This is a genomic window from Streptoalloteichus hindustanus, assembly GCF_900129375.1.
GTDB lineage: Bacteria > Actinomycetota > Actinomycetes > Mycobacteriales > Pseudonocardiaceae > Streptoalloteichus > Streptoalloteichus hindustanus.
In genome coordinates this window covers 1-56,907 of record NZ_FQVN01000008.1, presented here as the reverse complement: position 1 = coordinate 56,907, position 56,907 = coordinate 1, and the positions used below count along the sequence as shown (strand labels likewise).

Sequence of the window (56,907 nt, the reverse complement as noted above, 5' to 3'; positions counted from 1 at the left end):
GGTCGAACACCCGCGCGCGGTGCTCCTCCGGCACGCCCGGCCCGTCGTCGTCCACGACCAGCCGCACCTCGCGCCCGTTCGGCAGCACCGAGACCCTGATCAACGCCCTCGCGTACCGCCGGGCGTTGCCAACCAGGTTGTCCACCACGGCCGCCACCTCCGTGGGCGCGGCCAACACGGCCGCCGGCACGAGCGCCTCCACCCGCACCCACCGCGCCCCGGCGGCCTCCGCCCGCCGCACGGCGCCGGCCACCGCCGCCACCAGGTCGACCCGCGTCACCGGGGGCAGCCGCCCCGCGTCCGCGCGGGCCAGGGTCAGCAGGTCGTCGACCAGGTGCGACAGCCGCTCGGCCTCCTCGGCCACGTCGCGCAGCACCTCCTGCGCGGTGTCCGGGTCGGGGTGGGCCACCGCGACCTCGGCCTGCGCGCGGATGGAGGCCACCGGCGAGCGCAGCTCGTGCGCGGCGTCCCCGGTGAAGCGGCGCAACCGCGCGCTCGCCTCGTCGCGCCGGGCGAGCATGTCGTTGAGCGCCTCGGCCAACGCGCGCAGCTCGTCCCGCGACTCCGGCACCGGCAGCCGCTCGCCGCCGGGCAAGGTGGTCGCCGCCAGCCGCATCCGCTCCACCGGCCGCAGGGACCGGCGCACGGCGACCCACGTCGTCACGGCGACGACCGCGCTGCCGATGACCACCCCGACCCACAGCCAGCCGATCCCGCGCCCGAGAACGGGCACCAGCCCGGCGACGTCGGTGCCGGTGACCACGAGCCGCTGCGCCCCGTCGGGCGCGGTGACCACGGTGCCCATCCACCGGAACGGGAAGCGCCGCTCGTAGTCGAGCACCGCCTCCCCCGCCTTGACCCGCCGCAGCTCGCCGTCGTCCAGGCTGGTGGGCGGCCCGTCGTCGACCGGCTGACCGCCGGTGTCGAGCACCCGGACCAGGACGTCGGCCCGGCCGCTGACCGGGGCGTCGCCCTGCGCCACGGCCACCGCCGCCGGGTCGAGGACGTGCCGCAGGTCGCTGTCGACCCTGCGGAGCATGAAGTCCGAGACCAGCCCCATGCTCAACCGGGCGAGCAGGACGAAGAAGAACCACGCGACGGCGGTGGCCACGGCGGTGATCCGGAACTGCACCGTGCGGCGCTGCCACCAGCCCCGCACCCTGCGGACCAGGCGTCTCATCGCGGGAGGGGGTCGGCCGGACGCGAGCCGTCGGCGACGCCGTCGGGTTCGTCCGAGGCCAGGTAGCCGTGCCCGCGCACCGTGCGCACCAGTCCTCCGGCGCCGACCGCGTCCAACTTCCGCCGCAGGTAGCCCACGTAGACCTCGACCGCGTTGCGGGTCGCGGCCTGCTCGTCGCCCCACACCGCGCGCAGCAGCTCGTCCTTGGTCACCACCGAACCGGCCCGCCCGACCAGCGCGTCCAGCACGGCGTACTCCCGGGGCGACAGCGACACGGGCCGCCCGGCGAAGGCGACCTCCCTGGTGGCGCGTTCGACCACCAGCTCACCCAGCCGCAGCCGCCGGCCGCCCACCGTCGCGGCGCCCCGCCGCAGCATCGCCCGCACCTGGGCCACCAGCACCACGAACGAGAAGGGTTTGACCAGGTAGCCGTCGGCGCCCAGGTCGAGCCCGTCGGCCTGGTCGATCTCGCCGTCCTTGGCCGAGACCAGCAGCACCGGGGTGTGCACACCCTCGGCGCGCATCCGCTCCAGCACTCGGTACCCGGACAGGCCGGGCAGCATGATGTCGAGCAGCACGACGTCGAACGACCCCGTCAGCGCCGCCCGCAACGCGGACGGCCCGTCGGCCGCGGTGAGCACCTCCATGCCCTCGGCCGTCAGCCCCCTGCGCAGCGCCCTGCGCACTCCGACCTCGTCGTCGACGACGAGCACCCGCGGTCCCACGCCCCCAGCATGCCGGGCACGACCGACGTGGCACCCTCCGTTCTCAGTGGTCTCTCAGCTCGCCGCGACGTTCTCAGCGAGCTCTCAGCGGCGGCCGGCCATGGTCGTGGTGGGGCCGCGGCCGAGCGGCCCCACGAGGAGGCACACATGAAACGCAGGAAGGCGACGCTCACCGCCGCCGCTGCCGGCACGGTGGCCGGCGTGGTCGGGCTGGGGCTGCTGGCGCTGCCGACCAGCGCGAGTTCGGCGCCCTCGCTGCCGCCGGTCGGCGCGGAGCAGCTCGTGGAGTCGGTGCTGCGCGAGCAGCCGCCGGCCATGGGCGGCACGGTGAAGGTCGACAACGCGCTCGGCCTGCCGGCCATCCCCGGCGTGCCCGAGGGCTCGGCGCTGCTCGGCGGCGGCGAGACCAGGGTGTGGCTGGACGGCCACGGCCGGGGGCGGGCCCAGATCGCCAGCTCCGGCCGCGAGCAGACGATCGTGCACGACGGGACGACGACCTGGCGGTGGGACTCGTCGTCCCGGACCGCGGTCCGGTCCACCCACCCCGACGCCAAGAAGCCCGAGGGCACCGTCGACCCGTCGGCCGCCGCCCGGCAGCTCATCAGCACGATCCGCTCGTCGAGCACGGTGGCCGTCGACGGGACCGCGCGCGTGGCCAACCGCGACGCCTACGAGCTGGTCCTGACGCCGGCCCCCAGCGAACGCACGGTGCTGCGCGAGGTGCGGGTCGCGGTGGACGCGGAGAAGCGCGTCCCGCTGCGGGTGACCGTCCTGGCCAACGGCTCGTCCGACCCGGTGCTCCAGGCCGGGTTCACCGAGCTCGCGTTCGGTGAGCAGGACGCCGGGCTGTTCAAGTTCGAGCCGCCGGCCGGCGCGACCGTGAAGGACGACGAGCGGAAGCCGGACCGGAACGCGGCCAAGGACCACCCGAAGCCGAAGATCGTCGGCGACGGGTGGGACACCGCGGTCGTCGTCGACCTGCCGAAGGGCAAGGAGCGCGGCGAGCAGGACCCGCTCGCGATGGTCAAGCAGCTCGGCAAGCCGGTCGAGGGCGCGTACGGCAGGGGCTGGCTGATCTCCACCAAGGTCGGATCGGCCCTGGTGACCGAGTCGGGCCGGGCGGCGCTCGGCGCGGTGCCCGAGCAGGTGCTGGTGGAGGCGCTGGGGAGCACCCGGTGACCACCGCCCCGCTCACCGCGGAGCACGGGGTGGGGGCGGCTTCGGCCGCCCCCACCCCCGCCGCCCGCACCTCCGGGTTGCGCAAGGTCTACGGGAGGACCGTCGCGGTCGACGGGATCGACCTGACGGTGCCCGAGGGCGCGGTGCTGGGCATGCTCGGCCCGAACGGGTCGGGCAAGACCACGACGATCCGCATGCTGCTGGGCCTGACCGCGCCGTCGGCCGGCGCCGTGGAGCTGTTCGGCCGGCCCATGCCGGACTCGGCGGCCGAGGTGCTGCCGTTCGTCGGCGCCCTGGTCGAGGGGCCGGGGTTCCACCCGTTCCTGTCCGGGCGGGACAACCTGCTGCGCTGCGCGATGGCCGAGCCGCTGCTGCCGGCGCGCGCCGGCGCGCGGGAGCTGCGGGCCGCGGTCGACGACGCGTTGGAGCGGGTCGGGCTCGCCCACGCTGCGACACGCCGGTACCGGGGCTACTCCCTGGGCATGAAACAGCGGCTCGGCCTGGCCGCCGCGCTGCTGGTGCCCCGGCGGATGGTGGTGCTGGACGAGCCCACGAACGGCCTGGACCCGGCCGGCACCCGCGAGGTGCGGCAGGTGATCGCCCAGCTGCACGCGGCTGGCACGACGGTCGTGGTGTCGTCGCACCTGCTCAGCGAGATCGAGGCCACCTGCACGCACGTCGCGGTGATGAACCGGGGGTCGCTGGTCGCGCAGGGGGAGCTGGCCGACCTGCTCGACGGCGGCACGCCCACGCTGGACGTGGTCACGCCGGACCGGGAGGCCGGCCTGGACGCGTTGCGCGCCGCCGGCATCACCGCCCGCGCCGAGGTGGGCGGGCTGCTGGTGGAGCTGACCGGGACGGACGCGCCGACGGCGGTGGCGACGCTGGTGCGGGCCGGGGTCGCGGTGCACGAGGCCCGGCGGCAACGCACGGGCCTGGAGGAACTGTTCGCGCGGCTGACGGAGGACGAGCGATGACGACGACAGCCGACCACGCCGCCGCGCCGCTGGCCGGCCCCGTCCCGAGGACGAGCACGCTCCGGCTGGTCCGCTCGGAGCTGCGCTGGGTGCTGCGCCGCCCGCGCACGCTGGTCGCCCTGGGACTGCTGCTGCTGGTGCCGGTGGCCATGGGCGTCACCCTGGTGCTGTCCTCCACTCCCGCCGGGGGCTCCGGCCGGGGCGGGCCACCCCTGTTGGGCGCGGTCATCGGCAACGGGCTGGTGCTCCCGATCGCCGCCCTGTCGATCACGATGATGTTGTTGATGCCGCTGGTCGTGTCCATGTCGGCGGCGGACGCGCTGGCCGGCGAGGCCGCGCACGGCACGTTGCGCGGGCTGCTGCTGGCCCCGGTCGGCCGGGTGCGGCTGGTCCTGGTGAAGGCGGTCGGCGTCCTCACCGTGGCGGCGCTCGCCGCCGGGGCCGTCGCCGTCGGCGGGTGGGTCACCGGCGTGGCGCTGATCGGCGGCGACGGCCTGGTCACCCTGTCGGGCACCACGCTGCCGCTGGGCACGGCCACCCTGCGGGTCGCGCTGGCCGCCGCGTGGGTGGCCGCGCAGATGGCCGCCGTCGGCGCGGTCGCCCTCGCGGTCTCCGCCGCCACCGACCACCCGCTCGTGGTGATGGCCGCCATCATGGCCGGGCTGATCCTGTTCACCGTGCTGGGCGGCCTGTCCGCGCTGGACTGGCTCCACCCGGTCCTGCTCACCGACGGCTGGCTGTCCCTCGCCGACATGCTGCGCGACCCGCTGCCGACCGACAACCTCGTCACCGGTCTGCTCCGCGCGGGCTGCTATGCCCTGATCGGTCTCTCCCTCGCGATCGCGCGCACCACCACCCGGGAGGGCTGACCCGCTCCGCCGACCCACCACCCTTCCCCGCCGGGAGCACGTCCAGCACGCGGCCCATCCCGGGGAAGACACCGCCGAGCTGCGAGGTCCGCTCCAGGGTCCTTCGGGTCCGGGCGGCGGGGGTCAGGCGGGGCGGGTCATCTCCAGGAACTCCCACTCGGTGCCGCGGGCGGCGCGGGTCCGGACGCGTCCGTGCCGGAAGCCGGCGCGCTCGGAGACCGTGATCGCCCGGGCGTCGAAGGTCGCCACCCACACCACGAACCGCGTCGGCGCGAAGTGGTCCCTGGCGAAGTCCAGGCCCGCCGCCAGGAACGCCGCGCCGAGCCCGTGCCCGGTGAGGTCGGGGCGCAGGCCCAGGTTGATCTCCAGGTCACCGTGGTCGCGCGCGAAGGAGTAGTAGCCGACGAGGCCGGCGGACCCGCTGTCGACAGCCCAGAACGCGTCGCCCCGCGCGTCCGGGTCGAGGAGGGCGGCGCGGCCGTCGGCGTCCGCCCCCGGGTCGTGGAACGCGTGCTCGTCGGGATAACGCCAGGCCGCCACCAGTTCGGCGTCGGCGTCGGCCATCGCCCTGATCCGGAACTCCACGCCCCGCAGTAGACGGCACCCGCGCCGCCGTCGGTCACGCGGGGAGGAGCGCGAGACCGTCCGGATCGAGAACGAGCCGCACCACGTCACCAGGGCTCGGAGCCGAACCGACCGGCGCGGTCGCGTCGAGCGTGCCGACGGCACCAGCGGTGCCAGCGGCTCCGTCAGCACCAGCGGCACCAGGCCTTTGATGCTGCCGGCGGCGACGCCAGGCACGCGCACCTGCAACCGGACGTGCTCACGGCGGAGCCCTCGACTACCTCGGCCGTGACCCCGCCGCCCTCCCCCTCTCCCGCGACCCGCAGCGTGGTGGCGCGCAGACCAAGTCACGCAGGACCGCCGGGCGCCCTAGATCCGGCATCGCAACGCCATGAGGAAAACGGCACCAACCGCCCGTGATCACGCGGGGAGGAGCGCGAGACCGTCCGGATCGAGAACGAGCCGAACCTCGTCGCCCGGGCTCGGGGCCGAGCCGACCGGCGCGGTCGCGTCGAGCGTGCCGACGGCACCAGCGGTGCCAGCGGCTCCGTCAGCTCCGTCAGCGCCGTTCTCGATGCCGGCAGCGGCGACGCCGGGCACGCGCACCAGCAGCCGGACGTGCTCGCGACGGTGGACGCGCTGGACCACCTCGGCCGTGATCCCCCCGCTCTCCCCCTCGCCCGCGACCCGCAGCGCGGTGGCGCGCAGGCCGAGCCGCGCGGGCCCGTCGGGCGCGTCCGCGCCGACCGCCGCGTCGCCGAGCGCACTGGTCACGACGCCGTTGGCGACCCGTGCCGGCACGACGGCGGTGCAGCCGAGGAACCGGGCGACCCGCTCGGTGGCCGGGCGACGCCAGACCTCGGCCGGCCGCCCGACCTGGAGCAGGCGCCCGGCGCTCATGACGGCCACCCGGTCGGCCAGGGTGAACGCCTCGTCGTGGTCGTGGGTGACCAGCAGCGCCGTGGTCCCGGTGCGCCGCAGGAGGTCGGCGAGGTCGACCGCGAGCTGGTCGCGCAGGGCGCGGTCGAGCGCGGACAGGGGCTCGTCGAGCAGCAGCAGCCGGGGGTGCGGCGCGAGCGCGCGGGCCAGCGCCACGCGTTGCTGCTCGCCGCCGGAGAGCTCGGTGACCCGACGCCGCTCGTAGCCGGCGAGCCCGACGAGCTCCAGCAGCTCGGCCACCCGGTCGGCCTGCCCGCCCCGCTCGACGCCCCGCATGCGCAGGCCGAAGGCCACGTTGCCGGCCACGTCGCGGTGCGGGAAGAGCTGGCCGTCCTGGAAGACCAGGCCGAACTCCCTGCGGTGGACCGGGACGTCGGCCAGGTCCCGTCCGTCCCAGCGGATCTCGCCCTCGTCGGGCCGCTCCAGCCCGGCCACGGCCCGCAGCAGGGTCGACTTGCCGCAGCCCGACGGGCCGAGCAGGGCGAGCACCTCGCCGTCCGCCACCGAGAGGTCCACGCCGGACACCGCGGTGAGACCGCCGTAGCGGACCGTCACTCCGTTGACCTGCAACGCCATCGGGTCAGAACTCCCCCACCTCGGCCACGCGGGCCCGTTCGACCAGCAGGACGACCGCCGCGGTGAGCGCCATGAGCAGGGCGCACGCGGCGTAGGCCATCTGGTTGTTCAACTCGCCCGGCCGCGAGATCAGCCGGCCGACGGCCACCGGCAGCGTCGGCGCGTCCGGCCGGGCCAGGAAGCTGGTCGCGCCGAACTCGCCCAGCGCCACCACGTAGGCGAAGCCGGCGGCGGCCAGCACCGCCCGGCCGACCATGGGCAGGTCCACCTCGCGCCACACCCGGAACGGGCCGGCGCCCAGGGTCGCCGCCGCCTGCCGGAGCCGGTCGTCCACCGCGCGCAGCACGGGCAGCACGGTGCGCACCACGAGCGGCGTCGCCACCAGGGCCTGGGCGAAGGGCACCAGCAGCGGCGAGGTGCGGAAGTCGCCGGGCAACGCGTCCATCGTGACCAGGTAACCGAAGCCGACGGTGACCGCGGAGACCCCGAGCGGCAGCATCAGCGCCACGTCCATCGCGTGGGCGAACCGGGGGCTGCGCCGGGGCAGGCGCGACAGCGCGACCGAGGCCAGCACGCCGAGCGCCATCGCGAGCAGCGTCGCGTCGAACGCCGTGCGCAGGGAGTTCACGGCGGCGGCCAGGCCGGACACCCCGCCCAGGGTGTCGTTCTGGCCGGAGCCGAGCAGGGCCCGGTAGCCCACCAGGCTCCAACCGTCCACAGTGGACAGAGAGCGGACGACCAGCCCGACGATCGGCACCATCAGCAGCGCGACGACGCCGGCCGCCAGCGCGACCACGCCCCACTCCCCGCCCTGCGGGCGACGCACCGTCTCGGCGGCCCGCCGCAGCCGCAGCGCCGTCTCCCGCCGCCGGCGCGCCCGCGCGCCCAGCGCCAGGGCGGCGACCACGGCGGCGAGCTGCAACAACGACAGGGCCGCCGCGCCCCTGAGGTCCAGCAACTGCACCGTGCGCAGGTAGATCTCGGTCTCCAACGTGCGGTACCGCGCGGCGCCGAGCACCAGCACGACGCCGAAGCTCGTGGAGCAGAACAGGAACACCACGGCGGCGGCCGAGGTGATCGCGGGCGTGAGCGACGGCAGGACCACCGAGGTGAACGCGCGCCAGCGCGAGGCGCCCAGGGCGCGCGCGGCGTCCTCGGCCCGCCGGTCGGTGTGCGCCCACAACCCGCCGACCGTGCGCGCCACCACCGCCACGTTGAAGAACCCGTTGGCCAGGACGATGGCGAGGACGCTGCCGTCGTCGGACCCCGCGAACAGGGTCCGGAACGCCATCCCGACCACCACCGTGGGCAGCACGAACGGCAGCGTCACCAACAACCGGACCAGCCCGCGCAGGGGCACCGCGCACCGCGCCATGAGGAACGCCACCGGCATCCCGGCCAGCAACGCCAACGCGGTCGCCGCCACGGCCTGCCCGAGCGTGAACCCGACGAGGGACCAGGTCTCGGCGCTGGTCAGCAGCGCGAGCACGCTGGGCCCCCGCTCGGTGGAGCGCAGCCCGATGCCGACGATCGCGGCCACCGGCCACGCGAAGAACACCGCGAGGAAGCCGAGCGGCAGCGCCGCCGCGCCCGCCAGCGCCAGTCCGGCGAGGCGGGCGCGGCCAGCGGGGCGAACGCGGCCGGCGCCGGGCCGGCTCAGCCGCGCACCGTCTTGCGCCACTGCTCCACCCACCGCTCCCGGCCGGCCTTCACCTGGTCGGCCGGCAGCTCGGCGGACCGCTCGGGCAGCGGGGCGGCCCGCTGCCACGCCTCGGGCAGCGTCACGCCCTCCCTGGCCGGGTAGACGTACATGCTCTCCGCGACCTTGGCCTGGAACTCCGGCGACACGAGGAAGTCGACGACCTTGCGGGCGTCGTCGACGTTCTTCGCGTTCGCCAGCACGCCGGCGTACTCGACCTGCCGGTAGCAGGTGTCGAGCAGCGCCTTCGTGCGCGGCTTGCCGTCGTCGCCGATCGTGAACGCGGGCGAGGAGGCGTAGGAGACCACGATCGGCCGCTGCCCCTTGCCGCCCGTGCCGGCGGAGAAGTCCTGGTTGTAGGCCTCCTCCCAGCCGGAGGTGACCTTCAGGCCGTTGCCGCGCAGGCGCGTCCAGTAGTCGGCGTAGCCGTTCTCGCCGTACTTGGCCACGGTGGCCAGCAGGAAGGCCAGACCCGGCGAGGACGTGGCCGGGTCCTCGGCGACCAGCAGGTCCTTGTACTGCGGCTGGGTCAGGTCGTCGAGGGTCTTCGGCTCGGCGACGCCCCGCTGCTGGAACCAGCCGGTGTCGACGTTGAGGCAGACGTCGCCGACGTCCACCGCCGTGAGCCGGTCCTGGCCGCCCTGCGGCGCGTACCGCTGCGGCCCCCTGTCGCCCTCCGCGGCGCGGTACGGCTGGAACACGCCCTCGTCCAGCGCGCGCGAGGCGAACGTGGAGTCCACGCCGAAGGCGACGTCGCCGATCGGGTTGGACTTGGTCAGCACGAGCTGGTTGGTGAGCGCGCCGCCGTCGCCGCTGGCCCGCACCTCCAGCTTCACGCCCGTGCGCTTCTGGAAGTCCTCCAGCAGCTCCTTGGGCGGGCTGAACGAGTTGTGCGTGACCAGGACGACCTTGCGCTCTCCCCCCGCGTCCGAGCCGCCGGAACCGCCGACCAGCGAACAGCCCGCGCCGAGCGCGACCGTCGCGACCAGGGCGCCGGCGCGGACGGCGCGACCAAGGGCGGTGCGTCCAAGGGCGGTGCGACCAAGGACGCCACGCCTGACAGCGCTGCGGTCAGCGACATTGCGGCGCACGCCTACCTCCAGTCCGTTCCGGGGCGCGCGCGTCGTCGACAGCCTCCCTGCGCCGGCATGATCCGGATCAGGTTCGGACGGTCGAGGGCCGCGCGCCCTCCTCTCAGCCCAGCGCACCGGGCTCCCGTGGCGAACGCAGAGCTTACGCCGGGGTCGCGCTCCGGACCGACGCCGACCACCATGGGGGCATGGCCGAGCTGCTGAGCGACGACCGGATGACCACGGCGTTGGGCACGCTGCCCGACTGGCGGCGCGAGGGCGACGCGCTGGTCCGCAGCGTCACGTTGCCCAGCTTCCCGGACGCGATCCGGGTGGTGAACCGGGTGGCCGAGATCGCCGAGAACGACAACCACCACCCGGACATCGACATCCGCTGGCGCACGCTGACGTTCCGCTGCTCGACCCACTCCGCCGGCGGCGTCACCGAGGCCGACATCTCGCTGGCGGAGGAGATCGACGGCGTCCTCGACGCGCTGAGCTGACCCGGCCAGCCCTCGGGCGGCCCGACATCGGGCGGCCGCGCTCTCAGGCGGGCAGCCCCTCGCCGCGCGCCACCGGGGCGAACTCCGGCGCGTCCGCGACTCGGGGCCGGACCGCGACCGCCACGGCGGCGAGGGTCAGCACCGCGCAGGCCGGGTAGACCCAGCCCAGCGCGGACAGGTACCAGGGCCGGGGGATCACCCAGATCGACGGCTGGGCCTGGAGCAGCTTGGAGATCACGTAGCTGAACAGCGCCACCATCCAGGCCACGAGGGCCACCCGGGCCGGCGCGTGCCGGCGTTCCGGCCCGAACATCAGCCACACCACGGTCGGCAGCAGCCACACCCAGTGGTGCATCCACGAGATCGGCGAGACCAGCAGCCCGAACACCTGCACGGCGACCAGGGTCGCCAGGGTGTCGCCGGCGCGCACCGCCGCGCGCAGCGCGAAGCCGGTGAGCACGGACACGGCGACCACCGCGACCACCCACGGCAGACCCATGCCCACGTCGTAGCCGAGGGTGCGGGACAGCGCGCCCCGCAACGACTGGTTGATCGCCGACCCGACCGGCCCCACCCGGCCCGCGTCGCCCAGCAGCTCGAACCAGAACCGCCGGGACTGGTCGGCCGAGACCAGCCAGCCCAACCCCACCGTGGCCGCGAAGACCCCCGCCGACCAGGCCGCCGCCGCCCACCGCCTGGTCACCAGGAAGTACAGGCCGGACACGGCCGGGGTCAGCTTCACCCCGGCGGCCAGGCCCACGCTCGCCCCGGCCAGCGACGAGCGGGCGCCGATCATCCCGGCCATCAGCAGCGCCGCGAGCGGCAGGTTGATCTGCCCGAAGTAGAAGTTGCTGCGGATCGGCTCCGCCCACAGCAGCACCGCCACCGTGAGCATCGCCCAGCGCTGCCAGCGGTCCCGGTCGCTCGCCCAGCGCTCCCCCGCCACCAGCCGGAACGACGTCCGGACCAGGTACCAGACGCACAGCAGCAGGCCCGCGTACCAGACCGCCCGCGCCAGCATCCACGGCAACGCCGACAGCGGCAGCAGGACCATCGCCGCGAACGGCGGGTAGGTGAACGGCAGCGGGAAGTCCGGCGTGAACTCCGAGTAGGTGAACTCGTAGAGCCGGCTGGTCAGCAGCGACGGCGGAGCGTCGTGGTAGACGCGCAGGTCGAACATGGCCCGGTGGTCGCCCTGGACCAGCAGGAACAGGCCGCCCACCACCGAGGCGGCGAGCAGCCAGGGCGCGACCGGCAGCGCCCGTCGTTCGATCCAGCGAAGAGCGATCCCCAACCTTGTTCCCCGGCGCCGCAGGTTCGGTGTGCCGCGGGTCTCCCGGCCCCTCTGGAGGACCGCTGTCGGCGACAACCGTCGTCGAACCGGAAAGTGCCCGCGCCCTACCTTACGTAGCGCGAGAGCGTGACGCCCCGTCCCCCCGTCGCCACCAACATCACACTCCAGGGACACGATCTCCCCGCGAACGCCCACCCGGCCGCGCCGGTGTACCCGCTCCAGGTGAGTTCCTCGTAACATTCACCTGTCCCCCAAGTGCAACTTTTGTCCCAGCGGGCGGACATGCCCGGGGGCGTTCCAGAGCTCACCCACGAGGCGGGGGTCTGCCTTGACGAAGCTCCACCCGCACAAAGAGATCAACAAGGTACTGGCGGAGCTGGTCAGGGACGGCTGGCGACTGGAGAAGCAGGGACACGGGTGGTACCTCTACTGCCCCTGCCCCGACCAGGGCGTGATCATGGTTGCCAGCACTCCGAGGAACCCCGAGGGCCACGCCAGGGCCATCGAGCGGCAGGCGGCCCGCTGCCCGGACCGACACTCGCTGGACGGGCGACCCCGCCCCCGAAGGGAGTGAACCTGTTTCGGGCGGGAAACAGGGGTGATAGCTTCGACGCACCGCACCACGTCGGGGAGGGCGGCATGACTCAGTTCGAGTTGATCTTCGCTGTCGACGGGCTGGCGGAGGGTGCCGTATGGGCGATTTACGAGGACTTCGACGCCCTCGTCGCAACCCACGGCACGACCACGCTGCTCACCGTCACCACCCCCGGTCCCACGGCCCCCATGGCCGCGAAAGCCGTTGTGGCAAAACTCGAAAAGACAGCCCGAGTCGTTGTGCAGCGCTGCTACGAGGATCTCGTCAACCGCGTCGACATCGCAGAGCGCTGTCGTACGACGCCCCAGGCGGTAGGGCAGTGGATTCACGGGAAACGCCGGCGCGAAGTGCCTTTTCCGGAGCCCTTCAACCTCGTCAACGGCGGAGTGTGGCTCTGGGGAGAGGTGAACGAGTGGCTACGTCGGTCAGGAAAGCCGTCCGACGACGTCCAGTTCCCGTGCCGCGCCGACTACTACGAGATCAACCACTGGCTGAACGAACGCAGAACACAGCGACGGCTTTCCGCCGTGAACGCCCAGCCGGTGCGGTCCTCGAAACTTCCTCCGGCGCATCTCGGCCGTTCCCGGCGCGTCGAGGCGCGGAACTTCTGGGGACAGGCCACGGACGACGCGCGGGCAGCACGGTGATGGCACGCCAGGTGCGGTCACTCGAAGAGCTCCTCTCCCTGGCGGAAGTCGAGGACGTCCAGTTCTACGAGGTGCACGGACGCGTGCTCGAAGGACTCGACCCCGTCGAGAGCGGCGGTTACGACGACGGCCTGACGGAACAGCCGCACGCCACCTCGCGGGTCCTGCTCCAGGACGACAGCCTCGGCTTCCGGCTCCGCCTCACCGTGCGAAGCCCCCTCGCCGAGTACGTGTCGGACGCCGCCGTCCTCTTCAGGCTCGCCGAGCCGGTTTCCGACATCGACCCCGACATCGTGGGGGCCTTCATCCAGCGTGAGGCGTTCCCCGTCCTGTACCCGTTCGTCAGGCAGTCCATCTTCGACCTGGCGTCGAGAATGGGAGTGGAGAGCGTCGTCCTGAGTCTCGCCCGCCTCGGCGAAACAAACTTCACTTTGAATCTGGCGGCGGAGGATTCCGGCCGCGTGGACAACGCGGACTAGCGACAGCGAACCGCTGACGGGCAACACCGGGAAGAGACCGAGGACGAGTGCCGGTCTCCCCGCGACCAGCACTCGTCCCGGCGTTTCCCAGCGATCACGCCGGCTGCGGCGACACCGCTGTGCGACTCAGACGTTGAAGCGGAACTCGACCACGTCGCCGTCGGCCATGACGTAGTCCTTGCCCTCCATGCGGACCTTGCCGGCGGCGCGGGCCGCGGTCATCGAGCCGGCACCGACCAGGTCGTCGAAGGAGACGACCTCGGCCTTGATGAAGCCGCGCTCGAAGTCGGTGTGGATGACGCCGGCGGCCTGCGGGGCGGTCCAGCCCTTGCGGATGGTCCAGGCTCTGGCCTCCTTCGGACCCGCCGTGAGGTAGGTCTGCAGGCCCAGCGTGTGGAAGCCGGCGCGGGCCAGCGCGTGCAGGCCCGGCTCGTGCTGGCCGATCGACTCCAGCAGCTCCCGCGCGGACTCCTCGTCCAGCTCCAGCAGCTCGGCCTCGACCTTGGCGTCCAGGAACACCGCGTCGGCCGGGGCCACCAGCTCGCGCAGCTCCTTGACCCGCGCCTCGTCGCTCAGCACGCCCTCGTCGGCGTTGAAGACGTAGAGGAACGGCTTGGTCGTGAGCAGGTTCAGCTCGCGCAGCTCGGTGGTGTCGACCTCGGCCTGCGCGGAGAACAGCGTGCGGCCGGCGTCGAGGACGGACTTGGCGGCCTGCGCGGCCTCCAGCGCCGGGCGCCGGTCCTTCTGGACCCGCGCCTCCTTCTCCAGCCTGGGCAGCGCCTTCTCCAGGGTCTGGAGGTCGGCCAGGATCAGCTCGGTGTTGATGGTCTCGATGTCGCTGCCCGGGTCGACGCGGCCGTCCACGTGCACCACGTCCGGGTCGTCGAACACCCGGATGACCTGGCAGATCGCGCTCGCCTCGCGGATGTTGGCGAGGAACTTGTTGCCCAGGCCAGCGCCCTCCGACGCCCCCTTGACCAGGCCCGCGATGTCGACGAACGACACCACGGCCGGCACGATGCGCTCCGAGCCGAAGATCTCGGCGAGCTTGTCCAGCCGCGGGTCGGGCAGCGGCACCACGCCGACGTTGGGCTCGATCGTCGCGAACGGGTAGTTCGCCGCGAGCACGTCGTTGCGGGTCAGTGCGTTGAACAAGGTCGACTTGCCGACGTTGGGCAGGCCGACGATGCCGAGGGTCAGGCTCACGGGCGTCCAGTCTACGGGCCGCCCCGCCGCCCCCGCCCCGGCCTGGGCAAACCGCCCCGACCAGCCCCTCGCGCCCTGCCTCGCGGAAAAACTCCTGGGCAAGCTCGCCGCTGGACACGCTCATTCCCCTGCGCACCTCGTCCTGGGCGGCCCGGATTTCCTCCACCGCGCCGGGCGTGGCCACCAGGTCTGCGGTTTCGTCCCGATCCGCGTCCGGATCGGACTGCCCAGGGGGGTCGGTTCAGATCATCTCCACCGCCGTCTCCCGGGTGGTCCCGCCCCGCACGAGCTGTGAGGGCTGCCGCCAGCCCGTTGCTTGAGTGCGACGAGGACAGTCACAGTGACAACCACACAGCGTGTCCAGCACAGAACCTTCCGTGGTTACGCGGGGGAAATTGTTCGACCACGCGGGCAAAGCAGGCGGGCGGCTCCACCAGGAGGGGACAGCGGGACGGTCGCGTCCGATTTCCGCCAGTCCGGGGGTTCGGGCGCTGGCAGGATCGGTGTTGTGCCCCTCGATCCGGAACGCGCCTACCGGGCCGTCGCCTCCCGCGACGCCCGCTTCGACGGCCACTTCGTGACGGCCGTGCGCACCACGGGGATCTACTGCCGCCCCTCGTGCCCCGCGGTCACGCCCAAGCGCGGGAACGTGGACTTCTACGTGACCGCCGCCGCCGCGCAGGCGGCGGGCTTCCGGGCGTGCCGCCGCTGCCTGCCCGACGCGGTGCCCGGCTCGCCGGAGTGGAACCTGCGGGCCGACCTCGCCGGACGCGCCATGCGGCTGATCGCCGACGGCGTGGTCGAGCGGGACGGCGTGCCGGGGCTGGCCCAGCGGCTGGGCTACTCCGAGCGGCACCTGACCAGGGTGCTGGCCACGGAGCTGGGCGCCGGGCCGCTCGCGCTGGCCAGGGCGCACCGCGCCCACTCGGCCCGGCTGCTGATCGAGACCTCGGCGATGCCGTTCACCGAGATCGCGTTCGCGGCCGGCTTCGCCAGCGTCCGGCAGTTCAACGACACGATCCGCGCCGTGTTCGCGGCCACTCCCTCGGCGATGCGCGCCGCCGCCGAGCGGCGCCAGCGGCCGGGGGTGGCGCCGGGCACGCTGACCCTGCGCCTGCCGTACCGACCGCCGTTCCACGCCGATGGCGTGCTGGCCTTCCTCGCCGCGCGCGCCGTGCCCGGCGTGGAGCAGGTGGCGGACGGCACGTACTCGCGGGCGCTGCGCCTGCCGCACGCCGCCGCGACGGTCCACGTCACGCCCCAGGACGGGCACGTCGAGTGCCGGCTGCGGCTGGGCGACGTGCGCGACCTGGGCAGCGCGGTGAACCGCGTGCGCCGGCTGTTCGACCTGGACGCCGACCCGTGCGCGGTGGACGGGCTGCTGGCGAGCGACCCCGCGCTCGCGCCGTCGGTGGCGGCGACGCCGGGTGTGCGGGTGCCGGGCAGCGTCGACGGCGCGGAGACGGTGGTGCGCGCGGTGCTCGGCCAGCAGGTGTCGGTGGCAGCCGCGCGCACGGCGGCCTCGGCGCTGGTGACCGCGCTGGGCGAGCCGCTGTGCACGCCGGACGGTCCGCTCACGCGCCTGTTCCCGAACATGGAGGTGATCGCGGAGCGGGCGCACGAGGTGCTGACCGGGCCTCGCCGGCGCATCGACACCGTGCGCCGGGTCGCCGCCGCGATGGCGGAGGGCTCGGTGGACGTGCACGTGGGCCGGTCGCCGGAGGAGCTGGAGGCGGAGCTGACCGCGCTGCCCGGGATCGGGCCGTGGACGGCGCGGTACGTGCTGATGCGGGTGCTCGGCGCGCCGGACGTCCTGCTCACCTCGGACAGCGCGTTGCGCAAGGGCGCCGGCCGGCTCGGACTCGTGTCCGATGTGGACGGTCTGGCGGCCAGGGGCGGCACCTGGCGGCCGTGGCGCTCCTACGCGGGCATGCACCTGTGGCACGCGGCCGCCCTACCCATCACCAGCACTGACAGGAGAAGCGCATGACCACCACGTTCGTGTCCACTGTGGACACCCCGACCGGCCCGTTCACGGCGGTCGTCGACCAGGACGGCGTGGTGCTCGCCTCCGGCTGGACGGCCGACCTCGCCGAGCTGCTGACCCCGGTCCACCCCTCCCTCCGCCCCGAGGCCCCGGTCGAGCGGGCCGACCTCGGCCCGGTCACCGCCGCGATCCGCGCCTTCCACGCCGGCGAGCTGGACGCGATCGACGGGATCGAGGTGCGCCAGCGCTCCGGCGAGTTCCTGGAGCACGCGTGGCGGGTGCTGCGGAAGGTGCCGGCCGGCGAGCCGATCACCTACACCGCCTACGCGGCGCTCGCCGGGCGCCCCGCCGCGGTGCGCGCCGCCGCGTCGGCCTGCGCGCGCAACGCCGCGGCGTTGTTCGTGCCCTGCCACCGGATCATCCGCACGGACGGGTCGCTCGGCGGCTTCCGCTGGGGCCTGGCCGTCAAGCGGTGGCTGCTGGCGCACGAGGGCGAGGGCGACGCGCAGCGCTAGCCCGGAGACCGGAGCGCCGCGCACCGCGCACCGCGCACCGCGCACCGAGGCGACGCCCCGGTCCCGACGCTGGGACCGGGGCGTCACCATGAGCGCCGCGAGGCCCGCGCGGCGGCGGACACCTCGACTTCGGTAGCGCTCAGCCGGTGCGGAGCTCCAACGTCGAGCCGGTGCGGGCCTTGCGAACCCGGAGCCGGACCGGGATGCGTTGCCGCAGCTCCTCGACGTGCGAGACCAGCCCGACCACGCGGCCGCCGGCGCGCAGCTCGTCCAGCGTGTCCATCACCAGGTCGAGCGCTCCGGCGTCGAGCGTGCCGAACCCCTCGTCGACGAACAGCGTGTCCAGCACCGCGCCCCCGGTCTCGGCCGCGACGACGTCGGCGAGGCCCAGCGCGAGGGACAGCGAGGCCAGGAACGACTCGCCGCCGGAGAGCGTCCTGGCCGGGCGCACCTGGCCCGAGTAGTCGTCGAGCACGTCCAGGCCCAGCCCGCCGCGCGTGCCCCGGGGGCCGGCGACGTCGGAGTGCACGAACGAGTAGCGCCCCTGGCTCATCCGCTGGAGGCGGGTGGTCGCGGCCACCGCGACCTCCTCCAGCCGGGCGGCCAGCACGTAGGAGCGCAGCGAGATCTTGCGGTGGTTCTGGCCGCGCCCGTTGACGACGTCGGTGAGGGCCGCGAGTTCGGCGTACTCGGTCTGCGCCGGACCGAGGTCCGCCCACGCCGCACGCAGCCGCTCCGCCAGCCCGGCCACGGCCCGCCCCCGGCCCTCGGCCGCCGCGGCGGCCGACACGGCCTCCTCGCAGCGGCGCCGGGCCAGCTCCGCGGCCTCCCTGGCGGACTCCACGTCGACCACGAGGTCCGGCGCGACCCCGGCCAGCTCGGGCTGGGCGAGGACGTCGCGCGCGGCGGCCTCGCGGTCCCGCACGGCGCGCACGCGTTCGGCGAGGTCCGCCAGCACGCCCTCGGGCCGGGCCGCGGCCAACGCGGCGGCGACGTCCGGGAAGCCCGCTGCGGCGACGGCCTCGTCCAGGGCCTGGGCCTGTTCGGTCACGCGCTGACCCGCCGCGTCGAGCGCGGAGCGCGCCGCAAGGAGGGCGTCGAGCGTGTTGGCGAGCGCGAGGAGGTGGTCGCGGCGCGCCGCCACGTCGACGTGCTCGCCCCTGGCGCGCTCCAGCCGCTCGGCGCGCTGGCGCACGAGCTCGGTCAGCTCCCGGTGCTGGGCCTCGGCGGCGCTCACCGCGCGTTCGGCCTCGACCTGCTGCGCGTGCGCCCGGCGGCTGGCCTGGTCGAGATCGCGCAGCTCGCCTTCCCACCGCGCGGCGGTCTCCGCGAGCGCGGACGCCTCAGCCCATTCACTGTCCACAGCGGACAGTTCGGCGGCGAGCGCGTCGGCGGTCCGGCCGGCCAGGCGTTCGACCAGCGCGGCCACCTCCGCCTCGGCCTCGTGCTGGGCCCGCTGGGCCCGTTCCCGCGCGGCCTGCGCCTCCTGCTCGGCGCTCTGCGCCCGACGCTCGTCGGCGTCGGTGACACCGCCCTCGGTCGCCCGCGCCGGCTCGGGGTGCTCGGCCGAGCCGCACACCGGGCAGGGCTCGCCGGGCGCCAGTCCCCGCGCCAGCTCGGCCGCCATGCCGTCGAGGCGACGCTGTCGGAGGTCGAGCAGCCGCTCCCTGGCCCGCTGGTGGGCGTCCACGGCCTCGCTCGCCCTGGTCGCCGCGAGCTCCGCCCGCTCCCGGGCCTTCGGCACCGCCCTGGCGTCCCGGAGCGCGGCCGTCAGCTCGGCGCGCCGCGCGTCCAGGCCGGGCAGCAGCGCCGCAGCCGCCCTGGCCCGGTCCAGCCCCGCCCTGGCCTCCTCGACCAACGCCGGGAGGTCCCCGGCCAACTTCGCCAGTTGCTCGACCTGCTGCCGGCCCTGGAGCGCCCGGTCGGCCAGCTCGACCAGTCGCCGCTCGTCGGCCCGCTGCCGCTCCGCCTCCGCGACCGCGCCGGCCAGTTCCCCGGCCTGCTCGCGGCTCCGCGCCGCCGCGCCGCGCAGGTCGCCGTCGTCGCCCCAGCCCAGGGAACGCGCGTGCGCGGTGGCCCGCTCGACCTCCTGCCGCGCCTGGTCCACCGCCTCCTCCGCGCGGTCCAGGGCACGCCGCGCCGCGACAGCTGGCACCGCGCGGCGCGCGGCGTCGTGCTCGACCTGCCAGGCCGCCACCTCGTCCTGCCGCTCGGCCAACGCGGCCAGCTCGGCGGTGGCCTGGCGCACCCGGCGGACCCGTTCGGCCAGCTCCCGCCGCTCCAACAACTCGGCCTCGGCCGCCTCCTGGTCGGCCCTGGCCGCGCCGGCCGCCGCCACCGTCCGCGCGGCCTCCTCGCGCACCCGCTCCAGCAGCGTGTCGAGCCAGGTCGTGTCCGGTTCCTCCGGGCGCTCCTCGCCGGCGGCCTGGGCGACCCGCGCCGCGAGCTCCAACGCGTCGCGTTGCTGGTCGCGCAGCTCGCGGCCGCGCTCGCGACGGCGCTCCTCGAACCACCGCTCGACGTCCAGGAACCGCTCGGTGCCGAACAGCCGCTCCAGCACCTGTTCCCGCTGGGTGGTCTCCGACCGCAGGAAGCGGGCGAACTCACCCTGCGGCAGCAGCACGACCTGGAAGAACTGGTCGGCGCTCATGCCGAGCAGCCGCTGCACCGTGCGGCCCACCTCGTCGACCCGGGTCAGCCCCTCCGGCGGTGCCCCGCCCTCCGGCATCGCCACCCAGGTCAGCGACGCCTTGGCCGGCTGCCTGGTCGTGCCGCCGCCGCGCTTCTTCGGCCGCTCGTACTCGGGGCTCCTGGCGACCCGCAGCCGGTGCCCCTGGACCGTCAGCTCAAGCGCGACGGCGGTCGGCGTGTCCGCGTCGGCGAGGCGGCACCGCAGCTCTCCCGCCTTCAGCGTCTCGCGCGCGCCCGGCACCCTGCCGAACAGGGCGAACGCCACCGCGTCGAGCAGCGTGGTCTTGCCGGCGCCGGTGTCGCCGTGCAGCAGGAACAGCCCGTCAGCGCCCAGCGCGTCGAAGTCCACGACCTCGCGGCGCGGGTAGGGGCCGAACGCCGAAAGTTCGAGCCGGTGCAGCCTCACGCCTGCACCTCCGCGCGCCGGACCGCCGCCAGCGCCTCCTTCAACAGGGCGCGCTCCCCCTCGTTCGGCTCCGAGTTGCGGCAGTCCTCGACGAAGTGGCAGGCGACCTCGTGGTCGTCGCGGTTGCGCACCACCTGCGCGTACCGCAGCTGGGCCGCCTCCCGGCCGCCCTCCGGCCGCCACTCCAGGTGCACGGCGTGCGGGAAGCGCTCCTGCAACCGGCGCATCGCGTCCAGCGGGCGCACCTGGTCGGTCAGCACGACCGACAGGAAGTGGTCCGTCAGCTCCGCGTGCCGGGGGTCGGCGAGCAGGTCGTCGAGCCGGCCCGAGACGGTCGCCAGGGGCCGGGGCACCGGCAGCTCGCGCCGCTCGACGCCGGCCAGGCCGTCGGCGTCCATGTCGACCAGCCAGACCGACTTGCGGTGCCCGACCTCGGAGAACGAGTAGGCGAGCGGGCTGCCGGAGTACCGGAGGTGCTCGGCGAGCACCTGGGGTCCGTGCAGGTGGCCGAGGGCGACGTAGTCGACCCCGTCGAACACCGAGCCCGGCACGTGCTCGACCCCGCCCACCGAGATCGTGCGCTCGGACTCGCTGGCGGCCCCGCCGGTCACGAAGGCGTGCGCGAGCACCACCGAGCGCGCGCCCGGACGGGCGGCGAGGTCGGCCCGGACGCGGCGCATCGCCTCGCCGAGCACGGCGGCGTGCCCCCGCTCCTCGACGCCGAGCCGCTGACGCGCCGGGTCGGGCTCCAGGTAGGGGATGCCGTAGATCGCGACCGGGCCGTGCTCGTCGGTCAGCACGACCGGCTCGTCGAGGCCGGAGATCCGGGTCCGCAGGTGCAGGCCGCCGGCCGCCGCGAACTCGGCGTACGCGCCGAGCCGGGGCGCGGAGTCGTGGTTGCCCGGGGTGATCACGATCCGCGCGCCGGTCTCGCCGATCGCCCGCAGCACGCGGTGGCAGGTCTGGACGGCCTCGCCCGAGGGCACCGCCCGGTCGTAGAGGTCGCCGGCGACCAGCACGACGTCCACCCGCTCGGCCGCCACCACCTCCGCCAGGTGTGTCAGCACCTCCTCCTGCTCGCGGAGCAGGTCGCGGCCGTGGAACGTCCGTCCCACGTGCCAGTCGGAGGTGTGCAGCAGCCGCATGGGTCGCAACGGTAGGGCCCCGACGTCGCCGCGCCGCGCGGCCCCCTCCGCCCCGTGTCGCCCGTGTCGCACCCGCGGGCACCTGCGCCATGATCGGGGAGGGAGGCGAACTGTGACCTCGGTAGTGATCACGACGGCGGCCGTGGCAGTGGCCCTGCTGCTGGCCGCGGCCCTGGTGTTCTTCTGGCGGCTCTACACCGACAGCGTGCGACGGGCGGACACGGCGCTCGCCGCCGTCGAGGCCGAACGCGCCCGCACCCGCGAGCACCAGGCGGCGCTGCGCCGCTACGAGGTGGCGTTCGCGTCCGTCAGCGGGCGGGGCGAGCTGGGCGAGCGGGTGCTGGTGGAGACCGCGCGGGCGCTCGGCCTCCGCGAGGGCCTGCACTTCACGGTGCAGACCGACCTCGCCGGCGGCGGCGCCGCCCGGCCGGACCTGGTGCTGGCGGTCGGCGGCGGCCGGCGGGTGCCGGTCGACGCCAAGACCAGCCTCGCCGTGTGGGCCGAGGCGGTGGAGACCCACGACCCCGCCGAGCGGGCGGACGCGCTGCGCGTGCACGTCCGCAACATCCGCGCGCGGGCCGCCGAGCTGGCCGGCAAGGGCTACGAGCGCTGGGCGGACGCGATCTACGGCACCGTGATGTTCGTACCCTCCGACGCGGCGGTCGTCGCGGCCATGGACACCGACCCCGGCCTGCTCTCCTGGCTGCTGGACCGGCGGATCTTCCTGTGCGGGCCGACCGGCTTCGCGGTCGTGGCCTCGGCCGCGCTCTTCGCGGCCACCGAGCGCGCCCTGGCCGACGACGTGGACCGCGTGCGGAGCCAGGCGGCGCGGGCGCACCGCTCGGCCGCCTCGGCCGTCGACGCGGTCAACCTGACCAGCACGCACCTGCGGAACTTCCTGTCGGCGCGCCGGCGTGAGCTTGAGGCGCTGGAGAGCTTCCGCGCGGCGGTGGAGCCGCTCACCGAGACGGCGGCCAGCCCGACCCCGCTGCCGCCGGTGCGCCGGGAGGACGACGCCACGGCGCTGGACCTGCCGGCCAGCCCGAACGGACGGCCGGAACCGACGTCGGAGCCGGCGGCAGGGCCGAAGCCGTCCGGCGGCTGACCGGCGGCTGACCGGCGGCTGACCGGCCCCGCCGGGGACGCGCCGCCGAAGACCCGGAGACCGAAGACCCGGAGACGGCGGGGCGCCGGCGTCCCCCTGTGCGGGGAGGACGCCGGCGCCCCTCGACGCCGTGTCGCGGTGGCCCCGACGACGACGGGGCTGCCGGGCGGATCAGGAGTCCCGCGACTCCCTGGGCGCGGCCGCCACGGCCGACCCGCGCCGCCGCGCGAGCACGAGCGTCGTCCCTCCGACGCCGAGCAACACCACCGCCGCGAGCGCTGTCCACATCACGTCCGCGCCGGTGCTGGCCAGGTCGCCGGTCGTCCTCTCCTGCCGGGCCGCCGCCACCTTCTGGTCGGTCGGGGCGCCGCCCGGACCGGACGGGGCCGCGCCGTCGCCCGGACCCGTCGGGGCCGCACCCGCCGCGGCCGGTCCGGGCGACGCCGAGGAAGTCGGCGCGGACGCCCCCGAGGGGCGTGCGGCGGTCGAGCGGCCGCCGTCCGGGCCGGCCCCCGCCCGGTCGCTGGTCGCCGTGCGGGGCAGGCAGGCGCCCCGGAACGGCACGAAGTGGGTGTGCACGCCGGGGCCGACGGTCACCACCGAGTCCACGGCGAAGCCGCCGAAGACGTGGCCGACCGCGCCGGGGGCGCCGAGCGTCAGCCGGGCGTGCGGGGCGAGCACCAGGCCCGGCCAGGGCGCGGTGCCCTGGATGGCGAGGTGGGTGGCCTCGGGGAAGTTCCACAGCAGGTGCTGGCCGAACCGCGCGAAGGCCGGCGCGGACGCGTCGACCCACGCGCCGCCGTCCCAGAACAGCACCGCCTTCAGCGCGGCGGCGGTGTCGTACTTCGCGCCGGTCACGTTGACCAGCGCGGTCACCCCGGCGGCGACCCTGATCCTGATCTCCGCGGCGGCCGCGAGCTGGTCCGCGTCCACGGTGAACACCACGGCCCCGGTGTCGTCCTCGCCGGTCAGCGTCAGCGCGCCGCCGTCGAGGACGGCCTGGCCGGTGGGGGTGAGACCGGCCCACGCCTTCGCCCTGGCGTCGAGGGCGGCGAACTCGGCGGGGAAGTCCACCGCCGTGCCGACGCCGACCCGGGCGCCGGGCGTCCTCGCCGTGAGCCGGACCTCGCCCTGGTCGTCCAGGCTGCCGAACCGCGCGCCGCCCCGGGCCAGCAGCAGGTCGTAGGCGGTGAGCCGGCCGCCGACGACGACGTCGGCCCGCGCCGCGTCCAGGCCGAGATGGGCGCCGACGTCCACCGACGGGTCGGCTCCGACGGTGAACCCGGTCCTGGCGTCCCGCGCGCCTAGACGCGCGTTGCCGCCGATCGCCACCCGGCCCTCCGAGTGCCCCACGCGCGCGGCGTCGTGCCGAACGAACTCGGTGAAGTCCGCGGCGAGCCCCAACCCGCCCGGATCGCACGCCGGGGGCCCGGCGGCGGCCGGAGCGGCCTGGGCCGCCAGCACGCCGCCGCCGAGCGGCGACACGACGAGTAACGCGACGAGCGAGGCCAGCACACGGTGTCCGCGCATTCGGAATGCTCCAGGGATCAACCATCGGGGGACCCGGCCCGGGGGTGACGCCCTCACCCGACCCGGCGCGCCGGGAAGCTACACCGGAAGACATTCGGGCTTCGAGCCCTCGGAAATCACGCACGGAATCTCACCTTCGCGCGGACGCATCCCCACTCACCTGGGGGAAGTCAACACGGTGAGGGGGCGGGAAACCCCGGCGCGGTGTCGCCGACCCGGCGGACAATCACCCGAAAGAGATCATCGGCGGTAACGTCCCCGCCCCGGGCCGCGATGACGCGGAGATGACCGGGCCGGCCCCCGTCACCCCAATGTCCCAGTGACGGCAGAGCCCATCGGGCGCACCCCAGGGCCGACGATCGGGCGAGAGGCAGCGACGCACGGTGTCCGGTCCCGAGCCCGCCGGGGGCCGCCCGCCCGAGACCCTTCACCCCTCCTCGCGCTGCACCGAGGCCAGGAAATGTGAAATCTCGACGGTTTTCTCGTGGAGCTCCCGATAACGGCGGAAGAACTCGCGGTATCGCGGCGCGTGCTCCGCGACGGGGCGCACCACCGACCGCACCGGATTCCACCGTTCCGGATCGACGTCGATTCCGAGCGCGACCGCCGCCAACACCGCGTCGCCCAGGCACGCGCCGACCGTGTGCTCCGGGACGTGCTGCTCGCGCTCCACGACGTCCGAGACGATCCGCGTCCACAGCCCGCCCTGCGTGCCCCCGCCCACGGCGACGAGCCGCCGCGGCCGGCCCCCGGCCTCCCGCATCACCTCCAGGTTGTGCCGGACGCCGTACGCCGTCGCCTCCAGGGCGGCGCGGTACACCTCGGCCCTGCCGTGCGCGGTCGTCAGCCCGGCCAGCACACCCCGCGCGTCCGGGTCGAACAGCGGGGTGCGCTCGCCGGCGAAGTAGGGCAGGAGCAGCAGCCCCCTGCTGCCCGGCGGCACCCGCCGCGCCTGCTCCACCAGCTCGGCGTAGTGCCCGCCGACGAGCCGGCGCAACCAGTCGGTGACCGCCCCCAAGGTCGCCATCCCCGCCGCGAGCGTGCGCGTGCCGGGGAACGCCCCGCACGTGCCCCACAGGCCGGGGTGCGGGCGCAGCTCGTCCACCACCTGCACCAGGAACATCGTCGTGCCGTACATGACCATCACGTCGCCCGGCTCCCGCACGCCCACGCTGGCCGCCTCCGCCCAGGCGTCGACCGTGCCCGCGGTCACCGGCAGGCCGACGGGCAGGCCCGTCTCGGCGGCCGCCGCGGCCGTGACCGAGCCGACGACCTCGGTCGGCCACGCCAGCTCCGGCAGCGGCAGCCCCGGCGCGACCGCCTCGGCCCAGTCCGCCGCCCAGGTCCCCGCCGCCAGGTCGTACAGCGGCGCGCACTGGCTGGCCGAGTGGTGGTCGAGCACGTAGCGGCCGGTGAGCCGGTGCACGAGGTACGAGCTGGCCATCAGCAGCCGGCGGGTGCGGCGGCTCACCTCCGGCTCGTGCTCGGCCAGCCAGCGCAGCTTCGGCCCGACCGCCTGGGAGGTCAGCGGGGAGCCGCACCGGCGCAGCACGGCGTCCGCGCCCAGCTCGGCGTTCAGCTCCGCGATCTGGGCCGTCGCCCGGGTGTCGACCCCGTAGAGGATCGCCGGCCGCAGCGGGCGGCCCGCCTCGTCCGCGGGGAGCAGGCACGGCCCGATGCCGCTCACGGCGAGCGCGGCCAGGGGCCGCCCGGCGGCGGCCGCGAGCAGCTCGCGCGCCAAGGCGACGAAGTCGCCCCACCAGACCGCGTCCGCGTCGTGCTCGACCCACCCCGGCCGGGGCGTCGACACCGCGTGCGGCCGCTCGACCTGGCGGAGCACCCGCCCGTCGACGCTGGTCAGCACGCCCTTCGAGCTGGACGTGCCGATGTCGACACCGATCAGAAGATCCCCTGACCCCACGTTTCCCCCTCGACCGTTCCATGAGGTTGACTGCACGCGCTGAAGCCGGAACAACCCCAGGACCGTCTAACGTGAACCTCGTGACCGCGATCCGCGACCGCCGAAGCGACCTTGCCGGAGGCTCCCCCGACGGGGTTCCGCTGGCCGAGCGCTCGGTGTTCGGCAAGTCCCGTGGGCTGCCCTGGTGGGGGGCCGTGCTCCTGGCCTTCGGCCTCACCGGCGTCAGCGCGTTCGTGGACATGGAGCAGAGCAACGCCCTCGGCATGGTGTTCAAGGTCGCCTACTTCGTGGGCTGCCTGCTCGCCGTGTGCTGGGTGCGCCGCCGGAGCCTGTTCGGGCCGATGGTGCAGCCCCCGCTCGTGCTGGCCGTCGCCGTGCCCGTCGTGGTGCTGATCGGCAGCGGGGCGCCCGGCGCCGGCGGGATGTCCGCCAAGCTGCTCGCGATCGGCGCGCCGCTGATCAACGGCTTCCCGACGATGGCGGTCACCACCGGGGTGACGCTGGGCGTCGGCCTGCTGCGGGTGCTGCTCCAGAAGGACAGGACCGCCGGCGCGAAGCGCGAGCCGGCCGCCGCCGCGGACGACGCCGCCGACGAGCGCGAGCGCGACGCGGCGCGGGCCGGGAAGGGCGCGCGGGGCGCGGGCCCGGTCGGGTCGGGTCGGCCGGCGGCGAAGGCCGGCACGCCGGCCGCTCGCGGCGCGGCCGGCGGGTCCCGCCAGGGAGCGGCCGCCCCGCAGCGGCAGGCCGCCGCCGGACGCCCCCAGGCCGGACGCGCCGGGACGCAGCGCCGTCCCCGGCCGCGCAACGACGAGCTCTGAGAGCACGCGGGACCTCCTGCCTCTCGCCGACTCACCCGGGCCGCCGCGCCCGCTTCCGGCGAACCCGCACAGGGTCCCGCCGCCGGGCGGCCGCGGGTACCCCCAACCGACCGGAGAGAGCTGACCGAAGACACGAAGAACCCCGGGCGTCGGTGGACGCCCGGGGTTCTTCGTTCGGGTCTCTCAGCGCACGAGGTCCTTGCGCAGCTCCCTGGGCAGCGCGAAGGCGATCTTCTCGTTGGCGGTGGTGATCTCCTCGACGTCGGCCCAGCCCCGCTCGGCCAGCCACTCCAGGAGCTGCATCACCAGGATGTCGGGCACGGACGCGCCGCTGGTGACGCCGACCGTGGTCACGCCGGCCAGCCACGCCTCGTCGACCTCGTGCGCGTAGTCGACGAGGTGCGCGTCCCGGGCCCCGGCCTGCAGCGCCACCTCGACCAGCCGCTTCGAGTTCGACGAGTTGCGCGAGCCGACCACGAGGACCAGGTCGCACTCCGGGGCCATGGCCTTCACCGCGACCTGGCGGTTCTGGGTGGCGTAGCAGATGTCGTCGCTGGGCGGGTCCTGCAGCTCGGGGAAGCGCTCCCGGAGCTGGCCGACCCGCTCCATGGTCTCGTCCACGCTGAGCGTGGTCTGGGACAGCCAGATCACCTTGGCCGGGTCGCGGACGACGACCTTGTCCACGTCCTCCGCCTTGTCCACGAGCTGGATGTGCTCGGGCGCCTCGCCAGCGGTGCCCTCGACCTCCTCGTGGCCCTCGTGCCCGATCAGCAGGATGTCGTAGTCGTCCCTGGCGAACCGCTTCGCCTCCTGGTGCACCTTGGTCACCAGCGGGCAGGTCGCGTCGATGGTCCGCAGGCCGCGGTCGCGGGCCTCCTCGTGCACGGCCGGCGACACGCCGTGCGCGGAGAACACGACCAGCGCGCCCTCCGGCACCTCGTCGGTCTCCTCCACGAAGATCGCGCCCCGCTCGCGCAACGTCTCCACGACGTGCCGGTTGTGCACGATCTCCTTGCGCACGTAGACCGGCGGGCCGTACTTCTCCAACGCCAGCTCCACGGTCTCCACCGCGCGGTCCACGCCGGCGCAGTAGCCACGCGGCTTGGCCAGCAGCACGCGCCGGCGCGGCTGGTCAGGGGTGGTTTCGGGGGTGGCCGGGGTGCCCTCGCTCATGGCGACCAGCGTACGGGCCGGCCGGAGGAGCCGGTCACGGGGCGACGCAACTCACGGCCGCCGTTCGGAACCGATTCCGGCAGCGGGGTGGGCAGGAGCCCGACACCTGCGGCACGCTTAGGAGGTGACCATCAAGCCGCTCCCGCTGCCCATCCGGGTCGCCGCTGGCCTGGCCGTCACCGCGTTCGAGCAGGCCCGCCGGCTGCCGCAGCAGCTCGCCGGCCTCCCGGTGACCGTGGCCAGCCAGGCGTTGCAGCTGTCCATGCGGGTGCAGCAGCAGGTCACCGAGCTGGCGATCAGGGGCGACGAGGCGCTGGCGGCGCTGCGGCCGGTCGAGGACGAGCCCGAGTGGGCCACGTTCGACGAGGACCTGGAGCGCGGCGGCGTGGGCGCCCCCGACCGGACGGCGGCTGACCAGACGGCCTCCGACCGGACGGCCCCCGACGAGGAGCCCGAGGCCAGCCCGTGGTCCGAGGAGCCGCCGGCGGCGTTGGACGAGGAGCTGCTGGACACCGAGCTCGCCGACGAGGACGCCGCGCCCGGCGCCGCTGGCGGCGAGACGGGCGCGAAGGGCGAGGCGGGCGCCGAGATCCGGCACGCCGGCGAGGTCCCGGCGCCGGAGGAGCCCCCGCTGGCCGACTACGACGGCATGACCGTCGCCCAGGTGCGGGCGCGGCTGCGCCAGCTCCCGGTCGAGGACCTGGCCGCGCTGCTGGCCTACGAGCGGGCGCACGCCGACCGGCCGCAGTTCACCGAGATGCTGGCCAACCGGCTGGCCAAGGTCCGGGGAGCGTGAGCGCCGAAGCGGGTCCCCCCTCCGCCGAGCAGCCCTGGCCGGTCCGGACCGTCGCCCGCAAGATCGCGGAGTGGATCAACCGGCTGGGGACGGTGTGGGTGGAGGGCCAGGTCACCCAGGTCTCGGCCCGGCCGGGCACCGGCACCGCGTTCCTCACCCTGCGCGACCCGTCGGCGGACGTGTCGCTGACCGTCACCGCCCCGATCAACCTGGTGCGGTCGATGCGCCCGCCGCTGGCCGAGGGCAGCCGGGTCGTGGTGCACGGCCGGCCCACGTTCTTCGTCGGCCGCGGCACGCTGAGCCTGCGCGTCGACGAGATCCGCGCGGTCGGTGTGGGCGAGCTGCTGGCCCGGATCGAGCGGCTGCGCGGGCTGCTCGCGGCCGAGGGCCTGTTCGACCCGGCGCGCAAGCGGCGGCTGCCGTTCCTGCCCCACCGGATCGGCCTGGTCACCGGCCGGGCCTCGGCGGCGGAGCGGGACGTGCTGACCAACGCGCACGCGCGGTGGCCCGCCGCCCGGTTCCGGGTGGTCAACGTGGCCGTGCAGGGGCCGACGGCGGTCCCCCAGGTCGTGGCGGCGCTGCGGACCCTGGACGCCGACCCCGAGGTGGAGGTCATCGTGCTGGCCCGCGGCGGTGGCAGCGTCGAGGACCTGTTGCCGTTCTCCGACGAGGCGCTGTGCCGGGCGGTCGCGGCCTGCCGCACGCCGGTGGTGAGCGCGATCGGCCACGAGCCGGACACCCCGCTCGTCGACCACGTCGCCGACCTGCGCTGCTCGACCCCCACCGACGCGGGCAAGCGCGTGGTGCCGGACGTGGCCGAGGAGACGCACCGGGTGCACCAGCTCCGCGACCGGGCCCGCCGCGCCCTCCACGGATGGGTGGACCGCGAGTGCCGGCTGCTGGCCGCGCTGCGCAGCCGGCCCGCGCTCGCCGACCCGGTCGGGCCGCTGCTGCGTCGGGCTGACGAGGTGCGCGCGTTGCGGGACCGGGGGCTGCGCGCGGTGCGCGCCGAGCTGACCACCGCCGAAACGTTCCTTTCAGCGACACGATCACGCTTGACGACCCTCGGGCCGGCGGCCACGCTGGCCCGCGGATACGCGATCGTGCAACGCGTCTTCCCGGACGGCCACACGGAGGTCGTCCGTTCGGTGACCGAGGTCCCGCCGGAGACGGAGCTGCGGGTCCGGGTCGTCGACGGGGCGCTGCGCGCCCGGGTCGTCGACACCGGCGCGGAGGAGGTCGAACAGCGGTGAGCGGAGGTGAGCGATGCCGAACCCGGAACAGGTGCCCGCGTTCCTGCCGCTGACCGTCGCCGCGGCCCACTCCGCCGCCGAGTGCGCGGCGGACCCCACGACCGGCGAGGGCGCCAGGACCGTGCAGCGCAGGGCGGTGGAGGCCGACTCGGCCGCCGCGGACTGCTGGCTGGCGTTGCTCGCCGGCTGCGACGCCCCGAGCCGGCGGGCGCTGTCGTCCCGGTTGCGGGCGCTGTCCGAGGCCACGACGGCCCTGGCCGGTCCGCGGAGCCTGCGGCGCGTGGGCGAGGCGCAGGTGCGCATCGACGAGGCGGTGCGCGACGGCGACGGCGAGGAGTTCGCCGAGGCGCTGGTCGGCTACGACCAGGTGGTGGCGACCGCGGTGGTGAGCGTGCGGGGACGGTTGGGGAGCGCGACGGCGTGAGTGGACGGACGGAGGCCGAGCTGGCGGGCCTCGGCTACGAGCAGGCGCGGGACGAGCTGGCCGACGTGGTGCGTCGGCTGGAGGCCGGCGGGCTGTCGCTGGAGGACTCGCTCGCGCTGTGGGAGCGCGGCGAGGCGTTGGCCCGGCTGTGCGAACGGCACCTGGCGGGCGCGCGCGAGCGCGTGGAGAACGCGCTCGCGGTGGCCCGCGAGTCGGACGCCGCGCAGGAGCAGCCCCCGATCGCCGAGTAGTCCCCGACGTGCGGGCGGCTGGCCGTCAGCCCGACCGGCCGGCTGGCAGTCGACCGGCCGCCAGGCCGACCGGAGGCCCCGGCGCGACCGTCACCGGGGAGTCGGCACCGGGCGGCTGGACGACTCGACCACCGGGGCGCTCTGGGTGGCCGCCGCGAGCGCCCGGAACTCCGCTTCCGTGCCGCTGCCGGTGATCAGGAACTGCCGTCCGTCCACAGTGGTCGTCCACGCGCGCTCGTCGCGCTGCGCCGGGTGGATCTCCCAGCGGACGCCGTCGACCTCGACCGTCCCGCTCGCCCTGTCGTCCCGTCCGGTCTCGAACCGGAGCAGGTCCGGCCCCGGCGCGTCGGACTGGCTCAGCCGGACGTAGTGCCCCTGGTCGGTGAGCCAGCCCACCCGCACCGCGTACGGCTTGGGTGTGGCGTCCCCCACGCGGTCGACGCTCGACGAGTTGCCGTGCCAGCCGGCCGGGACGTTCGGCACCCGCACCGCGAACGGCACCCGCCCGGCCGCACGCCGGAGCTCGGCCGGGGCGTCGACCGTGGGCCGCACCGCGTTGGAGTCGACGGAAGGCCCGCCAGGACTGAAGGAACAGCCGCGCGTCACGCCCACCACGGCGGCGACGATCAGCACCAGGAACAGCAGCGACAGCACGATGTCGCGGACGCCGTGCTGGGCTCGGCTGCGGGGCGGCGGCGGGCTGCTCGGTGAGGCGGACACGTCCCCATCGTCTCAGGACCGCGTTCGGCGGTTGGTCCGGCGGGTACCGGGTCTGGGAGGATCGTCGCACTGCTGGGTGCCGCCGCCGCAGTGGATCCCCGCTGGTCGCGCCGGCGCCCACGGCTGATCAACGTTGATCCGCTGTGCTGATCCGGGAGGCGGAATGAGCACGTCCAACCCGACCACCGAGCGCCGGAGCGAGGCGCCGGACCGCAACCTCGCGCTGGAGCTGGTGCGAGTGACCGAGGCCGCCGCGATGGCCGCCGGCCGATGGGTGGGCCGTGGTGACAAGAACGGCGGCGACGGCGCCGCCGTGGACGCCATGCGCAAGCTCATCGGCACCGTCTCGATGCGCGGTGTCGTCGTCATCGGCGAGGGCGAGAAGGACGAGGCGCCGATGCTGTTCAACGGGGAGCAGGTCGGCAACGGCGACGGCCCCGAGTGCGACGTCGCGGTCGACCCGATCGACGGCACCACCCTGATGAGCAAGGGCATGCCCAACGCGCTGGCGGTGCTCGCGGTGGCCGAGCGGGGCGCGATGTTCGACCCGTCCGCCGTGTTCTACATGGAGAAGCTGGCCGTCGGGCCGGAGGCGGCCGACGTGATCGACCTGTCGGCGCCGGTGGCGGAGAACATCCGCCGGGTGGCCAAGGCCAAGAACACCGACGTGTCCGACGTCACCGTGTGCGTCCTGGACCGGCCCCGGCACGAGGGCCTGGTGCGGGAGGTCCGGCAGACCGGCGCCCGCATCCGGTTCATCAGCGACGGCGACGTGGCCGGCGCGATCTCGGCGGCGCGGCCGGGCACCGGCGTGGACATGCTGCTGGGCATCGGCGGCACGCCGGAGGGCATCATCGCGGCCTGCGCCATGAAGTGCATGGGCGGCGCGCTGCAGGGCCGGCTCTGGCCGAAGGACGAGGCCGAGCGGCGGCGGGCGCTGGACGCGGGGCACGACCTGGACCGGGTCCTCACCACCGACGACCTGGTGCGGGGCGACAACATCTTCTTCTGCGCGACCGGCATCACCGACGGCGACCTGCTGCGCGGCGTGCACTACCGCTCCGGCGGCTGCACGACGCAGTCGATCGTCATGCGCTCGAAGTCGGGCACGGTCCGCCTGATCGACGGCTACCACCGGCTGAGCAAGCTCCGGGAGTACTCGTCGGTCGACTTCGGCCCGGTGTGCGGCGACGAGGACGCGCAGCCCCCGCTGCCGTGACGGCCGTGCCGTGCCGACTCTGCCGTGACGACCTGTCGTGATGACTCTGTCGTGACAGCCTCGCTGCCCGGCCCCTGCCCCACTCCGGCGGCCCACCACACCTCGCGTGGTGGGCCGCCGGCGTTGTTCGATCTTCGATCTCCGCTGTCCGATTCCCCGACGTTCGTAGGTACCACCGGAGTGTGACGCTCGTTACTTTTCCGCTTATCCCCGTGAGGACTTCCGGGGAGAAACGGAGAAACCATCATGAGGGCACGTTCCCTGCTCGTGGGCCTCGTGGCGACCGCGGCCAGCGCGCTCAGCCTCGCCCTGCCCGCGGCGGCCGAAGCCGCTCCGCCCGCCGACGCGGACGTCACGCCGTACATCGTCAACGGCCGCAACGCGACCCAGACCTACAGCTTCATGGTCTCGCTCCAGCGCAACGGCAACCACTTCTGCGGCGGCTCGCTGGTGAAGCCGGACTGGGTGGTCACGGCGGCGCACTGCGTCCGGGGCACCTCGGCCGGCCAGGTGCAGGCCAGGATCGGCACCACCAACCGCACCAGCGGCGGCACCGTGGCCCGGGCCTCCCGGATCGTGGTGCACAACAGCGGTGACATCGCGCTGGTGAAGCTGACCCAACCGGTGCAGCAGACGCCGATCAAGGTCGCGGCGGACTCCGGCCCGGACGGCACCAGGACGCGGATCATCGGCTGGGGCCAGACCTGCCCGAACCGCGGCGGCTGCGGCGCCCCGGTCAACCTCCAGGAGCTGGACACCTCGATCGTGGCCGACTCCCGCTGTCGCGGCATCTCCGGCTCGACGGAGATCTGCACCAACAACCCGAACAACAACTCCGGCGCCTGCTACGGCGACTCCGGCGGCCCCCAGGTCAAGGCCGTCAACGGCCAGTGGGAGCTGATCGGCGCCACCAGCCGCAGCGGCAACGGCAGCTCGACCTGCGCCACCGGCCCGTCGATCTACGCCGACGTGCCGGCCTTCCGGTCGTGGTTGCAGACCTACACGGGCCCGCTGCGCTGAGCGCACGACCCGCACGGCACCACGGCGGCCCGCCTCCCCGCGGAGGCGGGCCGCCGTCCGTCGCCGTCCATTTCTTTCCACTGTGGACATACGTTGCGGCGCTTTCGCCAGGGAGCCCAGCGGAATCCCGTCTCGCCCTGCGAACACCACTCCACCCCGCACGTCCATCGGGGTTATGGCAAGGACTTATGCCGACCCCCTCCATTCGCAGGTACCTGGCCGCTCGGGGGCTGCCTACCGTCCCCGACTGACCCCGAATGAGGGCTTCGGGGAGAACGGAGACCAAGGACCGATGAGGGCACGTTCCCTGCTCGTGGGCCTCCTGGCCGCCGCCGGCACGGTGCTCGGCTTCGCCGCGCCCGCGGCGAGCGCCGCGCCGCCGGCCGAGGCCGATGTGACGCCGTACATCGTCGGCGGCCACAACGCCACCCAGACCTACAGCTTCATGGCTTCCCTGCAGCGCAACGGCAACCACTTCTGCGGTGGCTCGCTGGTCAAGTCGAACTGGATCGTCACCGCGGCGCACTGCGTCCAGGGCACCTCCGCCCGGCAGATCCAGGTGCGCATCGGCAGCAACGACCGCACCAGCGGCGGCACGGTCGCGCGGGTCAGCCGGGTGATCGTCCACCCCGCCTACGGCAGGGACGGCACCGGTGACATCGCCCTGCTCCAGCTGAGCTCGTCGGTGCGCCAGACGCCGGTCCGGATCTCCAGCGAGGCCGGCCCGGTCGGCACCGAGACCCGGATCATCGGCTGGGGCCAGACCTGTCCGACCCGCGGCGGCTGCGGCGCGCCCCGGGCCCTCCAGGAGCTGGACACCTCCATCACCGACGGCTCCGGGTGCAGCAACGGCTTCGACGGTGAGACCGAGATCTGCACCAACAACCCGGACGGGGACTCGGGCGCCTGCTACGGCGACTCCGGCGGCCCGCAGCTCAAGGCCGTCAACGGCCAGTGGGAGCTGATCGGCGCCACCAGCCGGGCGGGTGGCCGGACCAGCACCTGCGCGGTGGACCCGTCGATCTACACCGACGTCACCGCCTACCGGGGCTGGATCCAGCAGTACACCGGATCTCTCTGACCGCCCCTTCCCCCCAGGGGCACCGATGGCCCGTCCCACCCCTGCGGGACGGGCCATCGTTCGTTCCCCACCACCGGGCGAACCCCCGTCGCCCGTCCTCCCGGCGGAGTCAGCCGAACAGCTCAGCCGGGATAACCGAACGGTCCTGTCTGCTACTGCTTTCGGCTGCCTACGGTCGAGTCGTCCTGATGCGGTCAGGCAGAACGCAGGAGGGCCGATGCCAACCCGTTCCGTGTTCATCACCGTCATCACCGTCATCACCGCGGCGCTCAGCCTCGTCCTGGCTCCGGCCGCCGTCGCCTCGTCGCCCCCGGACCCCGCCGAGCAGCCGTACGTCATCGGCGGCAGGAACGCGACCGAGACCTACAGCTTCTCGGCGTCACTGCAGTTCCGCACGGACAACCGCCACCAGTGCGGCGCCTCGCTCGTCAAGTCGCGGTGGCTGGTCACCGCCGCGCACTGCGTCGTCGGCCGCACCGCCAACGAGTTCAAGGTCCGCGTGGGCAGCAACGACCGGAACGCCGGCGGCTCGGTGGCGAACGTCAGCCGGATCGTCGTCCACCCCCGCTACGCCGTCCAACGACCGTTCGGGGACATCGCCCTGCTGGAACTGGCGACCCCGGTCAGCCAGGCGCCGGTCCCGATCCCGCTGACCCCCGGCCTGGCCGGCACCCCCACCCGGATCATGGGGTGGGGCACCACCTGCCCCGCCCAGTCCTGCCCGACGGTGACGCAGAAGGAGCTCGACACGTCGATCCTGGCCGTGCAGCGCTGCACGAGGATCGACGGCGTCACCGAGATCTGCACCAACAACCCGAACAACAACTCCGGCGCCTGCTACGGCGACTCCGGTGGCCCCCAGGTCCGGCGGATCGACAACCGCTGGTACCTGATCGGCGCCACGAGCCGCAGCGGCAACAACGACCCGACCTGCGCCACCGGCCCGTCGATCTACACCAGCGTGGTCGCCTACCGGTCCTGGATCCAGCAGCACGTCGGCGTTCTCTGAACCGCCCCGGCGCCCGCCCATTCCAGGGCGGGCGCCGGTCTGTGGACACCCGGCGCGCGCCTCCGCGCGGTCGTCGCCGCTCGTCGGATCATCCGAAGTGGACAGACGCCGCGACCGGCAGCTCGACGAGGATCAGCCGATCGAAGCGGCGACCCACCTGAACGGATCTGCTGGATACTGCGTTCGGCGTAATAACGTCGGCCTTCCCACGACCGGAACCGGGGCGGAAGGAACGGAGAAAGGCCATGCGAACCCGCTTCCTGTTCGTCAGCCTGCTCAGCGCGGTACTCGGTCTGACGGTGACCGCCGGGGCCACCGCGGCGACCCCGCCGGACCAGGTGCGCGCACTCCACACCCACGACGACTCCAGGACCACGTCCAGCTTCACCGCCTCACTCCAACACCGCGCCAACAACGAACACCACTGCGGGGCGTCCCTGATCAAACCGGACTGGCTCGTCACGGCGGCGCACTGCGTGGTGGGCCGCCGCGCCGAGGACCTCCAGGCACGGGTGGGCAGCGGCGACCGGACCCGCGGCGGGACGCTGACCCACGTCACCCGGGTCGTGGTCGACCCGAGATACCAGGACGCGCGGCCGAACGGCGACATCGCCCTGGTCCAGGTCAGCCCCCGCGTCGAGCACACGCCGGTCCGGGTGGCGCGGACGGGCGCCCCCGCCGGAGCGCGGACCCGCGAGGTCGGCTGGGAGGCGGCCTGCCCCGACCCGGCCTGCGGGATCACCGTCCTGCGCGAGGTGGACACCGCGGTGACGACGCCGAACCGCTGCGACGACAGCCTCGACGCGAGCACCGAGATCTGCGCCCTCAACCCCACGGGCGTCCCCACGGCCTGCCGGGGCGACACGGGCGGGCCCCAGGTGCGCCCGATCGGCGCCCGCTGGGAGCTCGTCGGCACCACCAGCCGCCGCGGCGCCCGCGACCCGGCCTGCGCCACCGGCACCTCGATCCACACCAACGTCACGGCCTACCGGGCCTGGATCGAGCAGTACGCCGGCCCCCTGTGAACCAACCACCACCAGAACCACCTGTGGGTGCGGACGGGTCGCCGTCCGCACCCACGTCCGTTGCGGGCCGGGAAGCCCGGGCCTCTCCGCAGCAGCCGCGCTACCGGCGCGGGGACGGAGCCGGGCGGGGTCAGCCGGAGTCGCTGGAGTGGCCGGGGAAGAGGTGGGCCGACGGGTCGAGGGTGACGGCGATGTTGTTCACCGCGGTCGCGGCCTCGCCGAAGCCCGTCGCGATGAGCTTGACCTTGCCCGGGTAGGCGGCGACGTCGCCGGCCGCGAAGACCCGCTCCCGCGAGGTGCGCATGGTGCTGTCCACCAGGACGTGCCGGTGGTCCAGCTCCAGCCCCCACGACTCGATCGGCCCCAGGTCCGCGATGAACCCGAGGGCGGCGACGACGGCCTGCGCGGGCAGCACCTGCCGCGTGCCGTCCTTCAACGAGATCTCCACCTCGCGCACGGCCTGGTCGCCGCGCAGTTCGGCGACCTCGGCGTCGGTGATGACCGGCACGCCCAGCTCGCGCACCTTGCGCACGGTCCCGGGGTGGGCGCGGAAGGTCGCCCTGCGGTGCACCAGGGTCACCGACCGCGCGATCGAGTGCAGCGCGAGCGCCCAGTCGAACGCGGAGTCGCCGCCGCCGACCACGACCACGTCCTGTCCACTGTGGACGTCCAACTGCGGCACGAAGTGGACGACGCCCCTGCCGTGCCAGCCGTTCGCCGCCGGCAGCGGGCGCGGCCGGAACTCGCCGATGCCGGCGGTGACCAACATGCTGCCGGCGACGACGGTGGTGCCGTCGGCGAGGCCGACCGACAGCCGCCCGTCGTCCAGTGTGGACAGCGTGCGCGCCTGCCGGCCGAGCAGGTAGGTCGGCTGGTACTGGCCGGCCTGCTCGACCAGGCCGGCCACCAGGTCCCGCCCGCGCACCGAGGGCATGCCGGCGACGTCGAAGATCAGCTTCTCCGGGTACATGGCGGTGACCTGGCCGCCCGGTTCGGGCAGCGCGTCCACCACCGCCACGGACAGGTCCCTGAACCCGGCGTAGTACGCGGCGAACAGCCCGGTCGGCCCGGCGCCGACGATCAACAGGTCGACTTCCATGACAAGCCGCCCCTCCGCCCGTGTGCCCACGGACAGCTCCTGTGGTGGGAGACCAAACGAGCGTATGCGCTCAACGCCACGGTGCCCACCGCCACGCGGAGGTAGCAGACTCGGTGGTATGGCAGATCAGGAGTACCGGGTCGAACGCGACACCATGGGCGAGGTCCGGGTGCCCGCGGACGCGTTGTGGCGGGCGCAGACGCAGCGCGCCGTGGAGAATTTCCCCATCTCGGGCCGGGGGCTGGAGCGGGCGCAGATCCGGGCGCTCGGCCTGGTCAAGGCGGCGTGCGCCCGGGTGAACGGGCGGCTCGGGGTGCTGCCGGCCGAGCTGGCCGAGGCGATCGCGGCGGCGGCCGACGAGGTGGCGGCCGGCGACCACGACGGGCACTTCCCGGTCGACGTGTTCCAGACCGGCTCGGGCACCTCGTCGAACATGAACGCCAACGAGGTCATCGCCACGCTGGCCGAGCGCCGGCTGGGCTCCCCCGTGCACCCCAACGACCACGTGAACGCGTCGCAGTCGTCCAACGACGTGTTCCCCACGACCATCCACCTGGCCGCGACCGAGGCGGTGCTGCGCGACCTCACGCCCGCGCTGGAGCACCTGGCCGACGTGCTCGCGCGCCGGGCCGAGGACTGGGCGGACGTGGTGAAGGCCGGCCGCACGCACCTCATGGACGCGGTGCCGATCACCCTCGGGCAGGAGGCCGGCGGCTGGGCCGCGCAGGTGCGCTACGGCGTCGAGCGGCTGCGGGACAGCCTGCCCCGGCTCGCCGAGCTGCCGATCGGCGGCACCGCGGTGGGCACCGGCCTGAACACCCCGCACGGCTTCGGCGGGGCGGTGGTGGCGGAGCTGGCGTCGGCGACCGGGCTGCCGGTCACCGAGGCCAGGGACCACATCGAGGCGCAGGGCGCGCGGGACGGCCTGGTCGAGTGCTCCGGCCAGCTCCGCACGGTGGCGGTGTCCCTCTACAAGATCGCCAACGACGTGCGGTGGCTGGGCTCGGGCCCGCGCACCGGCCTGGCCGAGCTGCGCCTGCCCGACCTCCAGCCCGGCTCCTCGATCATGCCGGGCAAGGTCAACCCGGTGCTGTGCGAGGCGACGATGATGGTCGCGGCGCAGGTGATCGGCAACGACGCGACGGTCGCCTTCTCCGGCTCGCAGGGCAACTTCGAGCTGAACGTGATGATGCCGGTGATGGCCCGGAACGTCCTGGAGTCGACCCGGCTGCTGGCCGCCGCGGCCCGGCTGCTGGCGGACCGCGTGCTGGCCGGGGCCGAGCCGGACGTCGAGCGGCTCCGCGAGTTCGCCGAGTCCTCGCCCTCGGTGGTGACCCCGCTGAACCGGCACCTCGGCTACGAGGAGGCGGCCTCGATCGCGAAGCAGGCGCTGCGGGAGCGCAAGACGATCCGGCAGGTGGTCGTGGAGCGCGGCCACGTCGACGCCGGGCGCATCACCGCCGAGCAGCTCGACGAGGCGCTCGACGTCCTCCGCATGGCTCGCGGTCGCTGACCGCGCCGGTCGTCCCGCCCTCGCGGCGTGCCTCGTCGGCGCGCCCGGGGGCGGGACGGCGGGATGGCGGCGGGCGGCGGCGGGGCCTGCCGCCGGATCAACCGAGGCCGAGGGCACATCCCACGGCCACCACGAGCGCCCCGGCCAGCGCGAGCAGGGACAGGGACTGCGCGCCCAGCGCCAGCGAGGCGAGCACTCCCGAGACCGGCATGAGGCCGACGAGCACTCCCGCGCGATCCGCTCCGACCCGGGAGACGCAGCTGTACCAGCAGATGTAGGCCACCGCGGTCACGATGACACCGAGCACGACCAACGCGAGCGCCTCGGTGGCGTCGGGCACCCGCCAGGCCGCCGCGCCCTCGGTGACCGTCGCGACGACGGCGCCCTCGGCGGCGGCGACGAAACAGGCCCAGGTCGAGACGCCGAGCGCGCCGATCCTGGCCACCGGGCGCACCGCGAGCAGGGTGAACAGCGCCTCGCCGACCAGCGCGAGCGCGGCGAGGCCGAGCCCGGCCCAGCCCCACGTCCCCCCGCCGGAGAGCGTCACGACCCCGGCGACCACCAGCACCGCCCCGGCCACGACCCGGACCCGGGGCCGCCGCCCCGTCGTCAGCGGCCCGACGAGGGCGAGCACGAGCGGGGACGCGCCGACGACGGCGGCCACGAACCCCGGCTCGGCGTGGCGTTGCGCGGCGAGCACGCAGGCGCTGAAGCCCAGCATCCCGGTGGCGGCGAGCAGCGCGAGCGCCACCAGGTCCCGCCCACTCGGAAGGGGGACGCGCTGTCGGGTGATGAGCGCCCAGGCCAGCAACGCGACGCCACCAATCGCGTACCGGACAGCCTGACCGGACAGCACCGGGTAGCCGTCGAGCAGGCCGGTGACCGGGACCGACGCGCCGACGATCGTGGTGGCGACGGCCCCAGTGATGATCATGACCCCGGAGTGGGACCCCCGGTGTCGCACGGCTGTGGGAGACTCGATCAGGTCAGTCACGCCATTCAGGTTCTGTGTCAAGTGGCCCACCGATAAGCTCCACTTCGGTGAAAAGCGACTGGGCCACTTTGCGAGAGCTGTTGTTGCCGGCGGTGTCGGCCGCCCCCCGCGGCCGCCGGGGCCGGGCGCTGGAGGTCGCCCTCCGCGAGGCGATCCGCGCGGGCCGGCTCCACCCGGGAACCCGCCTGCCGGCCACCAGGGACCTCGCCGCCCAACTCGACCTCGCCCGCGGCACGGTGACCTCCGCCTACGACCAGCTCGTCGCCGAGGGCTACCTCGTCGCCCGCCGCGGCTCCGGCACCTCGGTGGCCACCAGCGCCACCTCGACCGCCGAGCACCCCCGGCCCCAGACGCGCGCTCCCGAACCCCACTGGCAGTTCGACCTCCGGCCGGGCCTGCCCGCACTCGCCGCGTTCCCCCGCGCCGAGTGGGTGGCGGCGACCAAGAGCGCCCTGGCCGAGCTCCCGGACGCCGAACTCGGCTACCCCGACCCCGCCGGCCTGGCCGAACTGCGCGCCGAGCTGGCCGGCTACCTCGGCCGGGTCCGCGCGGTGCTCGCCGATCCGGCCGACATCCTGGTCACCCACGGCTCGGCGGAGGCGTGCGCGCTGATCGCGGAAGTCCTGCGCGCCCGCGGACACCGGCGGATCGCGCTGGAGGACCCCGGACACCCGGGCCAGTCCGAACTGTTCGCCACGCACGGGCTCACCCCGGTCCCGATCCGGGTCGACGCCGACGGCCTGCGGGTCGACGAGCTGGCCGCCTCGGGCTGCCGCGCCGTGCTGGTCACGCCCGCCCACCAGTTCCCGCTCGGCGTGCCCCTGAACGCCCAACGCCGTCGTGAGCTGGTCGACTGGGCGCGCCGGTGCGACGGCCTGGTCATCGAGGACGACTACGACGCCGAACACCGCTACGACCGACCGGCCCTGGGCGCCGTCCAGGCCCTCGACCCGCGCCGCGTCGCCTACCTCGGCAGCGTCTCGAAGACGCTCGCGCCCGCGCTCCGCCTCGGCTGGGCCGTCATCCCACCGAGCCTGCGCGACACCCTGGTGACCGCGAAACGCCTCCACGACCTGGGGTGCAGCCCGCTACCCCAGGCGGCGTTCGCCCGCATGCTCCGCGCCGGAGGCTACGACCGGCACCTCCGCCGCACCCGCGCCGACAACCGCAAACGCCGCGACTCCCTGCTCAGCGCTCTGTCCGAGCACCTCCCGCAGTGGTCCCCCACCGGCATCGCGGCGGGCCTGCACGTCGTCCTGCGCCTGCCGACCGGCACCGACGACCAGGAGCTGTCGACCCACCTGGAGGACAACGGCGTCCACGCCCCGAGCCTGTCCTTCTACACCCGAAGCCGACGCCGAGGCCCCTTCCCCGGCCTCGTCCTCGGCTACGCGGCACACGGCCCCGACCGGCTCCGCGCCGCCATCGCCCGCATCGCCGAGCTCGCGGAGCCCTGAGCACGCCCGAACAGTCCACAGTGGACCAATCCACAATGGACTCTCCTGGACACGCCCTACCGACGCCCCTGAGGCTCAGGACAAACGGGTGATCTCCGCCAGCTTCCACCCATCCGCAGGACCCCAGCCAACCCGTTTCTGTCAGCCCCACATGGGATGTTGGAAAAGGGGGGACCCACCCCTACCTGACTATGGAATAGACAACGTCTGGTCGCTCCCGGTCGGTGTCTCCCTGCTCAGGCAGGGAGACCCCCTCCCAGTCGCCCCCACACAAAGTCAGCCGAGAGCACCGGACCGCACCACATCAACAAAGGACCCCCACGAGGACCCCTCGAACACAAGAGCCGCCCCGGCAGGGTCCTTCGAGTCCCGCACCGCCACCACCCGTCCAGTAGCCGCAACCTCGACGCAGTTTGCTTGGTCCGTGCTGTACGAGCTCTTCCGCCAACCTGTGACCTCAACGCAGTTCGCCTGATCGCTGCTTCGCGAGCTCTTGCGCCAACGCGCGGTGCCCAGCTCCAGTGCGGACACACTGCACCTCACTTCCTGATCGGGCACGTAGCGGCAGGGTCAGCCAAGAGCACGAGACCGCACCACATTGACGAAGGAACCCCACGAGGAGCACGCGAACACCAGAGCTGGCCCATCCGGGTTCTTCGAGTCCCGCACCGCCACCACCTGACCGGCGGCCGCGACCTCGACGCAGTTTGCGGTGTTGGTGCTCAGGCTGCTCTTGCGCCAACCGGCGACCTCCACACAGTTGGCAGTCGGGCTGCTGTAAGAGCTCTTCCGCCAAGGGGCGATGCTCAGACCCAACGGAGACATCTCTGTGCTCCTCCACTCTGTCAGCTCGCCTCAGCTGCGAGAGCGGAAACCAGGTCCACTGTTGCAGCCGGTGCAAGGGCCGCGTTGAGGATATTGGCGAGGGCCACCCGGTAGAAGGACAGATCAGCCGCCTCTTCCAGGAACATGCCCATCCGCTGGTTCTCCACGAACACGAGATCCGACTCCTCGGCAAACTCCAGGACGACGAACGGGCCTTGCAAGCCGCTGTGCGCGCCGGCGGCCAGAGGCACGACTCGCAACACGATGTTGGGACGTTGAGCCGCTTCTGCCAGGTAACGAAGTTGACGCGCCATCACCCCAGGTGCACCGACAGGACGACGCAGCGCGCCCTCATCGACAACTGCCCCGAGCGACGGGGCTGGTGACCTGCTCAAGAGTGCTTGCCGGGCCATCCTCGACGCCACCAGGTTGTCGACCTCGGTGTCCGAGAGCGTGGCGTTGATGCCCCGGATGATCGCGCGGGTGTACTCGGCGGTCTGGAGCAGACCTGGCACGAACATCGTTTCGTAGTTCTGGATGCGGGTGGCCTTGGCCTCGAACTCGATGAGGGTGCGCCACAGGCTCGGTAGGCCGGGTTGGCGGGTCCACCAGCCCTTCTGGTCGGCGGCGCGGAGCATCTCCACGAGCTCCTGGCGCTTGGCGGCCGGGACCTCGTAGAGGCCGAGGAGGGCGGCGAGGTCCTCGATCTGGAGGCCGCTCATCCCCGTCTCGACGCGGCTGACCTTGCTCGGCGACATGCCGAGCTTCTTGGCGACGTCGGCGCAGCTCAGGCCGGCCGCCTCGCGGAGTCGGCGCAGTTCGGCGGCGACCTGCCGGGATCGGACCGACGCGTGCGAGTTGCCGGGCACGGTTCCCCCTTCTCGTGGATGTCCCTCCCCGGCGTGTCATCATGTCGACACAGTTCGCGCAGCTTCAATCACACAATGTGATTAGTGCGTGCAGCGGTTGCAACGATTCACCCTTGCCGCCATGGCAGACGACGAAACGTCGAAGCAGCGCCTGCGGGAGATCGAGCTGAAGTTCATGGCGGAGATGCCCGTCGAACAGACCTGGGAAGTGCCCGCCAGCCCGAAGCAGGACGGGGGTCCGCTGACGGTGTCCCTCCGGATGCCCCACCTGCGCATCACGGACGGGGAGGGCCGGTACATCGTCGTTTCCCCCGACCAGGCGGAGTTGTTGAGCTCCCGGCTCTCCGACGTCTACTGCTGGTTGCGATACGACGCCCCGGAGTCCTGATCCTCGGGCGAATGTCGGCCAACGGGGTGACGATGGTGTGGTGCTGCTCGCCGATGTGGTGGGGACCTCGGCGGCGGTGGCCGCCACCGGGTCGCGGAAGGCGAAGACCGAGGCGCTCGCCGCGTTGCTGGCGCGCGCGGCGCCCGACGAGGTGGAGGCGGCCACCGCGTTCCTCTCCGGTGAGCCGCTCCAGGGGCGGTTGGGCATCGGCTGGGCGACGCTCGCGGAGTTGCGGGTGCCGCCCGCCCCCACGCCGACGTTGACCGTGGGCGCGGTCGACAAGGCGTTGGAGATCCTGCGCACCGCCGGCGGCAGCGGGTCGGCCCAGCGGCGTCGCAACCTCCTGGCGGAGCTGTTCGGCCAGTCCACGGCCGCCGAACAGGACTTCCTGTTCCGGCTCCTCACCGGCGAGCTGCGGCAGGGCGCGCTGGAGGGCGTGATGGTGGAGGCGATCGCGGCCGCGTCCGAGGCGCCCACCGAGGCGGTCCGCCGGGCCTTCATGCTCTCCGGCCGGCTGCCCGCGACGGCGGCGGCCGCGCTCGTGGGCGGGGAGTCGGCGCTCGCGGCGTTCCGGCTGGAGCTGGGCCGGCCCCTGCGGCCGATGCTGGCCTCGCCGGCCGAGAGCCTGGACGACGCGCTGGCCGAGCTGGGGCCGGCCTCGGTGGAGTTCAAGCTCGACGGGGCGCGCATCCAGCTCCACCGGGACGGCGACGAGGTGCACGTCTACACCCGGACGCTCCGGGAGATCACCCGGAGCGTCCCCGAGCTGGTCGAGCTGGCCCGCACGCTGCCGTGCCGGAGCATCGTGCTGGACGGGGAGACCCTCGCGTTGGACGACGACGGCCGGCCCCGGCCGTTCCAGGAGACGATGAGCCGCTTCGGCGCGGCGTCCGCCCACGAGCTGCTGCTGCACCCGTACTTCTTCGACTGCCTGCACCTGGACGGCGCGGACCTGCTGGACGCGCCCCTGCTCGCCCGGCTCGACGCCCTCGACCGGGCCGCCGCCGCGCACCGCATCCCGGCCGCGCTCGCGCCGAGCAGGGAGGGCGCGGCGGCACTGCTCGACCAGGCGTTGGCCGCCGGCCACGAGGGCGTGATGGCCAAGGCCCTCGACTCGCCGTACGCGGCGGGTCGGCGGGGCCGGGCGTGGCAGAAGGTCAAGCCGGCGCACACGCTGGACCTGGTCGTGCTGGCCGCCGAGTGGGGCCACGGCCGGCGGACCGGGTACCTGTCCAACCTGCACCTCGGCGCGCGGGACCCGGACGGCGGGCCGCCGGTGATGGTCGGCAAGACCTTCAAGGGCCTCACGGACGAGCTGCTGGCGTGGCAGACCCGGGAGTTCCTGGCCAGGGAGACCTCGCGCGACCGGAACACCGTGTACGTGCGGCCGGAGCTGGTGGTGGAGATCGAGCTGGACGGCGTACAGGTCAGCCCGCGCTACCCCGGCGGGGTCGCCCTGCGGTTCGCCCGCGTGCTGCGCTACCGACCGGACAAGGGCGCCCGGGATGCGAACACCCTGGACGAGGTCACAGCGATGTTGCCCGGATCGGCGTAGTCTCGTGCAATCGTGCGCTTCCTCGACGGGCACGAGCCCCGCAACGACCTGACCTACGACGACGTCTTCCTGGTCCCGCGCCGGTCCGGCGTCGAGTCGCGGTTCGACGTCGACCTGGCGACCGTGGACGGTTCCGGCGCCACGATCCCCATCGTCGCCGCCAACATGACCGCCGTCGCCGGCCGCCGGATGGCCGAGACGCTCGCCCGCCGGGGCGGCCTGGCGATCCTGCCGCAGGACGTGGCCCCGGAGGCGGTCGCCGAGATCGTCTCCTGGGTCAAGGACCGGCACCCCGTGTGGGACACCCCGCTGGTGCTGCACGCCGGCGACGCGGTGGCCGACGCCCTCAACCTGCTGCCGAAGCGGGCGCACGGCGCGGTCGTCGTGGTCGACGACGACGCCCGGCCGGTCGGCGTGGTCGACGAGGCCGCCTGCGCCGGCGTCGACCGGTTCACCCGGGTGGGCGAGATCGCGAACCGGGAGATCCTCACGCTGCCGCTGGAGACCGAGCCCAGGAAGGTCTTCGAGGAACTGCACGGCCGCACCGCCAGGGTGGCGCTGGCCGTCGACGCCGACGGGCGGCTGGCCGGCGTGCTGACCGAGGTCGGCGCGCTGCGCGCGGAGATCTACCAGCCCGCGCTGGACGCCGACGGCCGGCTGCGGGTGGGCGCGGCGGTCGGCGTGAACGGCGACGTCGCGGCGAAGACCCGCGCGCTGCTCGACGCCGGGGTGGACGTGCTGGTGGTGGACACCGCGCACGGGCACCAGGAGAAGATGATCAGCGCGCTGCGCGCGGTCCGCTCGGTGCACCCGGTCGGCTCGTCCGTGCCGGTCGTGGCCGGCAACGTGGTCAGCGCCGAGGGCGTGCGCGACCTGGTGGCGGCCGGCGCGGACATCATCAAGGTCGGCGTCGGGCCGGGCGCGATGTGCACCACCCGGATGATGACCGGCGTGGGCCGCCCGCAGTTCTCGGCGGTGGCCGAGTGCGCCGCCGCCGCCCGCGAGCTGGGCCGGCACGTGTGGGCCGACGGCGGCGTCCGGCACCCGAGGGACGTGGCGCTGGCGCTGGCCGCCGGCGCGTCCTCGGTGATGGTCGGCTCCTGGTTCGCCGGCACCTATGAGTCGCCCGGCGACCTGCTGCGCGACGAGGCCGGCCGGCCGTACAAGGAGTCGTTCGGCATGGCGTCCAAGCGGGCGGTCTCCGCGCGGACCCGCACCGACAGCGCGTTCGACCGGGCCCGCAAGGCGTTGTTCGAGGAGGGCATCTCGTCCTCGCGGATGCGGCTGGACCCGACCGCGCCGGGCGTGGAGGACCTGCTCGACCGCATCTGCTCCGGCGTCCGCTCGTCCTGCACGTACGCGGGCGCGCTCAGCCTGGAGGAGTTCCACGAGCGGGCGCTGCTGGGCGTGCAGTCCGCGGCCGGTTTCGCGGAGGGCCGGCCGCTGCCGAGCGGCTGGTGACCCTTTCGTCCTGAGCGGGGGCATGGGAGGTTCTCTCCCGTGCCCCCGTTCTCACTCCGCCCCGCCGAGGCGCGGGACGCCGCCGCCCTGACCGATCTGTTCCTGCGCTCCCGCGCCGACGCGATGCCCTACCTGTTCCGGCCGTACACGGACGCCGAGACGGCGACCTGGATGTCGGCCCACGTGCTGCCGACGCACGAGGTGCACGTGGCGGTGGACGACGGGACCATCGTCGGGTTCGTCGCGGTGCGGGGAGAGGAGCTGGCGCACCTCTACGTCGATCCGGCGGCGCAGGGCCGCGGAGTGGGGACGACGTTGCTGGACCGGGCCAAGCGGGATCGGCGGCGGTTGGAGCTCTTCGTCTTCCAGCGCAACGAGCGCGCCCGCGAGTTCTACTACCGGCACGGATTCCGGCTGGTCGACCGCAACGACGGCAGTCGCAACGAGGAACGCGAGCCGGACGCCCGCTACTTCTGGACGGGGCGCTGATCCGGCTCCAACCCGCCGTTCCCCGGCGGCGCCTGATCATCCGTCCACTCCGGACAGCCCCCACCCGCCCTGGGGGGCGACCCCGCTTCCAGCCTATCGATCAGCCACGAGCCCGACCAAGGGCAAAGCCCGCGCCTGTGGACAACTCGGGCACCTGTGGACAACTCCCGTCCCGGAAGGGTGAATCCCCACCAGGGTCGGAAGACCAGGTGTGCAATGAAAGCGCCTGCCAGCGCCCAACCCCAGAACGTCAACTTCAGAACGTCAACCCCACCACGGCCAGACCACCAGCCCAGGCCACCGCACGCGGGCTGACCACCCCGCCCACCGGTCTCCGGCGTGGGGCCGGGCCACGACGACGTGACCCGGCCCCCGCCCGTCAGGCCAGGTGATCACCCTCCAGCACCTCGGTGACCAGCGCCGCGATCGGCGACCGCTCCGAGCGCGTCAACGTCACGTGCGCGAACAGCGGGTGCCCCTTCAGCTTCTCGATCACCGCCGCCACCCCGTCGTGCCGGCCCACCCGCAGGTTGTCCCGCTGCGCCACGTCGTGCGTGAGCACCACTCGCGATCCCGTCCCCAACCGCGACAGCACCGTGAGCAACACGTTGCGCTCCAACGACTGCGCCTCGTCGACGATCACGAACGAGTCGTGCAGCGACCGGCCCCGGATGTGGGTCAGCGGCAGCACCTCCAGCATTCCCCGGTCCAGCACCTCGTCGATCACGACCTTGCCGACCATGGCGCCCAGCGTGTCGAACACCGCCTGCGCCCAGGGCAGCATCTTCTCGCTCTCGGTCCCGGGCAGGTACCCGAGATCCTGTCCACCCACGGCGTACACCGGACGGAACACCACGACCTTGCGGTGCTGCTGGCGTTCCATCACCGCCTCCAGCCCCGCGCACAACGCCAGCGCCGACTTCCCGGTCCCCGCGCGCCCGCCCAGCGACACGATCCCCACGTCGGGGTCGAGCAACAGGTCGAGCGCCACCCGCTGTTCGGCGGAGCGGCCGTGCAGCCCGAACGCCTCACGGTCGCCGCGCACCAGCTGCGCGCGTTTGTCCGGCGTCACCCGGCCCAACGCGCTGGCGGTGCCGGCGAGCAGACGCAGTCCGGTGTGGCACGGCAGCTCCCGCGCCCACTCCAGCTCGGGGCTGTCCAGATCCACGACCCCCTCCTTGTAGAGGGCGTCGATCACGTGTGACCCCACCTCCACGTCGGCCATCCCGGTCCACCCGGACGGGGTGACGTCCTGCGCCCGGTACTCGTCGGCCGCCAGCCCCACCGCGGCGGCCTTCACCCGCAGCGGCATGTCCTTGGTGACCAGGACGACGTCCCGGTTCTCGGCGGCCAGGTTCAGGGCGCAGGCCAGGATGCGGGCGTCGTTGGAGTCGGTGCGGAAGCCGGAGGGCAGCACCTGCGGGTCCGAATGGTTGAGCTCGACGTGCACGGTCCCCCCGGCGTCGCCGACCGGGACCGGGGCGTCGAGCCGCCCGTGCCGCAGCCGGAGGTCGTCGAGCAGGCGCAACGCCTCGCGAGCGAACCAGCCCAGTTCCGGGTGGTGGCGCTTGCCCTCCAACTCGCCGATCACCACCAGCGGCAGCACCACGGCGTGTTCCCCGAACCGGGTGAGCGCCCAGGGGTCGGACAACAGCACCGAGGTGTCGAGCACCATGGTGCGGATCGGGGCGGCGGAACGCCGCCGGCCGGAGGTGCGGGGGGAGCTGGAGGAACGGCTGGCGGTCCGCCTGGAAGAGCGCTGTGCTGTCACGGCAACTCCCTGCGGACGCGACGCCCGCGTCCGCTCCTCGGGTGGGCCGGGCACCGACCCCGCTGACCACTGGTCCGTCCGCCGTCGCCGGCGGTCAGACCGAGCCGTCACAGGGGCCGGGCGCCGGCCCCCTCGCGCTGCTTGCGAACGGTCGAACCGTTCCACCGACCACAGCCACGAACAGGGCCCCTCCCGGGGCGGGCCGTCTCGGACACGACCCACCAGAACGCACGCTACCTGCGGTTACCTCCCGCGGCAGGCAGGCACATGGGTGATTCACCAGAGCGTCATCGACACGCTACGTACGTCCGCGTCCCCTACCCCGAGTATTGACCTGGCGGCCCGGCAGCCCACGGGGGGTTGCCGGACGGGGTAGGCGGAACGGGGCACGGCCAGCGCGAACGGACGGACCGCGCGGCTGGTCCGGTGGAGGGCCGCCCCGGTCACTCAGGCGAGGCCGGTGGCCAGCGGCGACACGGCGGCGGCCAGCTCCTCCCTGACCACGGCCGGCACCAGCGGCTCGTCCAACAGCCGGCGGTAGCGCTCGCCCAGCGGCTCCCCGCTCGGCCGGGCCTCCAGCCAGGCCCGGAGCAGCCGGTAGCCCTCCACGTAGGTGGTGGTGTAGGCGCGCCACAGCGGGTCGGACAGGAAGCGCAGCATCTGCCGGGCGCGCCGCTCGTCCACGAGCAGCCAGCGGCACAGGTGCGCCACGACCTCGTCGGGGTCCGCGCCCCGGTCGTGCAGCAGCAGCGCGGCGTCCTGGCGCACCCCGAGGAGCTTGCCCATGGCCTGCTCCATGCGCTCGGCGAGCTCGCCCTCCATCCGCAGCCCGAGGTCGCCCATGATCTCGGCGGTCCACGGCCCCCAGCCGGCGCCGACCACCGCGTGCAGGCCCAGGTCCGCCAGGCCCTCGGCCATCAGGCACTGCGGGGTGTTCACCAGGAAGATCGTCTGCTCGGCCTGGCCCTGCTTGCCGACGAGCCCGGCCTCCTTGCGGCAGTGCTCGGTGTGGTGGCCCGGGTAGGACTCGTGCGCCACCAGGTGCGGCAGGTTGGCCATCCGGTGGCCGAGGTCGGCGTTGATGGCCACGCGGGAGCGGTAGTCGCCGAGGTAGTAGTTGAAGCCGCTCCACGGCTTGTCGGTGACCACCTGGTACTCGACGGTCTCCTCGGCGGGGAGTCCGTACTGTCCGCGCACGCGGTCCCGCAGCGCGCTGCTCAGCGCGAGCACACAGGACTCCAGCTTCTCCGGCGGAACCTCGTCCCTGGCCCGGAAGGCCGCGAGCCGGTCGGCGAGCGCGCCGTCACCGGGGAGCAGCCGTTCCAGCTCGGCGTGCGCCTCCCGGTAGAGGTCGGGGTCGCCGGGCGTGATCCGGACCTGGAAGTAGGACTCGACCTCGGCCACGAACGGCACGTCCTCGCCGGCCAGCTTGCGCCCCGAGCACTCCAGCGCGACCAGGTGCGCGTCGAGGAAGCGGCGTCGGTCCTCCGAGAGTTCCGCGCCGGGCAGCTCCGCGCGCAGCTCGCGAGCCCTGGCGGCGAGGGCGGCGGGTTCGGGTCGCGGCTCGTTGGCGACCTGCCGCCGCAGAAGGGGGTCGCCGGTGTACGCGTCGACGAATCCCTCGACGAGCCGGTCGAACCGGAGGCCGAGCAGAAGGTACTCCCGCACGAGCTGGGTGGCGTCCACGAAACAGCAGCCTACGGGGCCGTCCGAGCGGGTCCGCCCGCCGCGTCGGAGATCGCCCGGACGGCTAAGTCAGACGCGCTTTTAACACAGCACTACCGGTAGTGCTGAACGGGTCCGGTAACTCGTTCGGAGGGCTCGACCGACCGGGAATTCGTCATCGCCCACACCGGTGAGTGGATCACTACGGACCGTACGGCAAACCCCCGTCGTGGGACACCCGGAAATGCCTTTTTCGTCAGCACAAAATCACCATCAGTACTGATCGACGATCTTTTCACACAATGGCGTGATCACGATTTCCGTATGGCGGGGTGAGTGAGTACCGTGACGAATGCCAGTGCGGTCCCGACCCCGTCAGGACGAGGCGGACCGGGAAGAGGGGTTTCGACGAAATCCCTTGTCCGAGGTAAGGAGAGTGCGACAGTGCTCAGGAAGACTGCTGGCGTCCTCGCCGCCACTGCCGCGGCCCTGCTGATCGTGGGCGGGCCCGCGTGGGCGAGTGGCGGCCAGGACCACAACCAGGACAAGGCCAGCCAAAGCCAGTTCAAGGCCGGTCACAAGCACAAGAAGAAGGGGCATGGCCACCACCACAAGCCCTCGTACCACGAGCACAACGTCTCGTTCAGCGAGGACAACGACTGGAACGGCTCGGTCAACGTGCTGAACGCCAACCAGATCCAGGTCCCGATCGGGCTCTGCGGGATTCTCCCGATCCTGGGCAGCAACTCCGGGGAGTCGTGCGCGGCCGCGGCGGCGCAGCAGGAGTTCTGACCGACACGCTGGTCCCGGGCCGTTCGCGGCGGCCCGGGACCAGCGCCGTCACCGGAATTCCTCCCCGCCAGGGGCCCACCGCGCCCTCGGCTCGTCGGCGACGCGACGCGGAGAGCGGTCAGGACGCGCTCCCCGCTCCCGGCCCGGCTCCACCGGCCGGAGCGCCGCCGACGCGGACAGGACCAGCGAAGCGCCGGACGCGATGTCCGGCGCTTCGCCACCTTCGGGTGACAAATGCTCCGCGAGTCGAGGCGGAGCGTTTCTCAATACCACAGCAGACGGTCTCCGGAACCAGCGCTCCCCTCTCACGCACAACACCGCCCGCCATCCGAGCTGCGCTCTTGCGCACCCGGTCATAATGCACGCGACAAACCGCGTGCAATGTCGCCCGATGGTGTAGGCGAGTTTGGTGTCGCGTTCACCCCCTGGGTTAATCTTGCCGCGCCGAACGGCCCCGACCCGAAAGTCATCGGCGTCTTTTGCGACCCTGGTTCGGGTCAACCGGCAAGATCGGATCCGTCTTCGCGCGGGTCCACGGAGTTCCCAGCTCAGTGTTCAGCCAGAGGGAGAGCGGAATGCTCAGGAAGACTGTCGGCGTCGTCGCCGCCACCGCCGGCGCGTTGGCCATGATCGCCAGCCCCGCCGTGGCCGGTGGCGACAGCGAGGACAACGACTGGAACGGCGCCATCAACATCCTCAACGCCAACCAGATCCAAATCCCGATCTGCATCGCCCAGAACAACATCGCGATCCTCGGCGTCGCGGTGCCGATCCTCTCGCCGCAGTTCATGGGGAGCTGCGCGACCGCGGTGGCGACCCAGGAGGGTTGAGCCGCGCCACGTCGACGCGGGGCGTCGGAGTCGTCGACTCCGACGCCCCGCCGTTGCGTCGCCAGCGGGAAACTTTCGTGATCACACAATGGTGGTAGGCGGTTTCCGGTTTCCGGGGCCGGGTCAGTAGCGTCCTCCACGCCCGAGCTGGCGGACGCGCACCGGCAGCGGCCACACCCGCGCCGGCGTCGGCTGCCCCCACCGGTCCGCCCATCCGCCGGTCCGCCTTCGGACCACCGGAGCGACCTCGCCGACGGCCCCGCGCCCTCGGCGGAAGGGAGCGGAATGCACAGAAGGGCCAACGGCGAGGACATCGCCGCCACTGCGGTCGGCCGCGTCGACGACAGGAAGGCCGTCGCCGACCACGGCGACGACAGCCGGAGCGCCGCCCGCTCCCTCCCACGCCCACCGACCAGCTTGCCGTCCCCGGACGTGCCGCACGGAGTGACTCCAGGTCCTCCGCTCTCCCGGCGCACCCGCACCACCCCCTTCCGGAGGCCCGTCCACGCCGTGACCAGCACATGAACTGAGCGCCCCTCCGCCAACGCCAGCGGTCGATGTCGCGCCTTTCCCGGTCGACACCGACCGCTTTCGCCTTTCTTCGACAATTTCGTCACGCCACAAAAGACGTTCCCAACACCTTCGCGCCCGGGACCGGCGAGCGGTGCGCGGCGAATCCCGCGAGCCTTCGGAAGGACAACACGACCAGGTATCGCACAATAGTGTCACGGACTTTTGAACCGAGTCCGCGCACCGGTAACGTCGCCCGCGCCGTGAGATCGACGAACACAGGAAACGGCCACGGCGTCGCGGTGTTCCGAGGGGGTCCTCTCGGAATCCCCACTCATAGGACAGCCCCCGGACGCACGCCGCGCACAGCGGCGTCGCTGGCCCCATGGCCGGACTGCATTACGGGCGGGGCGGGAAGAAACGGAAGAGGAAGCACAATGCTCAAGAAGACTGCGGGCGTCGTCGCCGCCGCCGCCGGCGCCATGGCCATGATGGCCAGCCCGGCCCTCGCCGGTGGCGACAGCTCGGACAACGACTGGAACGGCTCGCTCAACCTCATCGACGAGAACCAGATCCAGGTCCCCATCGGCGTCTGCGAGAACAACATCGGCATCATCGCCGTCGTGGTGCCGATCCTCTCGCCGATGTTCATGGAGAGCTGCGCGGCCTCCGTCGCCACCGAGGAGGAGAGCGACCACATCAAGGTCAAGGACACCAGGGTCAACCACCACAAGCACCACAGCCGGTAAGAACGACGCGTCGACCGAACCGGCCGACCGCCCACACCAGGCGGGAACGTCGAGCGCCAACTCGACGTTCCCGCCTCTTTCCTGTTCTCGGAAAGATATCACCGAAACCCGGCGAAACATTCTTCCGGGTGATCGCCATCGTGGTTGTCGACGGCATCAGGCACCACCCGACGTCCGACTTCACGAGTCATCGACCAGCCCGAGGCACCGAACCGACGCAAAATGATCACCCAATAGTGGTGACGAGTTTCTCATCCCAGCCAATGACGAGTAACGTCCCCACTGCCGAACGGTCCCGACCATAACGACCACGGCACTTCCGCAGGGTTCCGGGAGGCACTCGCGGGACCCCTGTTCCAGAAGACCCTGGACGCACGTCACCCATGTTGTACACCGTGTTTCCAGAGGTTCCCGCAGCAAAAGGGAAAAGAGGATCGCGTAATGCTCAAGAAGACCGTGGGCGTCGTCGCCGCCGCCGCCGGCGCCATGGCCATGCTGGCCAGCCCCGCCCTGGCCAGCGGATCCGAGGACAACGACTGGAACGGGTCGCTCAACCTCGTCGACGAGAACCAGATCCAGGTCCCGATCGGGATCTGCGAGAACAACATCGGCATCATCGCCGTCGTGGCTCCCATCCTCTCGCCGATGTTCATGGAGAGCTGCTCGGCCTCCGTCGCCACCATGGAGGAGAGCGACCACATCCACGTCAAGGACACCCAGCACGACTTCCACAAGCACGACCACTACGGTCACGGCCACGGCCACCACGGGCACGGCCACGGCGGCCACGGGCACGGTGGACACGGGCACGGGCACGGGCACGGCGGCCACGGCGGACACGGCCACGGTGGGCACCACAAGAAGCAGGGCGACTTCGACAAGAAGCAGGGCGACTTCGACAAGAAGCACAAGCACCACAAGGAGGGCTGAGCCCGTCGGTCGAGCAGGTCGACCAGCCCACACGGAGCGGGGACGCCGAGCACCGGCTCGGCGTCCCCGTCTTCGTTCTTCCGGCCTTCGTCGTTCCCGCTCGTTCCCGGCGGCCCGACGCCCAGCCCAGTCACGACATCCGGCGCGTCGCCGGTGCCCGGATCAGGGCCCAGCCCGCGACTACCGTGGGCGGCCCATGAGGCCCACGACCACAGGCACGCCCCACCCGCGCCCAGCGCGGCGGATCAGCCCCCGAAGCGGCGGTGCCGGGCGGCGAAGTCCCGCAACGCGCGGAGGAAGTCCACGCGGCGGAAGGCCGGCCAGTACGCCTCGCAGAACCAGAACTCCGAGTGCGCGGACTGCCAGAGCAGGAACCCGCTGAGCCGCTGCTCACCGGAGGTGCGGATCACCAGGTCCGGGTCGGGCTGCCCGGAGGTGTAGAGGTGCTCCGCGATGTGGTCCACGTCCAGCACCTCGGCCAGCTCCTCGATCGAGGTGCCCGCCTCCGCGTGCTGGAGCAGCAGTTTGCGCACGGCGTCGGCGATCTCCTGGCGGCCGCCGTAGCCGACCGCCGCGTTCACCTGCATCCCGGTGCGCCCCTCGGTGCGCAGCGAGGCCGCCGACAGCCGGGCCGCGGTCTCGGTGGGCAGCATGTCCATGGCGCCGACCACCCGCACCCGCCACGGGGTGCCGGGCTCGCTGATCTCGTCGACGACGTCGGCGATGATCTCCAGCAGCGGGTCGAGCTCCTCCGTCGGCCGCTTCAGGTTGTCGGTGGCGAGCAGCCACAGCGTGACCACCTCGACGCCCGCGTCCCGGCACCAGGCCAGCAGGTCGGCGATCCGCTGGGCGCCCGCGCGGTGACCGTGGCTGACATCGTTGAAGCCGGCCTCCCGCGCCCACCGGCGGTTGCCGTCCAGGATGACGCCGACGTGCCTGGGCCGCTGGGCTCCTTCGAGCTGCCGGCGCAGCCGCCACTCGTAGAAGCCGTACAGAAGGTCACTGACACGTGCACGCAGCCCCACGTTTCGGCAGACTACGCCCCGCGCGAACCGGGCTCGTCGGGCACACTCGCCCTGTGCAGCCCGCTGAGCACCCACCGCGACCGTGGCAGGACCCGGAAGTGATCGAACGCGTCGTGCGGGGGATGCGCACCGTCGCCGTGGTCGGCGCGAGCGCCAGCCCTGACCGGCCCAGCCACCAGGTCGCGCGGTACCTGCTCGACCGGGGTGTGGACGTGGTCGCCGTCAACCCGAACCTGGACGAGCTGTTCGGCCGACCCGCCTACCCAACCCTGCTCGCCCTGCCCGGTCCGGTGGACGTGGTGGACGTGTTCCGCCGTCCCGAGGCCGTCCCGACGATCGCCGAGCAGGCGGTGGCGCTGGGCGCCGGAGCGCTGTGGCTCCAGTTCGGGGTGATCAGCGAGGAAGGCGCCCGCATCGCGGCGGAGGGCGGCCTGGACGTGGTCGTGGACCGCTGCCTGAAGGTCGAGCACGCGCTGCTCCGCTGAGCCGCCCGCCGACGCCCCGGGTGTGCGTTTGGGGGGCGGCCATCCGTTGAGCCGCATTCGTCCCGCGTGGGTGTTGCGCGTAGACCGACGGTGTCCCGCGGAACATCGCTCTTGCCTGGCGGAACCTACGCTCACGTAACCTCGTGCTCGTGACCGCTCCCGTGACACACGCACCGCAGGGACGCGCGCCAGTCCCGTTCCTCAAGCCACGGGCCAGAGGCTGGATCCACTTCTGGTCGTTCGTCGTCTCGGGCGCCACCGGCGCGACGTTGGTCGCGTTGGCCGCGTCCACGGTGTCGGGCAAGGCGGCCGCCGGCACGGCGGTGTACGCGGCCACCGTGTCCGCGCTGTTCGGGGTGAGCGCGCTCTACCACCGCAAGAACTGGGCGAGCGTCGTGGCGCGGACCTGGATGAAGCGCCTCGACCACTCGATGATCTTCCTGTTCATCGCCGGCACCTACACGCCGTTCGCGTTGCTGGCCATGCCGCCGGGCACGGGCGCGATCGTGCTGGCCGTGGTGTGGGGCGGTGCCCTCGGCGGCGTCGTCCTCAAGCTGACCTGGCCGCACGCGCCGCGGTGGCTCGGCGTGCCCATCTACATCGCGCTGGGCTGGGTGGCCGTGTTCGTGCTGCCCGACCTGCTGCACCACGCCGGTGTCGCAGGCTTGGTGCTGCTGTTGGCGGGCGGCGTGCTCTACACGGTCGGCGCGGTCTTCTACGCCACCGGGTGGCCGAACCCGTGGCCGCGGGTCTTCGGCTACCACGAGTTCTTCCACGCGGCCACGGTCATCGCGGCGATCTGCCACTACATCGCGATCTGGTTCACGCTCTACCCCTGACCAGGCCGTTTGCATCTTGTTGATCTCCTCAGGCCGTCGTCAGGCCGTCTGACGCCCATCACGCCGCCGA

General features: G+C 73.5%; 54 protein-coding genes and 1 riboswitch (1 of these 55 only partly in view). Of the genes, 32 read left to right on the top strand and 22 right to left on the bottom strand.

Annotated features, from left to right (window positions below):
• Both BUE43_RS23480 and BUE43_RS23475 read right to left on the bottom strand, forming a co-directional pair.
• Positions 1-1,180, bottom strand: the 5' portion of a protein-coding gene (locus BUE43_RS23480) for a sensor histidine kinase (protein WP_073486992.1). The gene continues 167 nt to the left of window position 1, outside the view; 1,180 of the gene's 1,347 nt are visible here — the first part of the coding sequence; it begins with the start codon at positions 1,178-1,180; its stop codon lies off the left edge, out of view.
• Positions 1,177-1,905 (bottom strand): response regulator transcription factor, encoded by a 729-nt coding sequence (locus BUE43_RS23475; RefSeq protein WP_234995875.1) that lies wholly within the window; start codon positions 1,903-1,905, stop codon positions 1,177-1,179. The genes BUE43_RS23480 and BUE43_RS23475 overlap by 4 nt, the downstream gene beginning before the upstream one ends.
• A 147-nt stretch (positions 1,906-2,052) precedes the next feature.
• Here BUE43_RS23475 and BUE43_RS23470 point away from each other — a divergent pair, with 147 nt between their 5' ends.
• Genes BUE43_RS23470 through BUE43_RS23460 form a run of 3 tightly spaced genes read left to right on the top strand, consistent with a single transcriptional unit; the run spans position 2,053 to position 4,930 of the window.
• Positions 2,053-3,084, top strand: coding sequence for a LolA family protein (locus BUE43_RS23470; protein WP_073486990.1), 1,032 nt, complete (start codon positions 2,053-2,055; stop codon positions 3,082-3,084).
• Complete coding sequence (locus BUE43_RS23465; protein WP_073486987.1) at positions 3,081-4,061, top strand: ABC transporter ATP-binding protein; 981 nt, start codon at positions 3,081-3,083, stop codon at positions 4,059-4,061. The genes BUE43_RS23470 and BUE43_RS23465 overlap by 4 nt, the downstream gene beginning before the upstream one ends.
• Positions 4,058-4,930 (top strand): ABC transporter permease, encoded by an 873-nt coding sequence (locus BUE43_RS23460; protein ID WP_073486985.1) that lies wholly within the window; start codon positions 4,058-4,060, stop codon positions 4,928-4,930. Before BUE43_RS23465 ends, BUE43_RS23460 begins: the two co-directional genes overlap by 4 nt.
• A gap of 123 nt (positions 4,931-5,053) precedes the next feature.
• Here BUE43_RS23460 and BUE43_RS23455 read toward each other — a convergent pair whose 3' ends face one another.
• The 4 genes from BUE43_RS23455 to BUE43_RS23440 form a co-directional block, all read right to left on the bottom strand.
• Positions 5,054-5,515: a GNAT family N-acetyltransferase gene (locus BUE43_RS23455; protein ID WP_143174343.1), complete on the bottom strand. Its 462-nt coding sequence runs from the start codon at positions 5,513-5,515 to the stop codon at positions 5,054-5,056.
• A 399-nt stretch (positions 5,516-5,914) separates the two neighbouring features.
• The gene (locus BUE43_RS23450; RefSeq protein WP_073486981.1) at positions 5,915-7,009 is read right to left on the bottom strand and encodes an ABC transporter ATP-binding protein; all 1,095 of its coding nucleotides are present in this window, start codon (positions 7,007-7,009) and stop codon (positions 5,915-5,917) included.
• 4 nt (positions 7,010-7,013) lie between these two features.
• Entirely contained in the window at positions 7,014-8,669 is a 1,656-nt protein-coding gene (locus tag BUE43_RS23445) for an ABC transporter permease (protein WP_073487412.1), read from the bottom strand.
• A complete protein-coding gene (locus tag BUE43_RS23440; protein ID WP_073487410.1) occupies positions 8,666-9,697 on the bottom strand; it encodes a thiamine ABC transporter substrate-binding protein in 1,032 nt (343 codons plus the stop codon). The genes BUE43_RS23445 and BUE43_RS23440 overlap by 4 nt, the downstream gene beginning before the upstream one ends.
• Before the next feature lie 129 nt (positions 9,698-9,826).
• A riboswitch (TPP riboswitch) is annotated at positions 9,827-9,937 on the bottom strand.
• Between the two features lie 50 nt (positions 9,938-9,987).
• On the opposite strand from BUE43_RS23440, the gene BUE43_RS23435 reads away from it, so the two are divergent.
• Positions 9,988-10,281, top strand: a complete 294-nt coding sequence (locus BUE43_RS23435) for a 4a-hydroxytetrahydrobiopterin dehydratase (RefSeq protein ID WP_073486979.1) — start codon at positions 9,988-9,990, stop codon at positions 10,279-10,281.
• A 43-nt stretch (positions 10,282-10,324) separates the two neighbouring features.
• On the opposite strand, the gene BUE43_RS23430 is transcribed toward BUE43_RS23435, so the two are convergent.
• Positions 10,325-11,575 carry a mannosyltransferase gene (locus BUE43_RS23430; protein WP_234995874.1) on the bottom strand — a complete coding sequence of 417 codons (1,251 nt, stop codon included), beginning with the start codon at positions 11,573-11,575 and terminating at the stop codon, positions 10,325-10,327.
• A gap of 328 nt (positions 11,576-11,903) precedes the next feature.
• Here BUE43_RS23430 and BUE43_RS23425 point away from each other — a divergent pair, with 328 nt between their 5' ends.
• From BUE43_RS23425 to BUE43_RS23415, 3 genes are all read left to right on the top strand, one after another.
• Complete coding sequence (locus BUE43_RS23425; protein ID WP_073486977.1) at positions 11,904-12,149, top strand: hypothetical protein; 246 nt, start codon at positions 11,904-11,906, stop codon at positions 12,147-12,149.
• Between the two features lie 65 nt (positions 12,150-12,214).
• Positions 12,215-12,817, top strand: coding sequence for a hypothetical protein (locus BUE43_RS23420; protein ID WP_073486974.1), 603 nt, complete (start codon positions 12,215-12,217; stop codon positions 12,815-12,817).
• Complete coding sequence (locus tag BUE43_RS23415; RefSeq protein WP_143174342.1) at positions 12,817-13,296, top strand: hypothetical protein; 480 nt, start codon at positions 12,817-12,819, stop codon at positions 13,294-13,296. Before BUE43_RS23420 ends, BUE43_RS23415 begins: the two co-directional genes overlap by 1 nt.
• A 126-nt stretch (positions 13,297-13,422) precedes the next feature.
• Here the strand turns inward: BUE43_RS23415 and ychF are convergent, their stop codons facing one another.
• On the bottom strand, positions 13,423-14,502 hold the full coding sequence (gene ychF, locus BUE43_RS23410; protein WP_073486969.1) for a redox-regulated ATPase YchF: 1,080 nt from the start codon (positions 14,500-14,502) through the stop codon (positions 13,423-13,425).
• A gap of 508 nt (positions 14,503-15,010) precedes the next feature.
• Between ychF and BUE43_RS23405 the strand changes: the two genes are divergently transcribed.
• Both BUE43_RS23405 and BUE43_RS23400 read left to right on the top strand, forming a co-directional pair.
• Entirely contained in the window at positions 15,011-16,492 is a 1,482-nt protein-coding gene (locus BUE43_RS23405) for a DNA-3-methyladenine glycosylase 2 family protein (RefSeq protein WP_083960073.1), read from the top strand.
• On the top strand, positions 16,489-17,004 hold the full coding sequence (locus tag BUE43_RS23400) for a methylated-DNA--[protein]-cysteine S-methyltransferase (protein ID WP_073486967.1): 516 nt from the start codon (positions 16,489-16,491) through the stop codon (positions 17,002-17,004). The genes BUE43_RS23405 and BUE43_RS23400 overlap by 4 nt, the downstream gene beginning before the upstream one ends.
• Before the next feature lie 139 nt (positions 17,005-17,143).
• On the opposite strand, the gene BUE43_RS23395 is transcribed toward BUE43_RS23400, so the two are convergent.
• Both BUE43_RS23395 and BUE43_RS23390 read right to left on the bottom strand, forming a co-directional pair.
• Positions 17,144-20,101: an AAA family ATPase gene (locus BUE43_RS23395; protein ID WP_073486965.1), complete on the bottom strand. Its 2,958-nt coding sequence runs from the start codon at positions 20,099-20,101 to the stop codon at positions 17,144-17,146.
• A complete protein-coding gene (locus BUE43_RS23390; protein WP_073486963.1) occupies positions 20,098-21,246 on the bottom strand; it encodes an exonuclease SbcCD subunit D in 1,149 nt (382 codons plus the stop codon). The genes BUE43_RS23395 and BUE43_RS23390 overlap by 4 nt, the downstream gene beginning before the upstream one ends.
• A gap of 112 nt (positions 21,247-21,358) precedes the next feature.
• Here BUE43_RS23390 and BUE43_RS23385 point away from each other — a divergent pair, with 112 nt between their 5' ends.
• The gene (locus BUE43_RS23385) at positions 21,359-22,351 is read left to right on the top strand and encodes a DNA recombination protein RmuC (protein WP_083960072.1); all 993 of its coding nucleotides are present in this window, start codon (positions 21,359-21,361) and stop codon (positions 22,349-22,351) included.
• Positions 22,352-22,522: 171 nt separating this feature from the next.
• Here BUE43_RS23385 and BUE43_RS23380 read toward each other — a convergent pair whose 3' ends face one another.
• Together BUE43_RS23380 and BUE43_RS23375 are read right to left on the bottom strand one after the other, a co-directional pair.
• Complete coding sequence (locus BUE43_RS23380; RefSeq protein WP_083960071.1) at positions 22,523-23,881, bottom strand: choice-of-anchor A family protein; 1,359 nt, start codon at positions 23,879-23,881, stop codon at positions 22,523-22,525.
• A 427-nt stretch (positions 23,882-24,308) separates the two neighbouring features.
• Positions 24,309-25,802: an FGGY-family carbohydrate kinase gene (locus tag BUE43_RS23375; protein WP_073486959.1), complete on the bottom strand. Its 1,494-nt coding sequence runs from the start codon at positions 25,800-25,802 to the stop codon at positions 24,309-24,311.
• A gap of 80 nt (positions 25,803-25,882) precedes the next feature.
• Here BUE43_RS23375 and BUE43_RS23370 point away from each other — a divergent pair, with 80 nt between their 5' ends.
• On the top strand, positions 25,883-26,620 hold the full coding sequence (locus BUE43_RS23370; RefSeq protein ID WP_143174341.1) for a DUF6542 domain-containing protein: 738 nt from the start codon (positions 25,883-25,885) through the stop codon (positions 26,618-26,620).
• A 183-nt stretch (positions 26,621-26,803) separates the two neighbouring features.
• Here the strand turns inward: BUE43_RS23370 and BUE43_RS23365 are convergent, their stop codons facing one another.
• On the bottom strand, positions 26,804-27,793 hold the full coding sequence (locus BUE43_RS23365) for a 4-hydroxy-3-methylbut-2-enyl diphosphate reductase (RefSeq protein ID WP_073486955.1): 990 nt from the start codon (positions 27,791-27,793) through the stop codon (positions 26,804-26,806).
• Between the two features lie 124 nt (positions 27,794-27,917).
• Between BUE43_RS23365 and BUE43_RS23360 the strand changes: the two genes are divergently transcribed.
• From BUE43_RS23360 to BUE43_RS23345, 4 genes are read left to right on the top strand one after another with little or no spacing between them, the layout of a single operon-like run.
• Positions 27,918-28,589, top strand: coding sequence for a lipid droplet-associated protein (locus BUE43_RS23360; protein WP_327083474.1), 672 nt, complete (start codon positions 27,918-27,920; stop codon positions 28,587-28,589).
• Entirely contained in the window at positions 28,586-29,842 is a 1,257-nt protein-coding gene (xseA, locus tag BUE43_RS23355) for an exodeoxyribonuclease VII large subunit (protein ID WP_073486953.1), read from the top strand. Before BUE43_RS23360 ends, xseA begins: the two co-directional genes overlap by 4 nt.
• 13 nt (positions 29,843-29,855) lie before the next feature.
• A complete protein-coding gene (locus tag BUE43_RS23350) occupies positions 29,856-30,266 on the top strand; it encodes a hypothetical protein (protein WP_073486951.1) in 411 nt (136 codons plus the stop codon).
• Positions 30,263-30,517 (top strand): exodeoxyribonuclease VII small subunit, encoded by a 255-nt coding sequence (locus BUE43_RS23345; protein WP_073486949.1) that lies wholly within the window; start codon positions 30,263-30,265, stop codon positions 30,515-30,517. The genes BUE43_RS23350 and BUE43_RS23345 overlap by 4 nt, the downstream gene beginning before the upstream one ends.
• A 90-nt stretch (positions 30,518-30,607) precedes the next feature.
• Here BUE43_RS23345 and BUE43_RS23340 read toward each other — a convergent pair whose 3' ends face one another.
• A complete protein-coding gene (locus tag BUE43_RS23340) occupies positions 30,608-31,237 on the bottom strand; it encodes a DUF4245 domain-containing protein (protein WP_073486947.1) in 630 nt (209 codons plus the stop codon).
• A 163-nt stretch (positions 31,238-31,400) separates the two neighbouring features.
• Here BUE43_RS23340 and glpX point away from each other — a divergent pair, with 163 nt between their 5' ends.
• From glpX to BUE43_RS23315, 5 genes are all read left to right on the top strand, one after another.
• Positions 31,401-32,456 (top strand): class II fructose-bisphosphatase, encoded by a 1,056-nt coding sequence (glpX, locus tag BUE43_RS23335; protein ID WP_073486944.1) that lies wholly within the window; start codon positions 31,401-31,403, stop codon positions 32,454-32,456.
• A gap of 246 nt (positions 32,457-32,702) precedes the next feature.
• On the top strand, positions 32,703-33,476 hold the full coding sequence (locus BUE43_RS23330; protein WP_073486942.1) for a S1 family peptidase: 774 nt from the start codon (positions 32,703-32,705) through the stop codon (positions 33,474-33,476).
• A gap of 292 nt (positions 33,477-33,768) precedes the next feature.
• On the top strand, positions 33,769-34,557 hold the full coding sequence (locus tag BUE43_RS23325) for a S1 family peptidase (protein WP_073486939.1): 789 nt from the start codon (positions 33,769-33,771) through the stop codon (positions 34,555-34,557).
• A gap of 217 nt (positions 34,558-34,774) precedes the next feature.
• Positions 34,775-35,566, top strand: coding sequence for a S1 family peptidase (locus BUE43_RS23320; protein WP_073486937.1), 792 nt, complete (start codon positions 34,775-34,777; stop codon positions 35,564-35,566).
• Positions 35,567-35,811: 245 nt separating this feature from the next.
• Positions 35,812-36,591 (top strand): S1 family peptidase, encoded by a 780-nt coding sequence (locus BUE43_RS23315; RefSeq protein WP_073486935.1) that lies wholly within the window; start codon positions 35,812-35,814, stop codon positions 36,589-36,591.
• Positions 36,592-36,721: 130 nt separating this feature from the next.
• Here the strand turns inward: BUE43_RS23315 and BUE43_RS23310 are convergent, their stop codons facing one another.
• Complete coding sequence (locus BUE43_RS23310; protein WP_073486933.1) at positions 36,722-37,690, bottom strand: NAD(P)/FAD-dependent oxidoreductase; 969 nt, start codon at positions 37,688-37,690, stop codon at positions 36,722-36,724.
• A 118-nt stretch (positions 37,691-37,808) separates the two neighbouring features.
• Between BUE43_RS23310 and BUE43_RS23305 the strand changes: the two genes are divergently transcribed.
• Positions 37,809-39,203: a class II fumarate hydratase gene (locus tag BUE43_RS23305; protein WP_073486931.1), complete on the top strand. Its 1,395-nt coding sequence runs from the start codon at positions 37,809-37,811 to the stop codon at positions 39,201-39,203.
• Positions 39,204-39,300: 97 nt separating this feature from the next.
• On the opposite strand, the gene BUE43_RS23300 is transcribed toward BUE43_RS23305, so the two are convergent.
• Entirely contained in the window at positions 39,301-40,137 is an 837-nt protein-coding gene (locus BUE43_RS23300) for a DMT family transporter (protein ID WP_073486929.1), read from the bottom strand.
• Positions 40,138-40,244: 107 nt separating this feature from the next.
• Between BUE43_RS23300 and pdxR the strand changes: the two genes are divergently transcribed.
• Positions 40,245-41,654, top strand: coding sequence for a MocR-like pyridoxine biosynthesis transcription factor PdxR (gene pdxR / locus BUE43_RS23295; protein WP_073486926.1), 1,410 nt, complete (start codon positions 40,245-40,247; stop codon positions 41,652-41,654).
• Between the two features lie 276 nt (positions 41,655-41,930).
• Here the strand turns inward: pdxR and BUE43_RS23290 are convergent, their stop codons facing one another.
• The 3 genes from BUE43_RS23290 to BUE43_RS23280 are packed head-to-tail and all read right to left on the bottom strand — an operon-like array spanning position 41,931 to position 43,348.
• Positions 41,931-42,185, bottom strand: a complete 255-nt coding sequence (locus BUE43_RS23290; protein ID WP_073486924.1) for a DUF397 domain-containing protein — start codon at positions 42,183-42,185, stop codon at positions 41,931-41,933.
• Positions 42,186-42,224: 39 nt separating this feature from the next.
• Positions 42,225-42,479: a DUF397 domain-containing protein gene (locus BUE43_RS23285; protein WP_073486920.1), complete on the bottom strand. Its 255-nt coding sequence runs from the start codon at positions 42,477-42,479 to the stop codon at positions 42,225-42,227.
• A gap of 20 nt (positions 42,480-42,499) precedes the next feature.
• Positions 42,500-43,348, bottom strand: coding sequence for a helix-turn-helix domain-containing protein (locus BUE43_RS23280; RefSeq protein ID WP_073486918.1), 849 nt, complete (start codon positions 43,346-43,348; stop codon positions 42,500-42,502).
• Positions 43,349-43,469: 121 nt separating this feature from the next.
• Here BUE43_RS23280 and BUE43_RS23275 point away from each other — a divergent pair, with 121 nt between their 5' ends.
• The 4 genes from BUE43_RS23275 to BUE43_RS23260 are packed head-to-tail and all read left to right on the top strand — an operon-like array spanning position 43,470 to position 47,241.
• Positions 43,470-43,736, top strand: a complete 267-nt coding sequence (locus tag BUE43_RS23275) for a hypothetical protein (RefSeq protein WP_073487402.1) — start codon at positions 43,470-43,472, stop codon at positions 43,734-43,736.
• 37 nt (positions 43,737-43,773) lie between these two features.
• Entirely contained in the window at positions 43,774-45,291 is a 1,518-nt protein-coding gene (locus BUE43_RS23270) for an ATP-dependent DNA ligase (protein ID WP_200797654.1), read from the top strand.
• 12 nt (positions 45,292-45,303) lie between these two features.
• Positions 45,304-46,752 (top strand): GuaB1 family IMP dehydrogenase-related protein, encoded by a 1,449-nt coding sequence (locus BUE43_RS23265; protein WP_073486917.1) that lies wholly within the window; start codon positions 45,304-45,306, stop codon positions 46,750-46,752.
• 39 nt (positions 46,753-46,791) lie between these two features.
• Positions 46,792-47,241 (top strand): GNAT family N-acetyltransferase, encoded by a 450-nt coding sequence (locus BUE43_RS23260; RefSeq protein ID WP_073486916.1) that lies wholly within the window; start codon positions 46,792-46,794, stop codon positions 47,239-47,241.
• Positions 47,242-47,620: 379 nt separating this feature from the next.
• Here BUE43_RS23260 and BUE43_RS23255 read toward each other — a convergent pair whose 3' ends face one another.
• Positions 47,621-48,916, bottom strand: a complete 1,296-nt coding sequence (locus BUE43_RS23255) for a PhoH family protein (RefSeq protein ID WP_143174340.1) — start codon at positions 48,914-48,916, stop codon at positions 47,621-47,623.
• A 543-nt stretch (positions 48,917-49,459) separates the two neighbouring features.
• Positions 49,460-50,698, bottom strand: a complete 1,239-nt coding sequence (locus tag BUE43_RS23250; RefSeq protein WP_073486913.1) for a DUF885 domain-containing protein — start codon at positions 50,696-50,698, stop codon at positions 49,460-49,462.
• A gap of 423 nt (positions 50,699-51,121) precedes the next feature.
• On the opposite strand from BUE43_RS23250, the gene BUE43_RS23245 reads away from it, so the two are divergent.
• The 4 genes from BUE43_RS23245 (at position 51,122) to BUE43_RS23230 (ending at position 54,488) form a co-directional block, all read left to right on the top strand.
• Positions 51,122-51,469 (top strand): hypothetical protein, encoded by a 348-nt coding sequence (locus BUE43_RS23245; RefSeq protein WP_073486911.1) that lies wholly within the window; start codon positions 51,122-51,124, stop codon positions 51,467-51,469.
• A gap of 575 nt (positions 51,470-52,044) precedes the next feature.
• The gene (locus BUE43_RS23240) at positions 52,045-52,299 is read left to right on the top strand and encodes a hypothetical protein (RefSeq protein WP_073486909.1); all 255 of its coding nucleotides are present in this window, start codon (positions 52,045-52,047) and stop codon (positions 52,297-52,299) included.
• Positions 52,300-53,246: 947 nt separating this feature from the next.
• The gene (locus tag BUE43_RS23235) at positions 53,247-53,558 is read left to right on the top strand and encodes a hypothetical protein (protein WP_073486907.1); all 312 of its coding nucleotides are present in this window, start codon (positions 53,247-53,249) and stop codon (positions 53,556-53,558) included.
• Between the two features lie 441 nt (positions 53,559-53,999).
• Positions 54,000-54,488 (top strand): hypothetical protein, encoded by a 489-nt coding sequence (locus BUE43_RS23230; protein ID WP_073486904.1) that lies wholly within the window; start codon positions 54,000-54,002, stop codon positions 54,486-54,488.
• Between the two features lie 245 nt (positions 54,489-54,733).
• On the opposite strand, the gene BUE43_RS23225 is transcribed toward BUE43_RS23230, so the two are convergent.
• Positions 54,734-55,513, bottom strand: coding sequence for an isoprenyl transferase (locus tag BUE43_RS23225; protein ID WP_073486902.1), 780 nt, complete (start codon positions 55,511-55,513; stop codon positions 54,734-54,736).
• A 98-nt stretch (positions 55,514-55,611) separates the two neighbouring features.
• Between BUE43_RS23225 and BUE43_RS23220 the strand changes: the two genes are divergently transcribed.
• Together BUE43_RS23220 and trhA are read left to right on the top strand one after the other, a co-directional pair.
• Positions 55,612-55,998, top strand: coding sequence for a CoA-binding protein (locus BUE43_RS23220; protein WP_234995873.1), 387 nt, complete (start codon positions 55,612-55,614; stop codon positions 55,996-55,998).
• 149 nt (positions 55,999-56,147) lie between these two features.
• Positions 56,148-56,837, top strand: coding sequence for a PAQR family membrane homeostasis protein TrhA (gene trhA / locus BUE43_RS23215; RefSeq protein WP_073487395.1), 690 nt, complete (start codon positions 56,148-56,150; stop codon positions 56,835-56,837).
• Positions 56,838-56,907: the final 70 nt, after the last annotated feature.

Excerpts from the sequence above, each read along its gene's own strand:
- BUE43_RS23285 (WP_073486920.1), bottom strand. The coding sequence starts at position 42,479 with ATGTCTCCGTTGGGTCTGAGCATCGCCCCTTGGCGGAAGAGCTCTTAC.
- BUE43_RS23305 (WP_073486931.1), top strand. The coding sequence starts at position 37,809 with ATGGCAGATCAGGAGTACCGGGTCGAACGCGACACCATGGGCGAGGTC.
- BUE43_RS23315 (WP_073486935.1), top strand. The coding sequence starts at position 35,812 with ATGCGAACCCGCTTCCTGTTCGTCAGCCTGCTCAGCGCGGTACTCGGT.
- BUE43_RS23460 (WP_073486985.1), top strand. The coding sequence starts at position 4,058 with ATGACGACGACAGCCGACCACGCCGCCGCGCCGCTGGCCGGCCCCGTC.
- BUE43_RS23240 (WP_073486909.1), top strand. The coding sequence starts at position 52,045 with ATGCTCAGGAAGACTGTCGGCGTCGTCGCCGCCACCGCCGGCGCGTTG.
- BUE43_RS23365 (WP_073486955.1), bottom strand. The coding sequence starts at position 27,793 with ATGAGCGAGGGCACCCCGGCCACCCCCGAAACCACCCCTGACCAGCCG.
- BUE43_RS23330 (WP_073486942.1), top strand. The coding sequence starts at position 32,703 with ATGAGGGCACGTTCCCTGCTCGTGGGCCTCGTGGCGACCGCGGCCAGC.
- BUE43_RS23450 (WP_073486981.1), bottom strand. The coding sequence starts at position 7,009 with ATGGCGTTGCAGGTCAACGGAGTGACGGTCCGCTACGGCGGTCTCACC.
- BUE43_RS23325 (WP_073486939.1), top strand. The coding sequence starts at position 33,769 with ATGAGGGCACGTTCCCTGCTCGTGGGCCTCCTGGCCGCCGCCGGCACG.
- BUE43_RS23300 (WP_073486929.1), bottom strand. The coding sequence starts at position 40,137 with ATGATCATCACTGGGGCCGTCGCCACCACGATCGTCGGCGCGTCGGTC.
- BUE43_RS23380 (WP_083960071.1), bottom strand. The coding sequence starts at position 23,881 with ATGCGCGGACACCGTGTGCTGGCCTCGCTCGTCGCGTTACTCGTCGTG.
- BUE43_RS23470 (WP_073486990.1), top strand. The coding sequence starts at position 2,053 with ATGAAACGCAGGAAGGCGACGCTCACCGCCGCCGCTGCCGGCACGGTG.
- BUE43_RS23255 (WP_143174340.1), bottom strand. The coding sequence starts at position 48,916 with ATGGTGCTCGACACCTCGGTGCTGTTGTCCGACCCCTGGGCGCTCACC.
- BUE43_RS23235 (WP_073486907.1), top strand. The coding sequence starts at position 53,247 with ATGCTCAAGAAGACTGCGGGCGTCGTCGCCGCCGCCGCCGGCGCCATG.
- BUE43_RS23400 (WP_073486967.1), top strand. The coding sequence starts at position 16,489 with ATGACCACCACGTTCGTGTCCACTGTGGACACCCCGACCGGCCCGTTC.
- BUE43_RS23320 (WP_073486937.1), top strand. The coding sequence starts at position 34,775 with ATGCCAACCCGTTCCGTGTTCATCACCGTCATCACCGTCATCACCGCG.
- BUE43_RS23275 (WP_073487402.1), top strand. The coding sequence starts at position 43,470 with ATGGCAGACGACGAAACGTCGAAGCAGCGCCTGCGGGAGATCGAGCTG.
- BUE43_RS23230 (WP_073486904.1), top strand. The coding sequence starts at position 54,000 with ATGCTCAAGAAGACCGTGGGCGTCGTCGCCGCCGCCGCCGGCGCCATG.
- BUE43_RS23350 (WP_073486951.1), top strand. The coding sequence starts at position 29,856 with ATGCCGAACCCGGAACAGGTGCCCGCGTTCCTGCCGCTGACCGTCGCC.
- BUE43_RS23435 (WP_073486979.1), top strand. The coding sequence starts at position 9,988 with ATGGCCGAGCTGCTGAGCGACGACCGGATGACCACGGCGTTGGGCACG.
- BUE43_RS23390 (WP_073486963.1), bottom strand. The coding sequence starts at position 21,246 with ATGCGGCTGCTGCACACCTCCGACTGGCACGTGGGACGGACGTTCCAC.
- BUE43_RS23420 (WP_073486974.1), top strand. The coding sequence starts at position 12,215 with ATGACTCAGTTCGAGTTGATCTTCGCTGTCGACGGGCTGGCGGAGGGT.
- glpX (WP_073486944.1), top strand. The coding sequence starts at position 31,401 with ATGAGCACGTCCAACCCGACCACCGAGCGCCGGAGCGAGGCGCCGGAC.
- BUE43_RS23415 (WP_143174342.1), top strand. The coding sequence starts at position 12,817 with ATGGCACGCCAGGTGCGGTCACTCGAAGAGCTCCTCTCCCTGGCGGAA.
- BUE43_RS23310 (WP_073486933.1), bottom strand. The coding sequence starts at position 37,690 with ATGGAAGTCGACCTGTTGATCGTCGGCGCCGGGCCGACCGGGCTGTTC.